Raw genomic sequence first — 55,824 nt, forward strand, 5'->3', positions numbered from 1 at the left:
GCGTGGAAGCTAGGACGCCGGTGTGGACGCCCCGGCCACGGCCCCTTCCGCCTCGGCCCGGGCTTCGCCTTCGCCGGCGGACCTGGGCTCCGGCACGGTGAACCGCGGCAGCAGCAGCTGCACCAGCGGGCCGATCGCCAGGGCGTAGAGCACGGTCCCCACGCCCACGGATCCGCCCAGCAGCCAGCCGGCGCCCAGCACCACCACCTCGATGCCGGTCCGGGCGCCGCGTACCGGCCACCCGGTGCGCCGGGCCAGCCCGGTCATCAGGCCGTCCCGCGCGCCGGGTCCGAGGCGCGCACCAATGTACATGGCCGAGGCAACCCCGTTGAGCAGCACGGCCCCGACCAGGAGCGCGGCCTGGCCGCCCAGGTGCGAAAACCTCGGGATCAATGCCAGCCCGACGTCGGCAAAGACGCCCACCAGCACGGCGTTGCAGACGGTACCGACCCCGGGCCACTGCCGGAGCGGAATCCAGAGCAGCAGCACCAGGAAGCTGACGATGATCACCACCGTGCCAAGGCTCAGCCCGGTCCTGCCGGCCAGCCCCTGGTGGAAGACATCCCACGGCGCCGTCCCGAGGCTGGCCCGGATGACCATGGCCAGCGAAACGCCGTACAGGGCAAGGCCGATCAGGAGCTGGAAGAGTCTGCGGGTCATCATGACGACCATCCTCCCCGAACACTGGCCTTGTAATCCATAGCCAGTTTGAAATACTGGCTCTATGTCCGGTTCCTTGAATCCGAGTTCGCTGATCCGTCTGCTGGGCGGGTGGAACGTCGGCGCCTCCCCCGCGTACCGCGAGCTGGCCGACGTCGTGCGTTTGCTCATCCTGGACGGCCGCATCGCGCTCGACGTCGCCCTGCCGAGCGAGCGGTCGCTGGCCGCTGCCCTCGGCATCAGCCGCACCACCGTCACCGCCGCCTACGCGCTGCTGCGCGACGAAGGGTTCCTCAGCGGCGGCCCGGGCAGCCGGAGCCGCAGCCGCATCCCCAGCCACGGACCGGCCCATGCCGCGAACGACGGCGGCCCGCGGATCAGCGGCGCGCCCGGACTGGCGGTTCCGGAGGGAGTCCTCGACCTGGCCTACGCCTCGCTGCCGGCAAGCGGCGAGGTGGTGCACCGGGCGTTTGCCGCCGCGCTGACGGAGCTGCCGGCGCTGCTGCCCGGCTTCGGCTACGACGCCCTTGGGGTGGGTCCGCTACGCGAGGCAATCGCGGCCCGCTATACGGCGGCCGGAGTGCCCACCGCCGCCGGGCAGATCCTGGTCACCTCCGGCGCGCAGCATGCCTTGAACATCGTCCTCCGCACGCTCGGCGGCCGGTCCGGGAAGGTGCTCGTGGAGCACCCCAGCTACCCCAATGCCCTCGACGCCATCCGCGCCGCCGGCTGCCGGACGGTGACCGTGGCCATGCCCGCGCCGCGCCGCACCGAAGCCCCTTCGGGTTCCGCCGTGCCCGCGGGTCCGGCGTCCCGGGCCGCCGGCTGGGATGTGGAGGCGATGGAAGCGGCGCTGCTGCAGCAGCGGCCGGCGATGGCGTACCTGGTGCCGGACTTCCACAACCCCACGGGCCGGCTGATGCCTGACTCCCAGCGCCGCCGCCTCGTCGCGGCGGCCGCGGCGTCGGGCACCGTGCTGGTGGCCGACGAGACGCTGCGGGAGCTGAACCTCGACGGCCTCAGTTCCACGCCCATGGCCGCGTTCAGCCCGGCGGTGGTCTCGATTGGTTCCTTGAGCAAGTCGCACTGGGCGGGGCTGCGCACCGGCTGGATCCGGGCCGGCGAGCCCCTGATCCAGCGCTTCGCGGCGGCCCGCACCACTATGGACCTGGGCGGCCCGGTGGTCGAGCAGCTTGCCGCGGCGCACTTGGTCAACGACCTGGCCGAGCCGCTCCCGGCCCGGCTCGCCGCGCTGCGGGAGAACCGGGACACCCTGCTGGACCTCATCCGCGGACACCTGCCGGACTGGGAGCCGGAACGGCCCGACGGCGGCCTGTCCGTCTGGTGCCGGCTGCCGGCACCGGTCAGCACCGCCCTTGCGGTGCTCGCCCCGGACTTCGGGATCCGGCTCGCCGCGGGACCCAGGTTCGGCGTCGGCGGCGCCTTCGAGCAGTACCTGCGCCTACCGTTCACCCTGCCACCGGAGAAGCTCGAGTCCGCCGTGCTGGCACTGCGCGCGGCCCAGGACCGGCTGGAGCGGTCCCCCCAACTGCGGCGCAACCTCCCCGCCCCGCCCGCCGCAGCCATCGCCTGACGCCCGCGCGGGCTCCCCGCCCCGCGCCCGGCCTCCCGCCCGGGCCCGTTTCGACGGTTCCGTGCCCACTCGACGCGCGGACACATCGACTGGGCACGGAACCGTCGAAACGGCACAGCGGGGAAACGGCGCAGCGGGGCCTACGCGTAGACCTTCTCGAGGAACCCGGCCCAGGCTTTCGCCGTCGCCCCCGAATCCCCGCGGCCGCTGAAGTCGTGGACCGTCATGCCGACCGGCGCGCCGAAGGCGTTGCGCCCGAAGAAGCGGTACAGCGTGTCCCCGGTCCGCAGCCCGAGGAAGTTCTCGTTGGAGAAATCCACCTCGGCGGACAGCTGCCCGACGCCGTCGACGTCCAGTTCCACCGTGTCCCCCTGCGCCGAGCCGGCGACTCCGAGGGCCTGCTTGAGCCGTTCGAAACCCTCCGGGACCTGCGACGCGGCCGGTGCCTGTATGTCGGTGAAGACCACGGGCTTGCCGTCGAAGTGCTTGAGGTACTGGCCCAGGGTGTGCAGGTAGAACGCCGTGTGCTTGCTGGCGCCGTCGTACTGCCCGTCCCAGTCGTCCGTGAAGATGCCGCTGTGGACGTAGTGCAGCCGAGCCCGGCCGCCGTCGAGCGGTTCGAGGACGTGCTCGAGCTGGTTGAACCAGCCGTCCGGGCCTTCCATCCGGGAGACCAGATGGGAGGGACGTTCCTCCACGGTCTTCACGGCCGGCCACTGGTCCGTCGGGAACATCCAGGCCGGGGTGCCGCGGGTCACCGCCTCCCAGACGCGCTCGGGGGTGCCGGGCAGTTCCGTGTCGTAAACAATCTCGAATTCGCGCTTGTCAGTCATCGTTCTGCTCCTTGGATTGTGGGGTCTTGGGTTGGGTCTTCAGGGTCGGATGGAGGGCGACGACGAGCCGGTGCTTGCGCCCGGGAGCCCGGGTGTTGGTGCCGGCCGGGCCGCCCGGCGGGACCGTACCGCCGTCGTCGTGGTACTTGTAGACGAGCCGGGCCACGGTGGCACCGAGTTCCTCGGCGCAGGCGGCCCGGTCGGCCGCCGAACGGAAGGTGATCTCGCCGTCGATTGCGAAGGTGGCGATTTTCTGCCGGGCAGCGGCGGCACCGGCGATCAGCTGGCCAAGTTCCTGGACCATGCGGGCCGCGAGCGCCAGCAGCCAGAAAGCGGAGAAGCGGTCCGAAAACCGTTGCGGGTCCGGGGCCACGGAGGCCAGCGCCGACGGGGAAATCAGGTACGACGCCGCCGTCGCGCGCAGGATGCGCTCAGTGACGTTACCGCGCCGCCGCTCCTCGACCAGCTCGACCAGCCCGTGCCGCTCCAGGGCCTTCAGGTGGTAATTCACCTTCTGCCGCGGCAGGCCCACCTTCGCGGCGAGCTGCGTGGCGGAGCCGGGCTCGGCGAGCTCCCGCAGGATGCGGGTACGGATCGGGTCCAGCGAGGCCTCCGCCGCGGCCGGGTCCTCAATGACTTCGATATCCAACATGCTTCCAGTGTGGCAACCGACAGTTTTTATTGTCAAGAACTTTTTTCTCGTCGGTGCCCGCTTCGACGGTTCCCTGCCGGTTCGACGCTTCGAAGCGTCGAGTGGGCAGGGAACCGTCGAAACGGCGGGTGGGGGCGGCGACGTAGAATGGGGCGGTGATGCAATCCCCCCTGCCCGTGCGCGACGGCGTGAACGCGACCCGCCTGCGGCTGCCGGACGAGGGGCCGTGGGACACCGCGATGGACTACATGATGCACCGCTGGGGGCACATCGACCCGCAGGGCATCGAGGACCGCTTTGACGCCGGCGAGATCGTGGGCGAGGCCGGCATCCCGCTGGACCGGACCACCCCGCTGCGGCACCACACCTTCATTTGGTACTACCGCTCGCTGCCGCCGGAACCGCGCATCCCGGTGGAGCTGAATATCCTGCACCAGGACGAGCACCTCCTGGTGGTGGACAAACCGCACTTCCTGCCCACCACCCCGGGCGGCACCTACATCCAGGAGTCGGCCCTGGTGCGCCTGCGGAACCAGCTGGGACTGCCGGACCTGGTCCCGATGCACCGCCTTGACCGCATGACGGCCGGCATCCTGCTGCTCTCCACGAACCCCGGAACCCGCGGGAAGTACCAGGTGCTCTTCGAGAAGCGCCAGGTCCAGAAGGAATATGAGTGCGTGTCCGCGGCGGAGCCCGCGCCGGGGCACCCCGCCGTCGACTTCCCCTTCGTGGTGCGGAACCGGATGACGAAGTCCCGCAGCTATCTGCTGGCCGAGGTCATTGAGGGCGAGCCCAACGCCGAGACCCGGATCGAACGGCTCCGCACTTTCGCCGGGCCGGCCGACGGCGGTCCCGAAAAAGGTCCCGGAAGCGGTACCGCCGGCATGCCCGACGCCGCCGCACCGCGCCGCGCGTTGTACCGGCTGGAGCCGCACTCAGGAAAGACCCACCAGCTCCGGGTCCACATGGCCTCGCTCGGACTCGGGATTGTGAACGACGCGTTTTATCCCGAGCTGCTGGACAAGGCGCCGGACGACTACACCAGGCCGCTGCAGCTCCTGGCCCGCGGCATCCGGTTCGTGGATCCCATCACCGGCAGCCCGGTGGAGTACCGCAGCCGGCTCGAACTCTCCGAAGCCCGCTAGGCCGCGGCACCACCCGGAACCCAACCCCAAGCGCCCGGCTGCCCGGGCGCCCGGCCGGATATGGGGTAACTTGTGCCCATGGACCTGGCCAATGCGGACACCTGGGGATCCGCGATCTATTTCTGGATCATCCCCGTTGTCCTCGGCGACGCCATCTTCCCGCCGGTACCCTCCGAGATGGTGGTGATCACGGCCGGAGCACTATCGGCCGACGGCCGCGCCAACGCGTTCCTCGTGGGGGTCCTCGCGGCGCTGGGCTCCTGGCTCGGCGACCTGATGGTCTTCCAGCTGTTCAAGCGCCGCCTCAGCCATGTGCTGGACCGTTGGAGCTGGGGCCGGAAGTTCCACAGCGCGGTGCACCTGGCCATCGCCAAGGCCGGCCGCTCGTCCACCTACGGGGCCATCATCGGGATCCGCTTCATCCCCGGCGGCCGGCTCGCCACCACCGCCGCGGCGGGGATCGCGAACGTGTCCACGCGCGGCTTCAGCTTCTGCGCGGCCGTGGGCGGTGTGCTGTGGGCTGCCTGGTCGGTGGGGCTGGGCTACGTCACGGGCTCGGCAACGCGGCTGCCGTTCTGGGCGAGCTCGCTGATCGGGGTGGGTCTCGGACTGGCGATCGGCGCCGCCGTCGGGCTGGTCGTCACGCGCCGCCGAGGGAACCGGTCCCCCGTCGTCGAGCCGGGCTCCGCCCCCGCGGACCCCGACGAGGAACTGGACTTCTAGACCGGCGCCCAGCGGCCGCGGTTGCGCCGCAGCACGGTCAGGTTTCCGGTCACCGCCACGCGTTCGACGGCGTCGCGCATCATGGCGGCCGACTCCAGCGCCTGGCTGTTCTCGGCGGCGTAGGCCGTGGCGTCCACCAGGAAGCGCAGGTTCAGCTGCGGGACCCCGCCGGCGAGCTCCAGCTGGTTGGACTCCACATGGTGCCGTGTCCCGAGCGCCTCGACGGCCGCCTCCATCACGGCCTCCGGCGGGTTGCCCGGTTTTAGTCCGGTGATCTTGAGTCTGGTCTGGAACGACGGCATGGCACAACCCTATCCGGCCCCTCCGAAGGGCCGCCCGTCCTCTTCGCGGGCTACCCGGTGTTGCGCAGGCCGGCCGCGACGCCGTTGACCGTGATCAGCATGGCGCGCTGGAGGCGTTCGTCGATCTCGGCGTTGGGCATGCCCTCCCCGGCGGCGGCCTCGGCGCGGACCCGGCGCAGCAGCTCCACCTGCAGGTAGCTGATCGGGTCCAGGTACTGGTCGCGGATCTCGAGCGAGCGCTTGAGCGTCGGCTGCGCGTCGAGCAGCAGGTCCTCCCCGGTGAGGTTCTGGATCTCTGCGACGGTCAGCTCGTACTCGGCGCGGATGGCACGGAAGAGGTGGTGCAGTTCTTCCGGGACCAGGGTGGAGACGTAGTAGCCGGCAATGTCCATGTCCGTCTTGGCCAGCGTCATTTCCACGTTCGAGAGTACCGAGCGGAAGAAGTGCCAACCGTCCATCATCTCCACCAGTTGGGCGGAGTGGCCGGCCTCGCGCGCCGCCTTGAGGCCCGAGCCCACGCCGAACCAGCCCGGCACGATCTGCCGCGACTGGGTCCAGCCGAACACCCACGGGATGGCACGCAGGCCCTCGAGGCCTGCACCCGAGTCGGGCCGCTTGGACGGCCGCGACCCGATGTTCAGCGAGCCCAGCTGTTCCACCGGCGTGGACGCCATGAAGTAGGCCGGCAAGTCCGGGTCGTCGATCAGGGTCCGGTAGCGGGCGAACGCGGCGTCGGAGATGGTCTCCATGACGTGGCCGTAGCGCTCGCGCTGGTCCTCCGAGGTACGCGGGGCGCGGTGCAGCGCCGAGCCCTGCAGCACCGCGGCCAGGGAAAGCTCCAGGTTCTCTCGGGCGAGCTCGGGCAGCGAGTACTTGTCGGAGATGACCTCGCCCTGTTCGGTGAACTTGATTTCGCCTTCCAGCACGCCGTTGGGCTGGGCCATGATCGCGTCGTAGGTCGGACCGCCGCCGCGGCCCACGGATCCGCCGCGGCCGTGGAAGAGCCGCACCCGCACCCCGTGCTTGGCCGCGACGTCGCGGAGCTTCCGCTGCGTCTTGTGGATTTCCCACTGGCTCGTCATCACGCCGGATTCCTTGTTGGAGTCCGAGTAGCCGAGCATGATCTCCTGCACGTCCCCGCGCAGCCGGACCAGCTCGCGGTAAGACGAATCGGAGAGCAGCGCGTCCACAATCTCGGCCGAGGCGCGCAACTCCTCGACGGTCTCCAGCAACGGGGCGAAGCCGATTTTGGCGTAGGGAGCCTCGCCGAAGAGGCTCACCAGCCCGGCCTCCCGGGCCAGCACCGCCGCCGCCAGCACGTCGTCAGCGCCGCGGGTCATGGAGACGATGTAGGTCTCGATCACGTCGGGGCCGTAGGTACGCAGGGCCCGGCGGATCTCGCGGAACACGTCGTACGTGCCGTCGGCGACGCCGTCGAGCTTGATCGGGTGGCCGGAGAGCGGCCGGCGGGAGGCCAGCTCGGAGCCCAGCACCTCGAGCCGCTCGGCGCGGCTCAGTTCGGCGTACCGCACGCCGGGTCCGCCGAGCCGGTCCATCAGCTGCCCGACGGCGTCGTGGTGGTGGTCGGCGTGTTCGCGGATGTCCAGGGTGGCCAGATGCAGGCCGAAGGAGGCGATGGCGCGGCGGACCCGGGCCAGGGCGCCGTCGGCGGCGAGACCGGCCTGGTGGTTCCGCAGCGATGCCTCCAGCAGGCCCAGTTCGGCGAGCAGCTCCGCGGTAGCGGCGTAGTCCCGGCCGGGCTCGTGGGGTCCGCCGGCGGCAACCCGGCGGCCGGTGTTGAGCAGTTTGGCCTTGATGCAGGTGAGTTTGAGCCGGTAGGGCTCCTGCGCGTTGAGCTCCAGGACGCGGCGGTCCAGCCCGGGCAGGTTCCCCAGGTCGACGTCGATCGAGTCCAGCAGCGCCTGGTCCGCCCCGGCCAGCGCGGTCGAGTTGGACAGGATGGAGATCAGCCCGTCGATCAGGCCAATGCTGATCCGGATGGCGTGCTGGTTCTGGATCTGCAGGATTTCGCGCGTAACGCCGGCCGTGACGTTGGGGTTGCCGTCCCGGTCGCCGCCGATCCAGGAGCCGAAGCGGATGGGCGCCTTGGTGACCGGCAGGGTCACGCCGTGGTCGGCGAGCAGCTCAGAGAGGTCCGAGAGCATCTCCGGCATGGCGTCGCCGAGGATTCCGGTCAGGTAGTAGATGGCGTTGCGGGCTTCATCCACCGGGGTGGGCCGGACCTGGCGGAGTTCATCCGTTTGCCACATCTGGTCGATCACCTCGGACAGCTGGCGGTCCTGGCGGCGGCGGGACGAGGTGCCCTCGAGGGTGGGTTCGGCCAGCACGTCGGAGAGCCGGCGGACCTTGTCCAGCACCGAGCGGCGCGAAGCCTCGGTGGGGTGGGCCGTGAAGATGGGCCGGACGTCGAGTCCGTCGACGACGTCCTGCAGCACGGCGGATCCGGCCTGTTCCGCGGTTTCTTCGACGGCCTTGGCCAGCCAGCCGTCCTTCTCCGGCCGGCTCCGGAGTCCGCGGACCCGGTGGACCTGCTCGGCGGCATTGGCCAGGTGAAAATAGAACGCGAAGGCCCGGACGAGGTCGGTGGCCTGCTCCAGCGGCAGCGAGCCGAGCAGTTCGCGGACCTGGGCGACGACGTCGTACGAGCTCCACGGCCCGGTGGCATCGGCGCCGCCCCGGGCCGCCTCCTTGGATTCCTTGGTCAGCAGGCGCACCTGCTCCACGAGGTCCAGGAGCTCGGGCCCGTGCTGGCGGACCAGGGATTCGCCGAGGAGGGTGGACACCCGGCGGACGTCGGCGCGCAGTTCGGAGGCCAGATCCGTGCCGGAAGTGAATGCAGTGTCAGCCATGGAAACTATCTTTCGAGGGTTCGACGTGGCTCGTACACTGCGCTGGATACTGTGAGCCGGGTTACTTGTACCCATGGGATGTTACCCGGCTCACGGGCTGCCTGGGGAATCCGTCTCAGATACTGTCCGGGGCCTTGACGGGGGCGCGCCGGCCCACGTAGCTCGCAGTTGTTGTGGTTTTGAGCGCTCAAACGACAGCAACTGCGAGCCAGTTGGGCGGGTCTTCGCGGGGCTGGGTGGCCTTATCGGGCGATCTTGAAGTTGAAGTCCGCGTTCCCGAAGGCGCCCCAGAGCCGCAGCCAGATCGGAAGGAGCATCTCCGTGCCGCGGGCGGTGGTGATGTCGCCCAGGTCGATGATGTCGCGGTGGCCGAGGTCCGCCAGCAACCCGGCCACCACCGATTTGGCGTCCGCGTCGTTGCCGGAGACAAACACCGAGTGGTCTCCGCCGGCCACGCTGGCCGGGTCCACCATGACAGTGGCGTTCATCGTGTTGAGCGTCTTGACCACGCGCGCCTCCGGAAAAGCCCGCTGGAGTTGCTCGCCCAGGCTGTCCGTGTTGACCGGGTTCAGCGACGGCGGGAAGCCCTGGGAGAAGTCGAGCGGGTTCGCAATGTCCATGACGACCTTGCCGGCCAGGTTGGCGGTTCCGGCGGCGGTGAGCGCGTCCAGGGAGCCTGTGCCGTTGGTGGCGTTGATAACGAGGTCGCTGCCCGCCGCCGCCTCGGCGAAGGTGGCCACCGGGATGTCGCCGTGCTCCGCGTGCCACTGGGCAAACGGCACGCCGCCCATCGGGCCCGCCTCGGTCCGGGCCAGCGTGGCCTCAGGATCGCGGGTTCCGATGACGACGTCGTGGCCAAGCTTTGCCAGGGCAGCCGCCACTGTGGGGCCGACCATACCGGTGCCAAAGACTGCAATTTTCATGGGGACCTCATTCAGGAAGGGTTCTCGAGTTTCGGAGAGTAGACAAGTTCGTCTACCGCTGGGCGAGACGCTACCAGACAGAACTGTCTACGGCAAGATCCGCATCCTCGTAATGAGGTCTGACAAATATTGAAATCTGTCATCGAATTGCTGTACGGTGTTCCTATGACGACTCCCCGGCTCACCCAGACCCGCACCCTGGGCCTCAACGGCCCCAACACCGCGCCCATCGGCCTCGGGCTGATGGGCATGTCCGACCTCTACGGACCGGCGGACGACGCCGAGAGCGTCGCCACCATCCAGGCCGCCCTGGACGCCGGGGTTACCCTGTTGGACACCGGCGACTTCTACGGCATGGGGCACAACGAGCTCCTGCTCCGCGATGCACTCCGCGGCCGACGCCGGGAAAACGCCCTGATCAGCGTGAAGTTCGGCGTTCTGCGGGACGCGGCCGGAGGCTGGAACGGCGTGGACAGCAGACCCGCCGCCATCAAGAACTTCCTGGCCTACACCCTCCGCCGCCTCGGTACGGACTACGTCGACATCTACCGCCCCGCCCGGCTGGACCCCAAAGTGCCGCTGGAAGACACGATGGGAACCCTTGCCGAGCTGGTGCAGCAGGGCTACATCCGCCACATCGGCCTCTCCGAGGTCGGCGCGGAAACCCTGCGCCGCGCCCACGCCGTCCACCCGGTCTCGGACCTGCAGATCGAGTACTCCTTGGTCTCCCGAGGCATCGAACAGGACATTCTGCCCACGGCCCGCGAACTCGGCATCGGTATCACCGCTTACGGCGTCCTCTCGCGGGGCCTGATGTCGGGCCACTGGACTGCCGACGGCGGCCGGCGGGACTTCCGCGCCCACCTGCCGCGCTTTAGCGGCGGCAACCTCCAGCGCAACCTCGAACTCGTGGAGCGCCTCCGCGCGATCGCGGACGGCAAGGGCGCCACGGTTGCCCAGCTCGCCATCGCCTGGATCCTGTCCCGCGGTGAAGACATCGTCCCGCTGGTAGGCGCCCGCCGTCGTGACCGGCTGGTCGAATCCCTCGGCGCCGAATCGGTGGTGCTGTCCCCGCAGGACATCGCGGCGATCGAGGCCGCGGTGCCGGCGAACGCCGTCGCTGGCACCAGGTACGACGCCGGGCAGATGGCGATCCTCGACAGCGAGCGCCGGTGACCCAGCCAGCCGCCGGCCTGACCGCGGGGCGCATCCTGGAGGCCGCCGAGGACGTGCTGCGCCGCTATGGCCCGGCAAAAGCGACGGTTGTCGACGTGGCCAAGGCCCTCGGCGTCAGCCACGGCAGCGTGTACCGGCACTTCCCGAGCAAACTGGCGTTGCGCGACGCCGTAGCGCGGCGCTGGCTGGCCAGAATCGCGGAGCCGCTGGACCCGGCCGCCGACACGGACGGCCCGACTGCCGAGCGGCTGCTTCGCTGGCTGCAGCGGCTGGCGGCCATCAAGCACGGCATGGCACTCGAGGATCCCGAGCTCTTCGCGACGTTCAGCCAGCTAACCACGGAGGCCCGGGAGGTCGTGGCCGAGCATGTGGACCACCTCGCCGGACAGCTCACCCTGATCGTGGCGGATGGGGTGGCCGCTGGCGAGTTTGCCGCAGCGGACCCGGCGAAGGCCGGCCGGGCGGTGCTCCATGCCACGGCCCGCTTCCATCACCCGCTGCACGCCGCGGAATGGCAGGATCCCGCCATCGAGAGCGATCTCGTGGAGGTCTGGAGGCTGATCGTCCGGGGGCTGGAGGTCCGTCGCTAGCCGGTGACGTCGGCGACATCAGCAAGACCGGACAGACTAGTCTGTGTACCATGAAGCTATGACGCCGATAGCAGCCGCCGCACCAACCGCCGGGCCGTGGACGGTCCGGACGCCGGCAGGGCAGGCCAAGGACAAGATCCTGGCAACGGCCTTCCGGCTGTTCTACGCCCACGGCCTCCGGGCCGCCGGCATCGACACGATCATCGCCGAATCCGGGGTAGCCAAGGCCACCTTCTACAAGTATTTTCCGGCCAAGGATGACCTGATCCTGGCCTACCTGGAACAGGTGGACGGAGTCTGGACCGGGCAGCTGCATGCCGCCGCCGAGGCCGCCGGGACGGACCCGGCAGCCCAGCTGGTTGGCCTCTTCGACGCCCTGTCAACCGCCTGCCGCCGCGACGGCTACCGTGGCTGCGCCTTCATCAACGCCGCCGCCGAATCGGCGTCGGGCACCCGCGTGCACGAACGGACGGTTGCCCACAAGCAGCACATCCTGGCCTGGATCCGGGGCCTTGCCGACAACGCAGGCGCGCCGGATCCGGACGGTCTGGCCCGCAGCCTGACCCTCGTCCTCGACGGCGGCCTGGCCAGCGGGGTGCTCGACGCCGACCCCGCCGCTGCCGCCGCCGCCCGGGCCACCGCTGCGCAGCTGGTCGCCGCCGCCATCACAAACCCGCCCATCCCCAACTGACTGGCAGTTGTTGCCGTTTTGAGCCCTCAGAACGGCCACAACTGCGAGCTAGTTGGGCTGATCCCCCTGGAGGGTTCCTATGACCACCGACGAGTCCCCTGCCGACCCGCAGCTTGCCCGCTGGCAGCGCTTCCGGAAGAACCGCAACGAGGCCCTGGCCAGCGACTACGGCTGGCTGACCCTCACGTCCTTCCAATGGCTGGGAGACTCGCCGTCCGCCGTCGAACTCGCCCCCGGGCTGTGGTCCACGGACGGCACGACGGCGTTCCTTTCCGCCGCCGCTGCCGACGGGCTGACACTGGTCGGGACCGGTGAGCCCGTCGATGGAACGGTCAGCGCGAAGCTGGCCAACGAGGAATCCCTGATGTGGGTCCAGTTCGGCGGGACGGACGGCCGGCAGGTCGTAGTGGAGTTGGCAATGCGGGCCAACAAGTATGCGATCCGAACCCGGGATTCGGCGTCGCCGGTGTTCACCGGGTTCGACGGCGTGCCCACCTTCGATTACCGGCCTGATCTGGTCATCGAGGCGCGCTTCGTGCCCTACCCCGAACCGGTGGACGTGCCCATCGGGACCGCCAACCCGCTGGTGGACGGTGTCCACCGCTCCGTCGGCGAGCTCGTCTTCCGACTCCCGGGCCAGGAGCATGAGTGCCGCCTGCAGGCCGAGGAGGAGAAGCTCGGCGCCCTCACCGTGACGTTCCACGACGAGACCAACGGGCTGAGCACCGATGAGTGGCGCAAGGTCTCGACCGCCCGGCCCCGCGTCGATTCCCTGGGAAACAAGACGGTGATCCTGGACTTCAACCGGGCCATCAACTACCCCAGTGCGTTCACCCCGTACGGCACCTGCCCCATGCCGGTAAAGAACAACAGCCTGGACTACCGGATCGAAGCCGGCGAAAAGCAGCCCTTCGCCTAGCCCCGCCCCGCTGGACGGCGGCAGGGGCGGGGGCGGGGGCTAGACGATCGCGGAGACCCCGGTCACGGCGCGGCCCACGATCAGGGTGTTGATCTCGTACGAGCCCTCGTAGGTGTAGATCGCCTCGGCGTCGGCGAAGATCTTAGCCATCGCGTAGTCGGTCACAATCCCGTTGCCGCCCAGCAGGGACCGGCCCATCGCCACGGTTTCGCGCATCCGGGCACTCACATAGGACTTCGCCAGCGCCACCTGGGGCATGTCCGCGGCGCCAGCATCCTGCAGCTGGGCAATCCGGACCATCATCCCCATGCTCGCCACGGCGTTGCCGAGCATGGTCACCAGCTGCTGCTGCACCAGCTGGAACTTCGCCAGCGGCCGCCCGAACTGCCGGCGCTCGACGGCGTACCGCCGGGCGACGTCGAACGCGGCCAGCTGCTGGCCCACGCCCTGCCAAGCGACCATGATGCGTGAGCCGCGCAGCAGCTCGTTGGTGTCTTCGAAGCTGTTGATGCCGGCGAAGCGGTCTGACTCAGCCACCCGGACGTCGGTGAACACGATGTCCGCGTTCTGCACCGTGCGCAGCGCGATCTTGTTTTCGATCCGGCTCCGGCTCACGCCCGGCAGCGTGGCGTCGACGATGAAGCCGCGGATGCCGCCGTCGCCCTCGTCCCGGGCCCAGACCAGCATGTAGTCGCAGAACGTCCCGTTGCCGATCCAGCGCTTAGCGCCGTTGAGCACCCAGTAGTCGCCGTCTGGCCCGCCGGCCACGCGGCGGGCGGTGGTTTCCATGCCGCCGGCGACGTCGGAGCCGTGGTCCGGTTCGGTCAGCGCAAAGGCCCCGGTGGTCCGCAAGTTCGCCGCGTCCTGCAGCAGGCGGGTCTTTTGCTCTTCGGAGCCGAAGCCGTACAGCGATTCCACGAACAGGTCGTGGTGGACCAGGAAAAACGTCGCGAGCGAGGTGTCCACCCGGGTCATCTCGGCGATGACCAGGCCGGCAAAGAGGTTGCTGTAGCCGCGCTGGGCCGGGGCGCTGAGCTCCAGCGCGGCCAGCTTGGGCAGGATGTGGGCGGGGAACTCGGCGTCGTTCCACCACTGGGTTGCGAACGGTGCCACCTCGCGGGCCAGAAACTCCCGGAGTTCGGCCAGTTTCGCCTGCTCTGCGGCGCTGAGCAGCGACTCGAAATCATAGAAATCGGCCGCCGGCAGCCCGGCGGTTGCCGGGTCGACCGGGGCAGGGGTGTCTACACCGCGCGTCACTTCGGTCCCATCCGGATGGCGCCGTCCAAACGGATGGTCTCGCCGTTGAGCATGGCATTGTCCACGATGTGCGCGGCCAGGTTCGCGTACTCGGCAGGGCGGCCCAGCCGGGACGGGTGCGGCACCTGCCGGCCCAGCGAGTCCTGTGCCTCCTGCGGCAGTCCGGCCATCATGGGGGTCTCGAAGATACCGGGCGCGATCGTGACCACGCGGATCAGCGAACGAGCCAGTTCGCGGGCGATCGGCAGCGTCATGGCGGCCACGGCACCCTTGGAGGCGGAGTACGCGGGCTGCCCGATCTGGCCGTCGAAGGCTGCGACGGAGGCGGTGTTGATGATGACCCCGCGCTCCGGGCCGCCCAGTTCCGTGACGACCGGCTCGGTGGCGGCCATCGCGGCGGCGGCCAGGCGGATCACGTTGAACGTGCCCACGAGGTTGATCTGGATGACCCGGCTGAACGTCTCCAGCGGGAGCACGCCGTCGCGGCCCAGCACCTTGCCTGGGGTGGCGATGCCGGCGCAGTTCACCACGATCCGCAGGGGGCCGAGGGCGACGGCGGCGTCAACCGCGGCCTGCACCTGCTCTTCGCTGGTGACGTCCGCGGCGACAAAGACGGCGCGGTTGGCCTGCCCAGGCGCACCGCCGCCAGCAGACGCGTTGAGTTCGGCGGCGAAGGCCTCCCCGGCCGAGCCCGGCAGGTCCACCAGCACCACGGACGCGCCGGCGGCGAACAGCCGGCGGGCCGTCGCGGCCCCCAACCCGGAAGCGCCGCCCGTAATCAGCGCGACAGTACCCAAGACGTCCATGCATCCTCCTTGATGTGGAACCGCAACCCGGCCGTGAAGCTGTAAGCAGCCCACCGGCGCCAGGGAACATTAGTTAGTTCAGGTTAACTGGAATACAAACATTGCGCACCTCGGCCCCGCCATTCCGCGCCGGCGCCGACGTCACCACTACGCTGGGACCATGACCGCAGCCGCCGCCCACTCCCCTGCCCCGAACTGGTCCTTCCGCGCCGATGAAGCCGCGCGTTCAGTGACCCGGCTGTTCGGGCAGCGCCTCTTTTTCCTGCCCGGCACCCACATCGCCGCCATCAGCCGCCCGTCCGGCCGGCTGAAGAACCTGGCCCGGCCGTGGCACTACTGGTGGCAGGCACACTACGTGGACTGCCTCGTTGACACCGGCCGGCGGGAGCTCGGCGGGGAGGGCCACACTCCGGCCAAGTTCGACGGCGACAACCTGCCCAGCGCCGGCAAGCTGGCCTCCCGGCTGGTCACCGGCATCCGGCTGCGGAATTTCCTGACCGTGGTCAACAGCTATTACGACGACATGGCGTGGCTGGCCTTGGCCACCCTGCGGCTGGAGAGGCTCGCCGAGGACTCCCGCAAGACCACCGGCCGACGCCGCAACGCCAAGGTCCTCAAGAGCCTCACCCTCCAGTTCGACTCGGCCTCGACCGACGACCTTGGCGGCGGCACGTTCTGGAGCAAGAAGCGGGACTTCAAGAACACCCCGGCCACGGCCCCGGTGGCGCTGTACTACGCCCGGACCGGGCAGGCGGCCAAGGCCCAGGCCCTGCTGGACTGGCTGGATGCCAAGCTCTACGACCCGGAACAGGGCATGTACCGCGACGGACTGCGGATCGCCCCCGGCGGCGAACTGGTGTTGGAGAGTGCCATCTACACGTACAACCAGGGCCCGGTCCTCGGCGCCCTGCTGGAACTGGGCGGCGACGCGAACCTGGAGCGGGCGGCGGCGCTCGTGGGGGCGGTGGAGCGCAATCTCACCGTGCGGGCCCCGCTGATGGGGCGCAAAGCCGCGGTGCTCCGTTCCGAGGGAACCGGCGACGGCGGCCTCTTCACCGGGGTCCTCGTCCGCTACCTGGCCCTCGCCGCCGTGGACGAACGGCTCTCCGCCGAGACCCGGGCCACGGCGGCCCTGCTCGTGACGGATACGGCGGAGTCCTTCTGGGAGGGACGCCGCCTGGTGGGGGCGCAGGAGCCGCTGGCACGCCGGGGTGCCCGGCTGGTCTTCTCGGCCCGCCCGGAACTGCCGGCCCGCCGGAGCTACCCCGCCGGATCCGCCGTCGAACTGTCCACCCAGCTGCAGGCGTGGATGGTGCTGGAGGCCGCGGCCTCGATCGTGGGGAAGCTGCCCGCCATCGGGAAGCCCATCACCGAAACCGCCGCGGAATCGGCCCCGGAGACTCCGGGGGCCAGCGCCCCCGAAGCCGCCCCCGAAACCGCGACGGAAACCCCTTCCGGGAATTAGGTCACGCAATAGTTTCGTAATTCGTGTGATCCTCCTCACTTAAGGCACTCTCGGCTTGGTTGCTTAGGTTTGGCTAACCTACAGTTTTTCGTAGTGAGCATGCCCTAACTTCCCGCTCACGGAAGTTAGGCACCTACGACCTTTTCCTTGCAGAAAGTAGCCTCATGAAGATCCGCAACAATGCGCTGGCAGGCATCGCCCTCGCCGCCACCGCCGCGCTCAGCCTCGCAGCCTGTGGCTCCGGCGCCTCGACGTCCGGCAGCACCACCGGAGCCGACGGCAAGCCGGCCGGCGAGATTACGGTCTACAACGCCCAGCACGAATCCCTGACCAAGGAATGGGTTGACGCTTTCACCGCGGAAACCGGCATCAAGGTCACCCTGCGCCAGGGCGACGACACCGAAATGTCCAACCAGATCGTCCAGGAAGGCGCGGCCTCCCGCGCCGATGTGTTCCTCACCGAGAACTCCCCCGCCATGGCCCAGGTGGAAAACGCCGGGCTGTTCGCGGACGTGGACAAGGCCACCGTCGACCAGGTCCCGGCCGAATTCAGGCCCTCCACGAACAAGTGGACCGGCATCGCCGCCCGCTCCACCGTGCTGGTCTACGACAAGGCCAAGCTGAGCCAGGACAAGCTGCCCAAGTCCATGCTGGACCTGGCCAAGCCCGAGTGGAAGGGCAAGTGGGCGGCGTCGCCGTCCGGCGCCGACTTCCAGGCAATCGTCTCCGCCCTGCTGGAACTCAAGGGTGAGGCCGCCACGGAGGAATGGCTCAAGGGCATGAAGGAAAACTACAAGGCCTACAAGGGCAACAGCACGGCCATGAAGGCCGTCAACGCCGGCGAGGTGGACGCCGCCCTGATCTACCACTACTACTACTACGGCGACCAGGCCAAGACCGGCGAGAACTCCAAGAACGTCACGCCGTTCTACTTCAAGAACCAGGACCCCGGCGCGTTCGTATCCGTCTCCGGCGGCGGCGTGCTCAAGTCCTCGAAGAACGCCGCGGCCGCCCAGGCATTCCTGAAGTTCATCACCGGCAAAAAGGGCCAGGAAGTGCTGCAGAAGGGCACGTCCTTCGAGTACGCGGTCGGCTCCGGCGTACCGGCCAACGACAAGCTGGTGCCGCTCCCGGAACTCCAGGCCCCCAAGGTCGATCCGGCCAAGCTTAACTCCGCCAAGGTCACCGATTTGATGACCAAGGCAGGACTGCTCTAACCAGTGACCAGCACTCTGGCGGCTCCCGGAACCACCGGAAGCACGACGACGGCGGGCAGGGGCAAGCGCCCCCGCCCGCCTTTCGGCGTCTCCGTGGTGGCTATCCTGGCGGTCCTGATCGCCCTTTTCTCGTTGATCCCGCTCGGTTACGTGGCAGTCATGACGGTGGCCACCGGCTGGGACACCGCCGTCGGACTGATCTTCCGCGCCCGGGTGGGCGAGCTCCTGCTCAACACCGTGCTGCTCACGGTGATCACCGTGCCGCTTTGCCTGGTCCTGGGCGTGGGCGGCGCCTGGCTGGTGGAACGCACCAACCTCAAGGGCCACAAGGGCTGGGCCGTCCTGCTCGCCGCCCCGCTGGCCGTTCCGGCGTTCGTCAACAGCTACGCCTGGGTCTCCGCCGTGCCCTCGATGGGCGGGCTCTGGTCCGGTGTGCTGATCGCGACGCTGTCCTACTTCCCGCTGGTCTACATCCCGGCGGCCGCGACGCTCAGCCGGCTCGACCCGGCGATCGAGCAGTCCGCCGCGTCCCTGGGGCTCGGGGCCTGGCGCGCCTTCTTCCGTGTGGTGCTGCCCCAGCTCCGGATCGCGATGACCGGCGGCGCACTGCTGGTCTCGCTCCACCTGCTGGCCGAGTACGGCGCCTTCGCGATGATCCGCTTCGACACCTTCACCACCGCGATCATGGTCCAGTACCAGTCCACCTTCAACGGGACGGCCGGGAACATGCTGGCCAGCGTGCTCGTGTTCTTCTGCCTGATCCTGCTACTGGTCGAGGTGCGCAGCCGCGGCACCGCCCGGTACGCGCGGGTGGGTTCCGGCGCCCAGGCCCGCGCCCTGCGCCTGCCGCTGCACGCCTACCAGCTGCCCGCCCAGCTGTCCCTGCTGGCACTGACCGGGCTGGCGTTCGGGCTTCCGCTGACCTTTGTGCTGCGCTGGATCTACACCGGCGGGCCCGACGTCTGGGCGGCCGAGGCATTCCTGCCCGCGCTGCTGCAGACCCTCGGCTACGGCCTGGCCGGCGCCCTTGCCACCACGGTGGTCGCGTTCCCGATGGCGTACCTTGCCGTTCGGCATCCGGGCTGGTTCAGTAAGGCCCTGGAGCTCTCCAACTACATCACCAGCTCGATGCCCGGGATCGTCGTCGGCCTCGCTTTCGTGACCGTGAGCATCCGGATGGCGCCCGACCTCTACCAGACCACCGCGCTGCTGGTCGCCGCCTACGTGCTGCTGTTCCTGCCGCGGGCGCTCGTGAACATCCGCTCCGGGCTCTCGCAGGCGCCCAAGGAGCTCGATGAGGCCGCGCAGGCCCTCGGCAAGCCGCCGTTGCTTGCGTTCCTCCGGGTGACCCTGCGCCTCACCGCCCCGGCTGCGGCAGGCGGCGCCGCCCTGGTGTTCCTCGGGATCGTCAACGAGCTGACGGCCACCCTGCTGCTCTCCCCCAACGGGACCCGCACCCTGGCCACCGAGTTCTGGAGCAAGAGCAGCGAGATCGACTACGCCGGCGCCGCACCGTACGCCCTGCTGATGATCCTGATCTCGGCGCCGATGACCTACCTCCTCTTCCAGCAGTCCAAGAAAGCAGCGGGACAGTGACCGAACAGAACCCCTCCCGGCTTCCGGAACCCCGGATCGCCCCCTCCGTTGCGCCCAGCACCAACAGCCACCTCGAGGTCGAGGCCGTGACCAAGAACTTCGGCTCCCAGGCCGTCCTCAAGGGTGTCAACCTCTCCGTCGCCAAGGGCGGGACCACGGCGATCGTGGGCCCCTCCGGCTCGGGCAAGACCACCTTGCTGAGGTTGATCGCCGGCTTCGAACACCCGGACACGGGCAGCATCTCGCTCAACGGCGCCAAGGTGGCCGGCGACGGCGCCTGGGTGCCCGCGCACAAACGGCATGTCGGCTATGTGGCCCAGGACGGTGCCCTCTTCCCGCACCTGACCGTGGGCCAAAACATTTCCTTTGGCCTGGACGCCGGCAAGCTCCCCGGCGGCCACCGCGGCATCAAATCCCGGGTTGCCGAGCTGCTGGAGATGGTCGCGCTGGACCCGGCCATGGCCAAGCGGCGGCCCCACCAGCTCTCCGGCGGCCAGCAGCAGCGCATCGCGCTGGCCCGCGCCCTTGCCCGTGAACCCGAACTCATGCTGCTGGACGAACCCTTCTCCGCGCTCGACGCCGGGCTGCGCGTCGCCACCCGGCGCACCGTCGGCAAGGTACTCCACGACGCCGGGGTGACCACCATCCTTGTCACCCACGACCAGGCCGAGGCGCTCTCCTTCGCCGACCAGGTGGCGGTAATGCGGGGCGGAAAGCTGGCCCAGATCGGCAACCCGTTCGTCGTCTACACCCGCCCCGCGGACCGGGCCACCGCGGAGTTCCTGGGCGACGCGGTGATCCTGGACGCCTGGATGGAAGGCTCGCTCGCGACCTGCTCGCTGGGCGGCATTCCGGTCCGCCGGCCGCCGGCGCAGGGCCGCGTGCAACTGATGCTCCGGCCCGAGCAGATCCGGATCGCGGAGGACGGGCCCATCCGCGGCACCGTCGTGGACACGGACTACTTCGGCCCGGAGACCACGGTCCGGCTCAAGCTCGCCGTCCCGCCGGTCCTCGCCGAGGGCGCCGTGGCGGACCACCGCTACCCCGGCGGCGGCGAGATCATCACCATCCGGCACTGGAACGCCTCCATCGCCCGCCCCGGCACCGAACTCTGCCTGCGGGTGGTGGGTGAAGCCGTGGCCTTCCCGATGGAGGACGACGCGCAGGACTGAGCGCCCAGGGGCAGGCCTAGTTCGGGCCCGGGCCTCCGGCATAGGCTGGGGCGCATGACTGTTCAACCAGCCCTTCACCGCCAGCACTGTTCCGTGGCCGCCCCCACCCAGGTATGGCTCGACGCCGACGGCAGGCTGGCCGGCGGCGCACCCGGCACCGGTACAGGTACGGGCGGGTGGTTCACCGGGCTACTGCACGGGGACACCCGGATGCTGTGCCGGGCCGAGGTGGCGGTCAACGGGTTCGCACCCGAACCGGCCACGGTGGAGGCCTCCCCGGGCGGCGTGCTCCAAGTCCGCGGCCTGGTGCGCGGCATCGAGGGGCCCACCGAGGACCCCGCCGTCGAACTCCTCCAGACCTGGACCGTCACGCCCGGCGCCGTCCGCGTCTCGCTGCGGCTGAGCACCTCGCTGGAGGCGGTGGACGCAGAGATTGAGGTGCGGCTGGCGGCGGATTTCACCGACATGGCCGCCATCCGGCTCGGCCGCTTCCGCGACCCGTTGCAGCCCGCCGCGGCGGACGCGTCCTCGCTGCGCTGGAGCGAGGGCGGCAAGACCCTGACGGTGTCCGCGCCGGGAGGGGTTGGCCCCGGGGAGCGGCTCAGCTGGCGCGGCACCGCGGGCCGCGGCAGGCCGCTGGAAGCGGAATGGCAGGCCGTGTTGAGCGACAGTGAGGACGCCGTGGTGGCCGCACCGCTGCCGGCTCCCCGCCGTATCCGGGCCCTGCCGGAGGGGCCGCTGGGCCTGCTCCTGGACAACTCCCTCGACGAACTCGACGGACTCCGGCTGGCCAGCCGCCAGGCCCCGGACGCACCCTTCCTGGCCGCCGGGGCACCCTGGTACTTCACCCTCTTCGGCCGCGATTCGCTCTGGGCGGCCCGGCTGCTGCTGCCGCTCGACGCCCCCTTGGCCGCCGGAACCCTGCGTGCCCTGGCCGCCTACCAGGGCACCAAAGCCGACCCTGCGGCGGCCGAGGAGCCCGGCAAGATCCTGCATGAACTGCGGGCCAAGGAACTGGTCCTGGAAAGCCAGGCGTTGCGGTTGCCGCCGGTGTACTTCGGCGCCGTGGACTCCACCCCGCTCTGGCTGTGCCTGCTGGGCGAGTTGGGCCGTGCCGGCACCGACGACGGCGCGGTCCGTTCCCTGCTGCCCAGCGCCGCCCGCGCCGCTCAGTGGCTGCTGGCTGCGGGCTCGGCCGGCAGCGGAGCCGCGGGGACTGCCGCTGCCGGCACTACCGCCAACGCCGGGTTCCTCAGCTACCAGGACACTTCCGGGCACGGCCTGAGCAACCAGGGCTGGAAAGACTCCCGGGACGCCATGCAGTTCAGCGACGGCCGGCACGCGGACGGCCCGATCGCCCTTTCCGAGGTCCAGGGCTACGCCTACCAGGCGGCCGTGCAGACGGCGGACCTGTTTGACTCCTACGGCGAACCGGGAGCCCGGCAGCTGCGCGACTTCGCGGCGGCACTGAAGCACAACTTCCGCGAGCGGTTCTGGGTGCAGGACGACGGCGGCAGCTTCCCGGCCATGGCGCTGGACGGCCACGGCGAGCCGCTGGATGTCCCGGGGTCCAACATGGGGCATCTGCTGGGCACCGGGATCCTGGAGGCCGGTGAGGCGCGGCTTGTGGCGGACCGGTTGCTCGGCCCGGAGCTGTTCTCCGGCTACGGTCTGCACACCCTGTCCCGGCGGGCGGCGGGTTTCTGGCCTTTCAGCTACCACTGCGGATCGGTCTGGAGCCACGACACCGCCATCGCGATCCGGGGCCTGCTCGGCGAAGGCCTCGCTGCCGAGGCCCGGGTGCTCGCCGAGGGCCTGCTGGCAGCCTCCGGCGCGTTCGGCCACCGGCTCCCGGAGCTTTTTTCCGGTGTCACCGCGGCCGAGTCGGGGCGGGCGGTGCCGTATCCGGCCTCCTGCCACCCGCAGGCCTGGTCCTCGGCCTCGGCGGTGGTCCTCGCCCAGGCCCTCGGCGTCGCCTTCTAGGCTGCCGGGACTGCCTTCCGCGCCTCCCGCAGGCCGTCCACCAGGACCACGATCCCCGTCACCGCGACCGCCAGCCCCATCGAGGCCACCACGTCCGTCAGCCAGTGGTAACCGAGGTAGAGCCGGCTGAACGCGACCAGCAGCGTTCCGGCGGCCGCCGCCGAGAACGCCAGCACCGACGTCGAACGCCGCACCGTCCGGGCCCTGCCGTGCCCCAGCAGCAAGTACACCAGCACCAGCAGGAAGACGCCGGTCCCGAACGTGTGCCCGGAGGGGAAGGACAGGGCATCGTCCGGGCCCATCAGGAAATCGGCGGCCGAGGGCCGGGCGCGTGCGATCTGGTGCTTGATGAGGGTGGAAACCCCGAAGGTGGCCGCCATGGCTCCGAGGAGCAGCGCCGGCCGCCAGACTTCGCGCTTCCAGACGGCCCAGCCGAGCGCCAGCAACCCCCCGATGACCGTCATCCAGGTCGGGGAGGTGACGGTGCTGACTGCGGCCAGGCTCGCGGTGGCGATGGGCGAACGGCCGGCTACCAGGGCGTCGTGGACACCGCCGTCGAGCAGCGCGAGGCCGGATTTCGTTTGGACCGCGGCCAGCATAAGCCAGAAGACAGTCTCGCCGGCCACCAGCAGCCCGGCGGCGGCAAAGAACGCCGCGCGCTGCGAGCGCACGGCGGCCTCGGCGCCCCGGGGCTGCACGAGTTGGGTATTAGGCATTGGGCTACTATGCCAGTTCTGGCTGTCGGTATCCCGAACCATTACTGGGAAGGCGCTGAAAGTCCCGGGTCCGGCCGCCGTCTTTGCGGGTAGGGCGTCTCGTGGCGGGCGAGCATTTCCACGAAACCCGCGATCTTGCGTTCCCGCGTGGCCGGCTGCTTGACCGCGTTGGTCCGGTAGATCAGCGCGAACCGGTTCACCGACGTCAGGACGTCGAACATGGCCTGGGCCCGCGGTTCCGCCGCAATGGCTGCGGCGAGATCCTCCGGCACCTCCGCCGAGGCCTGGCCCGAGTAGGCCGCCTCCCAGCGGCCGTCCGCCTTGGCGCTTTCGACGGCGGCCAGCCCCGCCGGGGCCATCCGGCCCGCCGCTTCGAGGCGCCCGATGCGTTCCACGTTCCGGGCCGACCAGACGCTTTTCGGTCCGCGGCGGGTCATCCGCTGGAAGGACGTCTCAGCGTCCCGGCGCCGTCCCTGGCCGTCGATCCAGCCAAAGCAGAGCGCCTCCTGCAGGGCGGCCTCGTAATCCAGCTCCGTCACCGAACCACCCTTCTTGTGCAGCACCAGCCACACTCCGGGGCTGTCCGCGTGGTGCCTCTCCAACCAGGCGCGCCAGGCGGCGGCATCTTTCACCAGCAGTTCCTTTAGCTCATCGGCCATGGCACCATTGTGCTCCCGGCCCCAACCCATCAGGGAGACTCCCATGCTGCGTGTCCGCCCCATCCATTTCACCTCCCGCCTGGACCAGTGGGAGCGCCTGCTGGCCGACCTGGGCATGGTCAAGACCGTCGACGAGGCCACCTGGCGGGAGTTCGACGCCGGCGCCGGGCGCCTCGCGCTGCATTTCGCCGAGGCGGGCTCCGCGGAGGACGGCACCACCGCTTTCGGCGTCGAGGTCGGCGACGTGGCGGAGTTTGCCCGCCGGACCAACGAAGCCGGTGCGGGTAGTGCCGGCACCACCGCCGAGCTCATCGAGGCGGACCACGGACCCTCGTGCCGGGTCACGGCCGGTGACGGCTTCAGCTTCCTGGCCGACCCCGCCACGCGGGCGTCCGACGGCACCTGGTCCACGTCCGCGGACGCGGATCCGGGCCTCGCCGTCGTCGGCGTCTGGTTTGCGGAGGATCCGACGGCGGCGGCCCGGACTCTGCGCGACATCGGGGCCCGCCCCCGCCCGGCGCCCGACGCGGACGCCACGGAAACCGAGGCGTTCACGGCGAAAAACGGCGGGGTGCTGATGGTCGGCGCGGCCGCCGGGACTGCTCGGGGAGCCGGGGGCGCCGGGCTGGGCTTCGAATACGAGGGCGACCTTGAGCTGCTGCGGGAGCGCCTCGCCGGGGCGGGGCACGACGTTGCGGTGAGGGAGGAAGCCGCCGTGCCGCTCCTGCACGTCGGCAACCCGGATGCCGACGGCGGCGCCGCCCACCCGCACGCTCTCTGGATCTCTTCGGCGCCGGTCGCAGGCTGAACCGTGTGACCACGCCCGGGGACCCCGGATGCGGTAGAACTTAACCATGAACGTTCGCACCCCCGACCCCAATCCCGGCTGGCTCTCCGACGACGATCTTTTCGAGGCCCGCGGCCGGCTTCCCATGGTCTACGTCGAGGCCGTCCCGGTCCGGCTGGACCCGCTCGGGTTTGTGAACGAGGTCGGCACGCTGCTGCAGGCCGACGAGGACGGCACCATGATCCGCTCCCTGGTGTCCGGCCGGGTGCTGTACCGCGAGACCATCCGGGCCGCCCTGCTCCGCCACATGGAAAAGGACCTCGGCCCGCTGGCCTTCCCGCAGCTGCCGATCAGCCCGGTCCCCTTCACGGTGGCCGAATACTTCCCCTCGCCGTCCCATACCGGGTTCACCGACGACCGGCAGCACGCCGTCGCGCTGGCCTACATCATCCCCGTCACCGGCGAATGCTCGCCCCGCCAGGACGCCCTCGAACTAACCTGGATGACGCCGGAGGAAGTGCTCAGCTCGGACGTGCAGCTGGAGTTCAGCGGGGGCCGCGGCGCGCTGATCCGCCAGGCACTGGCCTTCGCAGGCGTCGGTCACTAGGGGTCTCCGCACCGAGCCGCTGGACCGCCGGGGTCCCCGGCGTCCCCGACTTCTGGCCCCGGTCTTTGTAGACTGGTGAGCGGACCGAAAGAGAATTTAAGGACTCCAGATGACCCACCCCACAGCCTCCCTGAACTACAGCGAACGGCAGGCGGGATCTCTGCGGACCGGGGATCTGCTGCTCCTGCCCGACGCCACGCGCACCGCCGAAATCCAGTCCGTGGACGTCGACAACGACGATTTCGGTTCGCCGGCCATCGTGCGGGCCACCCTCACCGGCGGCGGTGTGCTGCGGATCGCCGCCGGCTCCGTGGTCCTGGTCCGGGACAGCGAGCCGGACTCTCCGGAGGACGCCGCCGCGGACTCCCTCCCCGAGGCCTCCGCGGGCGAGGCCCCCGCAGTTTCCGCCGACGACGGCGGCCCGGAACTGCAGCTGGTCCAGCACCTCCCCGCCGACGACGGCAGCCCGGCGGCCCCCGCCGTCGTCGTTCCTCCCCCGCCGGTGGCCCCGCCGGCTGCCAGCGGCCCCAGCGAAGCGGACCTGGCCCTGATCCCGGCCCCGGAGGGAACCCCCGAGTCGGTGGTCGAGGCCGCGGCCGAAGCGCATCCCGACGCGCTCGGAGTGCTGCTGCTCAGCGACCGGCTCACCAAGGGCATCAACACCAAGTCCGGCAGTTGCCTCAAGGACCTCAGCGACCTGGCCCATGAACTGTTTGTGGTGCTCAAGGACGCCGAGAACGCCCTCGCCGTCGCGGACCTGCTCAACGTTCTCCCCTTCGACGGGAACCCCGGCCGCTGGGCCTCGGTGGAGGCGTCCCTCGCGCTGGCCAGCTACATCTGCCGCCAGCGCGGGGAAGAAAAGCGCGCCGAAGTGTACGAGAAGTTCCTCCGGGCGCCCGACTCAATGGAGACGGACCCCTTCAAGGCCCGGATCAACGCCAAGGTGCGCCAGCGCTCCCTCAACGAGCCCAACCTGTACGACAAGGAAATCTTCCGGGCCATCGACAATTCCAACCCCGACGCCGAACGCGAATGGCGTCTGCTGCGGCTCGAGGCACTGCTCTTCCTGCGCGCGCACGGCGGCTCGCAGACCATAGGCGGCCCTGAACTGGAGCGGCGGATCGGCAACGAACTCGATTCCGTCCGCGGCTGAGCGCACCCGGGCGAAATCGGGTTCCGCGGCCCGGCCGGGGCGCCTGCCCGGTGGACGTTTGGCCCTACCCGGCGGCCGCCGTGCGTTGTAGATTCACCCCATGACGAACAATCTCAGCGTGGTGATCAACTCCGACGCGCCGCAGGTCTGGACGATGCTGCGCGAACCCGCGAAGGTGGCCCAGTGGCACGGCTGGGAGGCCGACGACCAGGCCGCCGAGATCAATGCGATCTACTTCGGCCCCAACGTGGTCGAGAGCGCGGACCACACCTCCCTCGTCGTCGACGGCGGCGATATCTTCACCCTCAAACCGGTCCCCACCGGCACGGAAGTCAGCGTCACGCGTGCGGCAATCGACCACAACTCGGAGTGGGCGGCCTGGGATGAGGACATCACCCAGGGCTGGCTGACCTTCCTGCACCAGCTGCGCTTCGCCCTGGAGCACCACCCGCACGGCAAGCGGCGGACGTTCTTCTTCTCCGTGCCAGGGACCGGGGGCTCCGCGATCGACAAACTGGGCCTGTCTGAAGTGCCCAAACCGGGCGAGCCGTATTCGCTCACCCTGGCCACGGGTGAGGAGATTGCCGGGAAGGTCTGGTTCCGGAGCAACCACCAGGTGGGCCTGACGGTCCACAGCTACGCCGAGCACGGCGACGGGCTGTTGATTGTGGCGGACCAGCCCGCCATCCCCGACGTCCGGCCCGACGGCGGCTCGCTGGGGATCATCTCCACCTACGATCTCGGCGCGCACCGGCTCGAAGCCATCCGCACCCACTGGGACACCTGGCGGGCTGAGAACTACCCCACATCGGACCCGCTGCACTAAGGGATCCGCGGTGTTAGCTGGCACACTTGAACGGTGCCAGCGAATCCTGACTTTGCGCCCCTGCCCGCCGCCCCTGCCCGGCAAGGGGAGTTTTCCTTCCGGGTGGGCAAGCGCCTGAGCGAAACGTGTGCGCCGTCGGGCTCTCAGGTTGCCGAAAACGGCGGCGAGTTCCTGGGCCGCACCGGCACCATCACCACCCCGCACGGCGAGATCCAGAGCCCGGCGTTCATCGCCGTCGGCACCAAGGCCACGGTCAAGTCCGTGCTGCCGGAAGCCGTGGCCGAACTCGGTGCGCAGGCCGTCCTGGCCAACGCCTACCACCTCTACCTGCAGCCCGGCGCGGACGTCCTGGATGAGGCCGGCGGCCTGGGCGCCTTCATGAACTGGCGCGGCCCGACGTTCACGGATTCCGGCGGGTTCCAGGTGATGAGCCTGGGCTCGGGGTTCAAGAAGGTCATCGACATGAAATCGGTGGACACGTCCGGGCCGGACGACGCCGTCGCCCCGGGCAAGGAGCGCCTCGCCCACGTGGACGAGGAGGGCGTGTGGTTCAAGAGCCACCTCAACGGCGACCGGCACCGGTTCAGCCCCGAGATCTCGATGAAGGTCCAGCACCTGATCGGCGCGGACATCATGTTCGCCTTCGACGAGCTGACCACGCTGCAGAACTCCCGCGGCTACCAGGAGGAGTCCCTGGAGCGCACCCGGCGCTGGGCCGAGCGCTGCATCACCGAACACTTCCGGCTCACGGAGGAGCGCGTCGGGAAGCCATACCAGGCGCTGTTCGGCGTGATCCAGGGCGCCCAGTACGAGGACCTGCGCCGCAAGGCCTGCCGTGATCTCGGCGCCATGAACTTCGACGGCTTCGGCATCGGCGGCGCGCTGGAGAAGGAGAACCTGGGCACGATCGTGCGCTGGTGCAACGAGGAGCTGCCGGAGAACAAGCCCCGGCACCTGTTGGGCATCTCCGAACCGGACGACATTTTCACCGCGATCGAGAACGGCGCGGACACCTTCGACTGCGTCTCCCCCACCCGGGTGGCCCGCAACTCGGCGTTCTACCACCCCACGGGCCGGTACAACCTCTCCGGGGCGATGTACAAGCGCGACTTCGGCCCGCTGCAGGAAGGCTGCGACTGCTACGCCTGCCTGAACTACTCCCGGGCGTACATCCACCACCTGTTCAAGGCCAAGGAGATGGTCTCGGCCACCCTGATCTCGATCCACAACGAGCGCTTCGTGGTGAAGATGGTCGACGATGCCCGCCGCGCCATCGAGGACGGCACCTTCTTCGAGTTCAAAGCCGAGACCCTGGGCCGGTACTACTCCTAGGCGCGCCCCGGGCGCGCCGTCCCCGCGTCCCTTCCCCCTCCCCCTTCTCCCGCCCCGTTTCGACGGTTCCCTGCGCACTCGACGCCGCTAAACGTCGAGCGGGCACGGAACCGTCTAAGCGGCGTCGGATAGGCTGGCCGGATGTTTATCGAGATTCCCGCCGCAGACGGTACAGCCGAGGCCCTGGTGGCCCGCCCCTCCACCGGTGAGGGCCCGTTCCCGGGCGTCATCCTCTACATGGACGCCTTCGGCCTGCGCCCCCGCATCCAGGAAATGGCCCAGCGCATCGCGGACTGGGGCTACGTCGTCCTGGCCCCGAACGTCTTCTACCGCGAAGGGACGGCCGACCAGCTGGCCCCGGACACAGACATGACCACCCAGGAGGGGCGCGAAGCCGCCGGCGCAGCCGCGTTCCCGCGCGTCGGCCGCCTCACCACGGACAAAGCACTGCCCGACATCGACAGCTGGGTGGATGCTCTTGGCAAGCTCGACGGCGTCGCCCCGGGCAGCATCGGCGTCGTCGGCTACTGCATGGGTGCCCGGCTCGCGGTGCGCACCGCCACCGCCCACCCGGAAACTGTCGCCGCGTGCGGCGGCTTCCACGGCGGCGGCCTCGCGACCGAGGAACCCGACAGCCCGCATCTGGCGCTCGGCAACGCCCGTGCCCGGTTTGTCTTCGGCCACGCCGACCACGACCGCAGCATGGATTCCGACGCCGTCGCGCGGCTGGGCGGCGCCCTGGACGCCGCCGGCCTGAAGGCGAGCAACGAGGTCTACGCGGGGGCACCCCACGGCTATTCCATGGCCGATACCTCCGCGTTCCACCCGGAGGCCACCGAACGGCACTTCCGCGAGCTCCGCGACCTTCTCGACGGGACACTCAAAGCCTGACGGGGCCGGGCCTTCGCCGTTTCGACGGTTCCCCGCGTACTCGATGCCAGCCGGCGTCGGTCCCGCACGGAACCGTCGAAACGGCGTTGTCCACATAGACGGGGCCCTGTCTGGGCAGTCACTCGGCGGGCGGCTGAAGCTGGTCCCATGCACCTTGAGCTCCCAGCAGCCCCCAATCTCTGGCGCACGGACGAGCTGCTGGCGTCCGGACACAATTCGAGGGCCATCGCCCGTCTGGTCCAGCGGGCTGACCTCGTCCGGTTGCGCCGTGGTTGCTACGCCCGCGGCAACTGGTGGCGTGGTTTGGACGCCGCCTCCCGACGCCGGCAGCTGATCTCGGCGCATGCCCTCGGAACGCTGACGACGTCGGCGGGAGGATTCGTTTACAGCCATGTCTCGGGTGCCAGCCTTCAGGGGCTGCAGCTCTGGAAGGTCGATGACCGCGTGCACCTCACCCAGAGTGGCTGTCCCTCGCCGATTTCGCACGGATGCGATGTCGTGGCGCACACGCGGTCCCTGGCCAGCCGCGAAATCTGCTTTGTCGACGGACTCCCCTGCACGTCGCTGGAGCGCACGGTCGTGGATTGCTGCCTGATGTTTACCGTGCGGCAGGCCGTGATCCTGGTCGATCATGCGGCGCGGATGGGTGCGGACCTCGGTACGATCCGCGCCCAGTGTGCCGCGCTGGCCGGACGAAACGGAGTCGTGGCACTGCGCCGCGCCCTCGAGTTGGCCGATCCTCGCTCCGAATCAGCCGGGGAGAGCCTTACGAGAGAGCTGCTGAACCGGATCGGGATCACTCCACCCCAACTGCAGTATGTCGTCCGCACCCCGCTCGGCGAGCACCGGCTGGATCTGGCATGGCCGGAGAGCAAAGTGGCCCTGGAGTTCGACGGCAGGACCAAGTACTTCGACTACCGGCCCACGAGCGACGTCGTTTTCGCCGAACGGCGCCGCGAGAAGGCGCTGATGGAACAGGGCTGGACGTTTATCCGCGTCGAGTGGAAGGACCTGTTCGACGAGGTCGGGTTCAAATACCGGGTTCTCCGGGCGTTGAACCGCGGCGACGGGGCCGGGTCCGTGCCGTTTCGACGGTCCGCTGCCGGCTAGACGCTTCCTAACGTCGAGTGGGCACGGAACCGTCGAAACGGCGTGCAATGCCGCCCCACCGGCGGACGTGCACCGCGCGTCGGATCTACGCCCCGTAGCTGGGCTCGCGCTTCTTGACCCACCCGATGGCGAGCGTGGTCAGCGGCACGAAGGCGAACTCCACGAGGGTCTTGTAGAGAAAGCCGACGAGGACGTAGTTGATGAACATCGCGGCGTCGGTAATGCCGATGACGGAGGCGGCGATGCTGCAGAAGATCAGGGTGTCCACGAATTCGCCCACGCCGGAGGACCCCATCAGCCGGGCCCACAGCGATTTCTCGCCCGTCCGGGCCTTCATCTTGACGAGGATCCAGGAGTTGATCGTCTGGCCCGCCAGAAAAGCCAGCATTGAGGCGAGCACGATCTGCGGGACCGGGCCGAGGGCGCCTTCCAGCGCGAACTGCTTGGCGGCGCCGTACTCGTCGTCGAAGCCGGGAAGAACGATGATGATCCAGTAGCAGAGGGACGCGAAGACGGACAGCGCGAAGCTGGTCACAATGGCCTTGCGCGCGACCGTGAAGCCGTAGACCTCGCTGATGACGTCGCCCAGGATGTAGGCCAGCGGGAAGAGGAAGAACCCGCCGTCGGTGACGATCGGGCCGATGGCCACGCCCTTGGACGCGCCGATGTTGGACAGGATCAGCACCACGGCCATGACAGCCAGCATGATGCCGAAGTACGGCGACCCGATGGAGGCGAACTTCGGCGGGGCGGCAGCCTGGAAGGTCTTGGCGGTAGTCATGGGTGTTCCATTCGTAGTGGTTCGCGCGGCAGCCCGGTTCGCGTGAACGAGCCCGGGACGGCCGGCTGTATTAGCACTGGCGGGTTCCTGCGGCACAGGGCCGGGAACAGGCCTCCATTCTCGCACCTGCGCGGGGCGCCCCGGGCCCGGCCGGTTCACGCGTTAACGGCGTCGGCGGTGCGCCACTTCGGGGACCGAAGTCCCGTAGCCGGCAGCCCGCCGTCGTCCGCGGGTGCGCCACTTCGACGGTTCCCTGCGTGCAAGACGCTGCGTAGCGTCGAATGGGCAGGGAACCGTCGAAACGGCGCCAGGAGAGCCCCCGGAACCTTACCGGCGCGAGGCGTCGATGAGATCCTTGTCGTCGTTCTCGCGCCCAGGGGCGCCTGCGGCGAGGTCGGCGGCGGCGGGCTCCCAGGCGTGGCCCTGCTCGTGATCCAGGTGCGTGGCCCTCTTGTTCTTCAGCGCGAAGATGTAGATCACCAGGGAGATCGCAATGGCCACCGTGACGTACGTGAAGAACAGCTCCTCCTGGCCGGCCTTCTGCAGCGCCGCGCCGATCAGGGGGACGGTGCCGCCGAAGAGCGAGTTGGCGATTGCGTAGCCCAGGCCGACACCGAGGGCGCGGATGGACGCGGGGAACAGCTCGGCCTTCACGAGGGCGTTGATCGAGGTGTAGCCGCCGACAATCAACAGGCCGCCCATCATGAGCAGGAACGCCGTGAACGGGTCCTTGGTGCCGGCCAGGGTGGAGAGCAGCGGCCAGGTGAACAGGACGCCGGTGATGCCGAACCAGAGCAGCAGCGGCTTGCGGCCCACCTTGTCGGAGATGATGCCGTAGACCGGCTGCAGCAGCATAAAGATGAACAGCGCCCAGAAGTTGATCACCGAGGTGTCGGTCTTGGCGATGCCCGAGGTGTCATTCATGAACTTCAGGATGAAGTTGGTGTAGGTGTAGAACGCCACCGTGCCGCCGAGCGTGATGCCGATGCAAATCAGCAGCGGCTTCCAGTAGCTGGTGAACAGCAGTTTCATGGTGCCCGGCTGCGCTTCGCCGGCCACTGCCGGGGCCTTGGCTGCCTCGATCTGTTCGGCCGAGACGGTCTCCTCCATGGAGCGCCGCAGCCACAGGACCACGAGGGCGGCGACGCCGCCGATCGCGAACGGGATCCGCCAGCCCCATTCGCCCAGGTCACCCTTGGGCATTACGTTCTGCAGGACTACCAGGACCAGCAGGGCCAGCATCTGGCCGCCGATCAGCGTGACGTACTGGAAGCTGGAGAAGAAGCCGCGGCGCTTGGTGGTGGCGGCCTCGGACATGTAGGTGGCGCTGGTGCCGTACTCGCCGCCCACCGAGAAGCCCTGGATCACGCGGATGAGCACCAGCAGGATCATGGCCCAGAGGCCGATCACGTCCTGGGTGGGCAGTACGGCGATGGCGAAGGAGCCGGCGGACATCATCGTCACGCTCAGCGTCAGGGCGGCCTTGCGGCCCTTGCGGTCCGCATAGCGGCCGAAGAACCAGGCGCCGATCGGGCGCATCAGGAACGACGTCGAGAAGACCGCCATCGCTTCGAGCCCGGCCTGCAGGTCGTCCTTGGAGTTGAAGAAGTGCGACTGGAAATACGCTGCAAAGACTGTGTAGACGTAGAGGTCGTACCACTCGACGAGGTTGCCGGCCGAGCCTTTGAGGATGTTGCCGACGGCTTTCCGGGTCTGGGCCGCTTCGGACAGTTGGGTGCTCATCAATGAACCTTCCTGGATCCGGCATCGCAAGGGAGCAACACCGTCCGCCACCCTAGTCCCCGTAATCCGGAACACTTGGGTTTTGGTCATATTGGTCATGAGCACAATGCGGCCGGTTTTCCTCGAGTGGCAGGATGGGGTCCAGACTTCTTACGCCGTGGAAAACGTGACCTCAGACGCCAGCGCTTACCCCGCCGTCGCCCTGACCATCGCCGGATCCGAGGCCACCGGCGGGGCCGGCGCGCAGGCTGACCTAAAGACTTTCCAGGAGCTCGGGGTCTTCGGCATCGCGAACCTGACGTGCATCGTGTCCTTCGATCCGAAGGAGAACTGGAACCACCGCTTCGTCCCGGTGGACCAGCAGGTCATCGCCGACCAGCTGGAGGCGACGACGGCGGCGTACGGCGCCGCGTCCGGCGCACCGTCCGTGCTGGACACCGTGAAGATCGGCATGCTGGGAAGCCCGGCGACGATCTCCACGGTGGCGTCGGCGCTGGCCGGCTCCGCGTTCAGGAACGTGGTACTGGACCCGGTGCTGATCTGCAAGGGCCAAGAGCCGGGCCATGCCCTGGACACCGACCAGGCGCTCAAGGCGCAGATCCTCCCGCTGGCCACCTTCGTCACGCCGAACCATTTCGAGGCCGAATCCCTCTCCGTGCTGGAAATCACCGACGTCGAATCGCTCAAGGCCGCGGCCGTCCGTATCCACGAGCTCAGCGGTGCCGCCGTGCTGGCCACGGGCGGCGTGCGCCTGGCCGGGCCGGACGCCGTCGATGTCTATTACGACGGCGAGACGCTGGAAGTCCTGTCGGCCCCGAAGGTGGGCGACGTGGCCGTCTCCGGCGCCGGCTGCTCGCTGGCCGCCGCGGTGACGGCGGAGCTGGCCAAGGGCGCGACGCCGCTGGAGGCCGCCCGCACGGCGAAGGACTTTGTCACCGCGGGGATCCGAAACCGGATGGCTTCGGGCGCCCCATTCGACGCACTCTGGCAGGGCGGCCCACGCTAGCCGTTCCGGGCCTAGGCCTCCGCGGGCCCAGGGCCTCCGTTTCGACGGTTCCCTGCGCACTCGATGGCGCGTGACATCGAACCGGCACGGAACCGTCGAAATGGCCGGGCGCGCCGGAGCCAGGACTGCGGACTCGCTGGCCTGCGTGATCTGGAGGCCGGGCTGGATCCAGTCGAAGTCCGTCTCGGTTTGCAGCATTTCCTGCAGCCCCAGGCGTGCGAACACCTTCCGCAGCTCGAAGCCGGTCTTGTGGTCTTCCCACCGCGGCAGAAAGACCTGAGTCGGGGCCGGAGCCGCCAGAGCGACTGCGGCGTCTGCCATGGTCTGCGGGCCGGGCATGGCGGCACCCTCATCGGGCAGCACCAGCCGCATCACGAAACCCTCGGCGTAGGGCAGGTCCACGGGCTGCCAGCTGCCCCCGCGGACAGATGCGAGGTTCTGGGTGGTCGACATGGTGGGGACGGAGACCTGCCCGCCGGCCGCCGTCGTGAAGGGGCGATCGGCCGTGTCGCTCGCGTCGAAGGGGACCTTCCACGCCGGGGCGAAGTACACCGAGTTGAGCAGGCTGAAGGTGTTGTCTTTGCTGTACTCCGCCGGCGCTTTCTTGAGCCTGCCGCCGGAGTTCTTGTTTACCCATGCGTCGATCGCCGGTTTGGTGGCGCCCTCATCCTGGAAGTCCACTGGGTACACGCCCGTCCCGTAGTACAGTGCCCGCCGGCTGCGGGGCCGAGCACGCGGTCAACGACAGCGTCACGGCGGCGACGGCCGCTACGATCCTTGCCAACCCATTGTGCTTCATCGCGCCCCCAAGGTCCGGACGACAGCGTCAGATGGCGGGATCCCGCCTATTCCAGCCAACCAGCGGGTTCTCATCCGCCCCAGCCCCTGGCCGTTTCGACGGTTCCCTGCCCACTCGATGCGTCCCGACGTCGAACCCGCACGGAACCGTCGAAACGGAGGCAGGCGTCAGCGCCGCGGGATGTTGCGCAGGTTGCTGCGGGCCATGCTCACGGCCTCGCCGGCGCCCCGGTTGAGCACCACCTTGGACATCGCCGTGGCGAAGCCCAGGATCTGCGCGCCCTTGATCTTCGGCGGGATCGAGAGGGCCTTGGGGTCCGTGATGAGCTCCACCAGGGAAGGCCCCCGGGTGCGCGAACGCCTCCCGGTAGGCGGCCTCGATTTTTGCCGGGTCGGTCACGCGGACGGTATGGAAACCGAGGGCCCGGGCAACCTCCGCGTAGTTGGCGTCCGGCACGTCCACACCGAAATCCGGGAGCCCGTCCACCAGCATCTCCAGCTTGACCATGCCCAGCGTGGAGTTATTGAAAACCACCACGTTGATCGGAAGCCGGTGCGCGGCGACCGTGATCAGTTCCCCCAGCAGCATCGACAGGCCGCCGTCGCCGGAAACCGAGACCACCTGGCGTCCCGGGTAGGCCAGCTGGGCGCCGATCGCGTGGGGCAGCGCGTTGGCCATGGAGCCGTGCAGGTAGGAGCCGATCAGCCGGCGGGTGCCCAGCGGGTTGATGTACCGGGCCGTCCACACGTTGCACATACCCGTGTCCGCCGTGAAGACCGCATCCTCAGCCGCGATCTGGTCCAGCAGCGAGGCAGCGTATTCGGGGTGGATCGGCTGGGTCTTTTCGACCTTGCGGGTGTACGCCCCGACGGCCTTGTTCATCAGCCGGTCGTGCTTCTTGAGCATCGCGTCGAGGAAACGGCGGCTCTTCTTCGGCTTCAGCAACGGCATCAGCGCGGCCAGCGTCGGCAGCACGTCGCCATGGACGGCGACGTCGACGTCGGTCCGCCGGCCCAGGTTCTGCGCCGCCCGGTCCACCTGGGCCGTCCGCGTTCCCGGGAGGAACTGGTCATAGGGGAAGTCGGTGCCGAGGAGGATCAGCAGGTCCGCATCCTCGATCCCCTCGGCGGCGGCGCCGTAGCCGAGCAGCCCGGTCATGCCGATGTCGTAGGGGTTGTCGTACTGCATGAAGTCCTTGCCGCGCAGCGAGTGTCCAATCGGCGCGGCGAGGAGTTCGGCGAGCGCGATCACCTCGTCATGGGCGCCGTCGACGCCGGCGCCGGCGAAGATGGCGACCTTGCCGGCGTCGTTGATGGCGTCCGCAAGTTCCCGCACGCTCGCGGGGTCCGGCACCATGGCGGCCGGCCGGAAGGCTGCCGGCGCCGGGGTTTCGGCGGTCGCCTCCAGCCCCGCGATGTCGCCGGGCAGCGTCACGACGGCGACGCCGCGAAGTGCGACGGCGTGCTGGATGGCGCTGTGCATCACCCGCGGCGCCTGCTCGGCCGTGCTGATGAGTTCGGAGTAGACCGAGCACTCGTTGAAGAGCCGGTCCGGGTGGGTCTCCTGGAAGAAACTGCTGCCGATCTGCTTGCTGGGGATGTGCGAGGCGATGGCCAGCACCGGGGCGCCGGAGCGGTTGGCATCGTACAGGCCGTTGATCAGGTGCAGGTTCCCGGGCCCGCAGGACCCGGCGCAGACCGCGAGCCTGCCGGTCAGCTGGGCTTCGGCCGCGGCGGCGAACGCGGCCGCCTCCTCATGCCGGACGTGGATCCAGTCGATTCCGCCCTTTGCCGCGCCGCCGGTCTTGCGGACGGCGTCGACGATCGGATTCAGGCTGTCGCCCACGATCCCGTAAATCCGCTGCACGCCGGCAGCCTGGAGTTGTTCGACAAGCTGGGTGGCAAGTTCCTTGGCCATGGGTGCACGCTCCCGCGAGGTGGATGGATGTGCTGACACTGGCCAATATAGTCCGCCGGGCTCCGGGCCCGTCCAGGAAACCGGACCGGTCAGCTCCCCGAGTGGGCCTGCAGGAAGGAGTAGACCTCGGTCTCGTCCACGCCGGGGAAGGCTCCGGGCGGCATGGCGGCCAGCAGGTGCGAGTGGGCGCGGGCCGAGGGCCACGCGTTGCCGGCCCACTCCGAGGCCAGGGCGGCCGGCGGGCGCTTGCAGCAGCTCTCGTCCGGGCAGGTCGATTTGGACCGCTCCGTGGTGTCGCGGCCGCGGAACCACTTGACCTGCGCGTACGGCACGCCGACGGAGAGCGAGAACTCGCCGTTCGCGGACCGTTCGGTCCGGGCCGTGCACCAGTAGGTCCCGGCGGGCGTGTCCGTGTACTGGTTGTAGGCGCTGAATTTGTCCGGCACGTCGAATACCACGCGGGACGTCCAGTTTTTGCAGGACGGCTGGCCCTCGATGGCGCCGGTGTGGTCCTGTGGGAACGTCACGCCGTCGTTCTCATAGGCCTTGTAGATAATGCCGCTCTTGTGCGTCTTCTGGAAGTGGGTGCGCAGGTCCAGGTGCTGGGTGGCGAGGTTCGTGAAGCGGTGCGCCGCGGTCTCGTAGGACACTGCGAACGCGTCCCGGATGTCCTCCACCGCAATCTCCTTGGCTGCCTTGGCCTTTTGGAGGAACTCCACGGTGGCCTGCTCCGGCAGCAGCAGCGCGGCGGCAAAGTAGTTCGTGGCGACGCGCTGCATCAGGAAGTCGCCGAAGTTGGTGGGAGTCTGGTGGCCCAGGACGTAGTGGCCGAGGGCCTGCAGCAGCACCGACCGGGGGTCGTGGTCGCTCCGGGCGTTCTGCGTGAGATAAATTCGGCGGTTCTTCAGGTCCGTCACCGAGCGGGTGGAATGCGGCAGGTCGCCGACGTGGTGCAGGCTGAACCCGAGGTGCCCGGCGATGTCAGCAATCACGTGGTGGGACAGCGGACCGGAGGTGTGGCCCACCGACGCCAGGACTTTCTGGGCCTCGGCCTCGTACTCCGGGAAGTAGTTGTTGCGCTCGCGCATCATGGCCCGCAGTTCACCGTTCGCGCGGCGCGCCTCCTCCGGCGTGGCGACCTGCTCATTGAGGCGGCGCTCCAACTCATGCTGCAGCCCCACCATGGACTCCAGCACGTCCATGGGAAGCCGCGAACTGATGCGGATCCTGGGCAGATTCAGCGACTCGTAGAGGGGACTGCGCTGGTAGCGTTCCAGCTCGATTTCCAGGGCCGCGCGGCGGTTCGGCAGTTCCGCGCCGAGCAGTTCGTCGATGCTGACACCGAGCGCACCGGCCAGTTGCTGCAACAGGCCGAGTTTCGGTTCGCGCTTGCCGTTCTCGATCAGGCTCAGCTGGCTCGGGGCGGTTCCGACGGCGGCGCTGAGGTCATCGAGCGTGAGCCCGGCCGCCTTGCGCAGGTGCCGGACCCTCCGGCCCATGCTGATGACGTCCACCTCAGGTTCGGCGGGGACGGCGGGGGATATTGCCTGGCGGTTCCAGCTGCTCGGATGCATTTTTTGAGAATACGGGAAGAAGTTCATTTCTTTCCATACATTCCCCCTAGAAAGCCCCTTGAAACTGAAGAAAAGTAGATCTCACAGAAAGATTCACAACCCCGGACCAGCCGCCGCAACCCTCAGGGAAGCGGACCCGCCGGCCCCGGACCCACCAAGGAGACAAAGATGACTGCAGCATTTGAGCCCACCCAGCAGCCGCCCGTGCAGGCCACGGCAAGCGCGCAGGCCGCCGCCCTGGAGCTCGAGTGGGCCGCCAACCCGCGCTGGGAAGGTGTCACTCGGGACTACTCGGCGTCCGACGTCGTCCGCCTCCGCGGCCGGGTCTCCGAGGAACACACCCTGGCCCGCCGCGGCTCGGAGAAGCTGTGGAAGCAGCTCACCGAGGAGCACAAGGAGGGCAAGTACACCAACGCCCTCGGCGCCCTGACCGGCAACCAGGCCGTGCAGCAGGTCAAGGCCGGGCTGCGCGCCATCTACCTCTCCGGCTGGCAGGTTGCCGCCGACGCCAACAACTCCGGCCACACCTACCCGGACCAGTCGCTGTACCCGGCCAACTCGGTCCCCACGGTGGTCCGCCGCATCAACAACGCGCTGCTCCGCGCGGACCAGATCGAGTTCTCCGAGGGCATCCAGACCGTCGAGGACTGGATGGTGCCGATCGTCGCCGACGCCGAGGCCGGCTTCGGCGGTCCGCTGAACGCCTACGAGCTGATGAAGTCCATGATCCAGGCCGGCGCCTCGGGCGTGCACTGGGAAGACCAGCTCGCCTCGGAGAAGAAGTGCGGCCACCTCGGCGGCAAGGTCCTCATCCCCACCCAGCAGCACGTCCGCACGCTGAACGCCGCCCGGCTCGCCGCCGACGTCGCCGGCACGCCGTCGGTGATCATCGCCCGCACCGACGCCGAGGCGGCCACCCTGATCACCTCCGACGTCGACGAGCGCGATCAGGAATTCATCACGGGCGAGCGGACCCCGGAGGGCTTCTACAAGGTCCGCAACGGGATCGAACCCTGCATCGCCCGCGCCAAGGCCTACGCACCGTACTCGGACCTGATCTGGATGGAGACCGGCACCCCGGACCTGGAACTGGCCCGCAAGTTCGCCGAATCGGTCAAGGCCGAGTTCCCGGACCAGATGCTCTCCTACAACTGCTCCCCGTCGTTCAACTGGCGCAAGCACCTCGACGACGCCACGATCGCGAAGTTCCAGCGCGAACTCGGCGCCATGGGCTTCACCTTCCAGTTCATCACCCTGGCCGGCTTCCACGCCCTGAACTACTCGATGTTCGACCTCGCCCACGGCTACGCCCGGGAAGGCATGAGCGCCTACGTCGAGCTGCAGGAGAAGGAATTCGCCTCCGAAGCACGCGGCTACACCGCCACCAAGCACCAGCGCGAAGTCGGCACCGGCTACTTCGACGATATCGCCACCGCGCTCAACCCGAACGCATCCACTTTGGCTCTTGTGGGATCCACAGAAGAGGGCCAGTTCCACTAACTCACGACGGCGGCCTTGCGTCCGGCCTTCGGTCCGGCATTGCTCTGCCTGCTATTCCCCATTGCCGCCTCTGCTTCGTTTCCACTTCGCGGGGCGGCAATGGGGCCCCTTTTACGCAGGCCCCCGCAACACCGGCACCTTCGGCCTCGCGCTTGAGTCACCATTCGCCGTCGACCTTGCGTCTTCTCTAAGGAGAGATTTGAAATGAACAGCTTCACTGACAACTTCACGATCAACGGGGTTACGTTGACGGCCCAGCCGATTTGCCGGCAGAGCGAGGTTCTGACGCCGGACGCGCTGGCGTTCGTGGCCAAGTTGCACAAGGCGACGGCGGGACGCCGGCTGGAGCTGCTGCAGGCGCGTCGGGAACGCCGGCAGCAGATCACCAGGGGCCAGGACCCGCACTTCCTCCCCGAGACCGAGTCCATCCGCAACGACCCCGAGTGGCGCGTCGCTCCGCCGGCGCCGGGCCTGACTGACCGCCGCGTCGAAATCACCGGCCCGGTAGACAAGAAGATGGCCATCAACGCGCTGAACTCCGGCGCCAAGGTCTGGCTCGCGGACATGGAGGACGCCTCCACCCCGTCGTGGCGCAACGTCATCCAGGGCCAGCTGAACCTCACCGACGTCCTGGAGCGCCGGATCGACTTCACTTCTCCCGAGGGCAAGGAGTACAAGCTGCGCCCCGCCGAGGAGTTGCCCACCATCGTGGTCCGCCCCCGCGGCTGGCACCTTCCGGAGAAGCACATGCTGATCGACGGCGTGCCGGTGGCCGGCGGGATCGTCGACTTCGGCCTGCATTTCTACCACAACGCCCGGCGGCTTATCGCCCAGGGCAAGGGCCCTTACTTCTACCTGCCGAAGATCGAGAACCACCTCGAGGCTCGCCTCTGGAACGACATCTTCATCCTGGCCCAGGACCTTCTGGGCATCCCGCAGGGCACCATCCGCGCCACTGTCCTGATCGAGACCATCACCGCCGCGTTCGAGATGGAGGAGATCCTCTACGAACTGCGCGAGCACGCCGCCGGGCTGAACGCCGGCCGCTGGGACTACATCTTCTCGCTGATCAAGAACTTCCGGACCCGCGGCCCGCGGTTCGTCCTGCCGGACCGTGACCAGGTCACCATGACCCAACCGTTCATGCGGGCCTACACCGAACAGCTGGTGCGCGCCTGCCACAAGCGCGGCGCCATGGCGATCGGCGGGATGGCCGCGGCCGTTCCCAACCGCAAGGACGAGGCGGCCAACGCCATCGCGCTGGAGAAGGTCCGTGCCGACAAGACCCGCGATGCCGCCGACGGCTTCGACGGCTCCTGGGTGGCGCACCCGGACCTGGTGCCGGTCTGCCGCGAGGTGTTCGACGGCGTCCTGGGCGACCGCCCGCACCAGTTGGACCGCCTCCGCGAGGACGTCACCCCCGATGACCGCGCGCTGATCGATATCGCCTCCACCACCGGGACGATCACCGAGCGCGGCGTGCGGATCAACATCGAGGTAGGCATCCGCTACATCGAGTCCTGGCTCCGCGGCAACGGTGCCGTGGCCATCCACAACCTGATGGAGGATGCCGCCACCGCGGAGATCTCCCGCTCGCAGCTGTGGCAGTGGATCTTCGCCCGGGCCATCACCGACGCGGGCGATGTGATCACGCACGAATGGGTCGAAGACATGCTGGACGAGGAGTTCGCGAAGCTGGAACGCTTCGAGGGCGACCGCTTCGCCGACGCCCGGGACATCTTCGAGGAAGTCACGCTCAGCAACGAGTTCCCCGCCTTCCTGACCCTGCCGGCCTACGACCGCTACCTGCACGAAGCCCGCGGCGGCGCGGACAACGCGATCAACGCCGCCGACCTCGTGGCGGCGTAACCGCCCGGCCTGGGACGGGGCGCCGCTCCGGCACCCGGTTCCGGCCCTCCAGAATTCCGTCCGCCGGGCTTCCATGCCCTTCGCAACAGGCTCCCCGAGATCCGGGGCGGGAGCCCGGCGACGGAACACCCTCCCCCGTCACACGACACACGTCACACGTCACACGTGCGCGAACGGACCGTTGAGGCCCATGTTTTCTCCCAAACATGGGCCCCAACGGTCCGTTCGCGCTTTTTGGGGTCTACGAGGCCAACCGCTGCGGTCCGGCATGGCCGGGGCCGGGCTGTTCAACGCCACGATCGGGCCGGCTGATCTCGCCCCACACCTCGTCGAGGGACAGGCCCAGGACGTCGGCGATGGCAGCGATGGTGGGGAATGCCGGCGTCGCGACCCGGCCCGTCTCGATTTTCCGAAGGGTCTCGGGTGAAACTCGCGCCGCCAGGGCGGTCTCGAGCATGGAGCGCTCTCCCCGTGCACGGCGCAACAGGGCGCCGAGCCGCTGTCCGCGCTCAACCTCTTCTGACGTAAGGGGCAACCTGACCATGGCTCCGATTATAGTACCGGGATAATATGGCCGGTATAGTTATTGGAAACCAGTGGAAGGCCCCACATGATTGAGATCCTGAACCCGGCCGAACTGGCCCGGGCAAGAGAAACCGGCGCCCTCGTCGCCGACATCCTGCAGTCCCTCAGGTCACGGAGTACCGTCGGCACGAATCTCCTGGACGTCGACCGGTGGGCCGCGACCATGATTGCCGAGGCCGGCGCGCAATCCTGCTACGTCGATTACGAGCCTGCCTTCGGACGCGGGCCGTTCGGACACTACATCTGCACGGCCGTCAACGACGCCGTGCTCCACGGACTGCCGCACGACTACACCCTGGCCGACGGCGACCTGCTGACCCTCGACCTCGCCGTCGCCAAGAACGGCGTCGCGGCAGACTCTGCCATCAGCTTCATCGTGGGCGAATCAAAGCCCCGCGAAAGCGTCGCCATGATCGACGCGACCGAGCGCGCCTTGAGCGCAGGGATAGCGGCTGCCGTGCCCGGGGCCCGAATCGGCGATATCTCCCATGCCATCGGGTCGGTCCTCGGCGCGGCGGGGTATCCGATCAACACCGAGTTCGGGGGACATGGCATCGGATCAACGATGCACCAGGACCCGCACGTTCCCAACACCGGACGGCCCGGCCGCGGCTACACGCTACGTCCCGGACTGCTGCTCGCCTTGGAGCCATGGGTCATGGCCAACACCGCGGAACTCATCACCGACGACGACGGGTGGACACTCCGAAGTGCCACCGGCTGCCGGACCGCTCACAGCGAGCACACGATCGCCATCACCGACGACGGAGCCGAAATCCTCACCTTGCCTACGCGGCCGCACCCCTGACGCGGGAGCCGCGGACCGGCGCGGAACGGCTCCTTGGACCGACTGGACCGGCTAGTGCGGCTTCGGGATGTGGCGCAGGGACAGCGCACAGCCGAGGATAAACAGGGCCACGGAGCCCAGGATCATCAGCAGCGGCCCGGTCCACGAGTCCGAGATGCCGTGCACGTAGCCCAGCAGTGTGGGGGCCACGGCGCCGAAACTGTAGCCCGCGCCCTGGACGACGGCGGACATCCGGCCCGCCGAAGCCTGGTCGCGGGCCAGCCGGATGATCGCAATGAAAATCAGGGTGATGCCGCCGCCCTGCGCTACCCCGCCGAAGGATGACCACAGCCACCACAGCTGGGGGGCCAGCAGCAGACCCACGGGCACCGTCAGCCACAGCGCCCCCAGGGTGAGGCCGACCGCCGTCGTGCTGGCGAAGCGCGCCGCGAGCGGTACGCCCAGACCGCCCGCGATCGCCAGGATCTGGAACAGTGAGGATCCGGCCCCGGCAGCCGACGGCGCCAGGCCCAGTTCGTCGGCGAGCAGGCTGGGCAGCCACGCGGTCACGCCATAGTAGGAGAAGGCCTGGCCGGCGAAACCCGCGGTCAGCGCCACGGTAATCCAGCGCGACGCCGGCCGGGCCGCCGCCCGGGTGGGATCGGTCCCCGGGATCGCCTCGGGCCGGAAGGAGCGGGCCCCGACAGCCAGCACCCACACAGCGGCGGCCGCGACGGCGAAGAGCGCGCATGCGGCGATCGCCGGACGCCAGCCGAGCATCTCCGCCAGCGGCGCCGTCATCATCGACGTGGCAAAGGACCCGATGTTCAGCGCCGCGGTGTAGGTGCCCATGGCTGCGCCCTGCTGGGACGGGCTGAAGTCGCGCCGGATGATCAGCGGGACCACGATGTTGCCGATCGTAATCGCGACACCCAGAATCACGGTGCCCAGCATCACGAGCGCCCCGCCGCCCGCGGAACGGACCACAACGCCGAGGAGCACGCCAAGCAGGGTGAGGGTGATGGCGAACTCCGGGCCCAGCTTGCGGCCGGTCAGCGAGGCCAGCGGCGCGGCCAGCGCGAAGCAGAGCACCGGGATGCCGGTCAGGAAGCCGATTTCGACCGGCGAGAAGCCCAGGTCGCGCCGCATGTCCCCCACCACGGGCGCGACCGCGACGAACGGGCCGCGCATGTTTAGGGCGATCAGTCCGATCGCGATCATCAGCAGCCAGCCCCGCGGACCTTTCGCCAGGGCGCTCATCCGGCGTTCCGGGGCCTGACGGCCGGGCAGAAATATGTTTTCATCAGTCCCATTGCTATCACGCGCCGCCGCGGCCCGCGCGGCACCTCCGGAACATGACGGACAGCGCTTCACGAAGGCCGGCCCCCGCGGGCGGCGGACTAGGGTCTTTGGCATGACGCACCTCATCCGGAAGGCCACCGCCGACGACGCCGGCCAACTGGCCGAACTCGCCGCTGTCACCTTCCCGCTCGCCTGCCCGCCGGAATCCCGGCCCGAGGACATCGCCGCCCATCTGGCGAACACGCTCAGCGAAGCCAACTTCCGCGACTACCTCGCGGATCCAGACGTCACGGTGCTGGTGATCGACGCGGGCGGGAAACTCCGCGGCTACAGCCTGCTCGTGGACCGCCGCACGCAGGATCCCGAGGTGGCCGCGTCCTTGGGTCCCGGACCGAGCACCGAACTGAGCAAGTGCTACGTGCATCCCGACCACCACGGTCTCGGCGCGGCGGCCGAACTGATGCACGCCAGCATCGCCACAGCAGCGAGCACGGGCGCCCCGGGACTCTGGCTCGGGGTGAACAGCCAAAACGCCCGGGCCATCAGGTTCTATGAGAAGTCCGGTTTCCGGATGGTCGGCACGAAATCATTCAAGCTGGGCTCAGCCGTGGAACACGACTTCGTCATGGAGCGCCCGGTCGCGCCCTGACCGCGACCCACCCCACGCACCACCTCCGATGCCGGGGCTGCGGGAATGGTCCGGGCCCGGGCGGGGTTGTCGCCATTATGAAGATTGAGATCTGGTCCGACGTGGCCTGCCCCTGGTGCTACATCGGCAAGCGCCGCTTTGAAACCGCCCTCGCGGCCTTCCCGCACCGCGACGCCGTCGAAGTGCAGTGGCGCAGCTTCCAACTCGACCCCAGCCTGCCGGAGCATTACGACGGCACCGAGTTGGACTACCTGAGCACCCGCAAGGGCATGGCCCCGGACCAGGTCGCCGGCATGTTCGAGCACGTGGCGTCCCTCGCCAGCGCCGAGGGCTTGAACTACCGTTTTGACGCCGTCGTGGTTGCCAACAGCTTTACCGCCCACCGACTGATCCACCTCGCCGGGGCGCACGGAAAGCAGGATGCGGCGAAGGAACGGCTGCTCAGCGACCACTTCGAGCACGGCCGCGACATCGGCAGCCGCGAATACCTCACCGCACTGGGCCTGGACCTCGGGATCGGTGCCGCCGAACTGGAGGAACTGTTCAGCTCGGACAAATACGCCGACGACGTCCGGCAGGACTTCGCGGAGGCCCGCGCCCTGGGCGTCAGCGGCGTGCCGTTCTTCGTGATCGACCGCAAATTCGGACTCTCGGGCGCCCAGCCCGCTGAAACCTTCAGCGCGGCGCTCGACCAGGCCTGGCAGGAAAGCCACCCGCTCGTGATGGCCGACGCCGGTACTGCCGCCGGGGCGGACGCGGGAGCGTGCGGCCCGGACGGCTGCCTTGTCTAGCTCCCCGGGCTGAGCCCTGGCGGCGGGCCGCCCCTGAACCCGCACCTGCACCTGCACCTGCACCTGCACCTGCACGAACGTACACTTGCGGCCCCAATAAGCCGTCGGCGCGGGCCTCAACTGTACGTTCGCGCTTCAGGCGGGCTGTGCCAGACCGGCGGCGAGGCCGGCGCCGAACCCCGGCGTCGGCCCGCACCGGACAATGTCCAGCGCTTCGACGTCGAGCAGCTTCCGGGCGCCGGTCCGGGAATCCAGGATCCAGAACAGTTCCATCAGCGGGATGGTCTGCGTGACTCGTCCGCGGTGGAATAGCTTGCCGTTGTGCCATGCCTCGATGTGATCCCCGGTGGCCAGTTCCCCGCACGTCCGGATCGTCGTGCCATTCGCATCCATTGCCAGTTCCTCCCCCTCGCCGCCCCGCCGTCGGGGAGCCTGTGCCACCAGCATGCACGGGCGATGTTTCACCGGCGTTTCCGGCGTGTGAGTTTCTCGCGTCGCGGACCCGGCGGCAGGGGGTCGCCTAGCGCCCGCCGCCCGTTGGCGTCCCCGCGACGACGGCGGCCGGGTCGGCGTCGTCCGCGGTGATCAGGATGTTGCCCTCCGCAATGGACTCGGAGAGCACGTCGTGCTCGACGGCCGTGGCCAGCGGCTTCTCCTTGACGAAGCACATCAGCAGCGCCGCGGCGAGGGCCAACGGGACCATCCAGATGAAGATCGGCGTCAGCGCGTCGTTGTAGGAGGAGATGATGGCCTCCTTGAGCGGCGCCGGCAGCTTCCCGACGACGGCGGGGGTCAGCGAGTTTGAGCCGCCCGGCGCGCCCCCGGTCGCCGCGGCGGGCAGCCGCTGGACGAGGAGCTCGGCCAGCCGGCTGGCGAACAGGCTGCCGACGACGGCGGAGCCCAGGGTGGCGCCGATCTGGCGGAAGAAGTTGTTCGACGCCGTGGCGGTGCCCACCTCGCGCAGCGGGAAGGAGTTCTGCACGATCAGCACCATGATCTGCATGCTGAGGCCAAGGCCGAGGCCCATCACGGCCAGGTAGGCGCAGATTTCCCAGAGCGGGGCCCCGGGCTTCAGGGTTGAGAGCAGCACCAGGGCAACCGCGACGAGGACGCCGCCCACGATCGGCATCCACTTGTACCGGCCGGTGCGGCTGACCAGCTGGCCCGAGACCACCGAGGCCACCAGCAGGGCACCCATCATCGGGATCATCAGCAGGCCGGATTCCGTGGCGTTGACGCTGAAAGCCATCTGCAGGTAGGTGGGCAGGTAGCCGATGGCGCCGAACATGGCGACGCCGATCAGCAGGCCGGCAATCGTGGCCAGGTTGAAGTTGAGGTCCTTGAACAGGTGCAGCGGAATGATCGGCTCGGCGGTCCGGCTCTCCACCCAGACAAACGCGGCGGCACTGACAACGGCGCCGCCGATCAGGGCCAGGATGATCGGGTCGGACCATTCGTACTTGCTTCCGCCCCAGGTCGCGAACAGGACCAGGCAGGTGGTGGCGATGGCAACCAGCACCATGCCGCCGAGATCCAGGCGCGGCCGGCCGCTGTGCCGGGGCAGCTTGAGGAAGAAGACGGCCCCGGCGAGGGCCAGCAGGCCCAGCGGGATGTTGATCCAGAAGACCCAGCGCCAGCCGGGCCCCTCGGTGAACCAGCCACCCAGCAGCGGTCCGGCGACCGAGGCGATGGCGAAGACCCCGCCCATCATGCCCATGTACTTACCGCGTTCCCGTGCGGGGATGACGTCCGCGATCACTGCCTGGGACAGGATCATCAGGCCTCCGCCGCCGAGTCCCTGGATGACGCGGGCGACGATCAGCATGCCCATGTCGTTGGCCAGTCCGCCGACGACCGAACCGGCCATAAACAGCAGGATGGCTGCCATCAGCAGGGACTTGCGCCCCATCAGGTCGCCGAGCTTGCCATAGATCGGCATGGTGACGGTGGAGGCGAGGATGAAGGCGGTGATGACCCAGAGCATGTCGTTGACGCCGTGAAGCTCGCCCACGATGGTGGGCAGCGCCGTGCTGAGCACGGTCTGGTTCAGCGACGCCAAAAGCATCGAGAGCATCAGGCCGACGAATAGCAGGACGATGTGCTGCTTCTCTTCGGGCCTTCCCGGGGCGGGGACTGCTTGCGTGGTCATAAGGAGTTCCTTTGGAAGCGGAGTAGGCGGGACGACGGGGGCGCCGGTCGGCATCAGGCGGCGATGGTTGCCTGCCGCAACATTGTCAGTCTTTTTCCGCGCGCCGGGGCCCGTCAAGCCTCTTGGTCTGCAAGGATCTTCGCACATTATTGCACTACTGCAAAATTGCATCGGTGCATGTGAAGGCTGTCCGACGGTGGGATGCGGAGGCGACTGCGAGGCGCCCGCCGGAGTTTAACCTCTTTTACTGACAGATGGGGCTAAAGTGTCCGTATGCCCAGGATTTCGGCCGCCAGCAACGCCGCCCAACGTGCCGAGACGCAGCGCCGCATCCTGACCGCCTTCGGCGAACTGCTCTTCACGCACGGGCTGCCGGGCCTCACCATGACCGACGTCGCCCGGCATGCCCGGATCGGCCGCACCGCCGTCTACAACTACTACGCGGACATTGAAGAGCTCCTGATCGCCTACGCCCTGGACGAGACCGAGCGCTTCCTGGTCGAGCTGCGCGATTCCCTGGCGTCGCTGCAGAACCCAGTCGAGCGCCTGGCCCTCTATGTCCGCGCCCAGGTGGCCGACCTGAGCAGGCGCCACCTGCCCCCCGGTCCGGCCATGGGCGCCGTCCTCTCCCCCGCTTCCTTCGCCAAGCTGGCGGACCACGTGGGCGAACTCAGCCTCCTGCTCCAAGACATCCTGCGCGACGGCATGGCCCAGGGCTACCTCCCGGAGACTGACATCACCCACCTCGCCCAGCTCATCCACGGCACCCTCTCCTCAAGCGCCGCCCGGGGCGACGGCGCCGGCGCGGAACCGGAGGCGGAAGCCCGGATCGCACGGACCGTGCGGTTCATCCAGCTGGGCGCCGGGGCCAGGTTCGACGACGCCGGCCGCGCCCTCCGCGGCGCCGCGTAAGCACGCGGCCACGTCGGAACCTCGTCGCCGAAACAGCCACGTCCCCGCCGTGCGAAGTCTCAGGGGTTCGGGCTGGGCGGTACGAGCGTCGGCACGACCGGCCATTTGGGATCGTCCGCGGCGCGGCGGGTTTCCCGCGGGCAGCTGAGCTTGCCGGGCGTCTGGTCCACGAGTTCCGGCTTGGCCAGTTCCTTGAAGTCCCCGGTCAGGATGACGTCCACGCTCGCGTCGCTGCGGCCGTCCTGGACATAGTCCGAGCCGGGTAGGTTGCGCTGGACGCTGAACGCCGAGGACTGGCCGGCGGCCCCGGACACCACCAGCGCCACCCCGCGGTAGCCGGACTGGGTGTTGCCCACCGCACCCACCACGAACTTGCGGGCCAGGAATTGGTCGGCCACCTGCCGGGCCAGACCGGGGCGGCTGGTGGAGTTGTAGACGTTCAGGTTGATCGTGTTGTGCGGCGCGTAGTCGTAGGTAGCATCCGGGCACAGCGACGCGGCAGCCTGGCTGCGCTCTGCCGTCGGGATTTTGATTTGGCCGTTCATGATGGCCAGGGCCACCACAATGGCGGCAGTGACCAGCCCCACCAGGAGCACCAGGACCACCCCGTGCAGGATCCGCCGTCGCATCCGCACCGGGTTTTCCAGCTCACCCTGCTCCACGAACGTGGCCCGCAGATCGGAGCCGGTGATGACGTGGTGCCCATGCAGGACGGTGGGGTCCTGCGGCGTCCTAGCCATTGATCACCAGCACGCGGGCGTGGATCGCGGTGCGCTGGTGCAGGGCGGTGCGGACGGCGCGGTGCAGACCGTCCTCGAGGTACAGCACGCCGCGGAACTCCACCACGTGCGGGAACAGGTCACCGAAGAAGGTCGAGTCTTCGGCCAGCAAGGCCTCAAGGTCAAGGGTGCGCTTGGTGGTGACGAGTTCGTCCAGCCGGACCGGGCGCGGCGGCAGCGCCGCCCAGTCCTTGGGCGTGTTGAAACCATGGTCGGGGTACGGGCGTCCCTCGCCCACAGCTTTAAAGATCACCATGCAAGCCTAAGGAAGAACCCCGGCCAGGGGAATCATAGAGGCCACGGCGCCGGAGGTTGTGGCCAAACAGTGACCATTTATCACTCCAGTACCTGCCACTGCCGCGCCTGAAGCCGTCAGCTGCGTTGCCCCGGCGGCCGAAGCGTAACGGCAGGGCGGAACCGGCTGCCCGGCTGAGAGAATAGAGGCATGACTGCACCCGAGACCTCCGCCCTGCCGCCATCGGCGCCGCCGCTGGCACTGCTGCTCGACGTCGACGGTCCCGTGGCGAGCCCGCTCACCCGCACCGTCCAGCCCGGCATCATCGCGGATCTCCTTGCCCTGGCGTCCGCCGGGATTCCGGTCATCTTCAATACCGGCCGTTCGGACGCCTTTATCCGCGAGCAGGTCATGGAGCCGATGATCGCCGCCGGTATGCCGCCGGGGCTCCTCGTCCACGCCATCTGCGAGAAGGGCGCCGTGTGGTTCAGCTACACCGCTGCCGGGCCGGGCCCGGTCCATGTGGACCGGGAACTCGCCATCCCGCAGGCGTTCGGGGATGACGTGCGCCGGCTCGTTGCGGAGGACTACGCCACCCACATGTTCTATGACGAGACGAAGCTGGCCATGGTCTCCGTGGAGCAGCACGTCGCCGTCGCCAATTCCGAATACCGCGAGGAACAGGCACTGTTCGACGCCGACGCGATGGATTTGATGCGCCGCCACGGCCTGGGGGTGGTGAGGCTCGACCACCACGCCCCGGACAGCGACGACCAGATCGACTACCGTGTGGACCCCACCATCATCTCCACCGATATCGAATCCGTCCGGCTGGGCAAGGATCTGGGCGCCAGCCGGGCCGTCGAGCTCCTGGCCGCCCAGGGCATCACCCCGCAGGCCTGGCGGACGGTGGGCGACTCGCGCACCGACTACGCCATGGCCGACTGGCTGTACCACAACGACCACCCGGTAAAACACGTGGACGTCCGGCCCGCCGACGGCATTCCGGCCAAGCCTTACGGGGTCCTGACCGCGGCCGACCTGGGGCTGGGTGCGGACACCATTCACGACGACGCCGGCGCCGCGTTCCTGCGCCACTGGCGTACCGCTTTTGCGGGTTGATGTCTCGGGCTGAGAGCCCGGTTCAAGGGGTGTTTTTGCGCCCCGCGATATTATGCAGTTAGAGATCCACGCACCTTCTACAGCTCGGAGAAACGACATTACAGACGCATTGATCCAGGACGAGATTTACTACGGCAGCCAGGCCAGCGAGGAGGACCACGCCCACGCGGAGGTCACCTCGGCGGCCGCCGTCGCCAGGCTCCGCACGCGCCCCGACATCGTGCGAAGGCACGGCCGGTATGCGCTGATCAATGACAACCGCACGCCGTACCAGGCAATGGTGGAGGACCTGCTGTTCGTGCGTTCAGTGCTGGCCGGCGCCAACCTGGACTACTTGCTGGTCCGCGGCAACAACGACCGTCCGGTCATTGCAGTGGACTGGAAGTACCGCCGGGAACTGCGTACCGCCCTGGTTGAGGCCTGCCGGGACGAGCCGTTCTACTCGATGACCGTGGACGCCAAGAAGAAGTCCTCGGTACTGGTGGCCGACGGGGAGCTGTCGCCGAACCGTCAGGGCCGCATCTTCCGGCTCTACCGGCCCCGGGTGGAACCGGAAGGCGGCCTCGAATTCGGCGCCTCGGCCGGTGTACAGCTGGAGCTGTGGAGCTTTGAGGGTGACCAGCTGATCCTGCCGATCGAAAACTCGCTGACCCGGCGGACCCTGCTCGCCCAGGATGCGGTTCGCGGCACCGTGGAACGCTACGGCCACACCTGGCCCACCATCGAGAACATGTTCGCCGACCATGCCAGCGACATCAGCTTCGACATCGATCTGGTGTTCTCCTGGGTGGACGGCAGCTCTCCCGAATACATCGCCGCCCGCCGGGCCCGGATGGCCGGGGTCGTGGTGGGTGAGGGCGATGACCACGAGGCCCGCTTCCGCCAGATCAACGAGCTGAAGTACGCGCTGCGCTCGGTCTACATGTTCGCGCCGTGGATCCGACGGATCTTCATCGCCACGGACTCTCCTGCCCCGTCCTGGCTCGCGGACCACCCGAGCGTGACGATTGTGCGCAGCGAGGAGTTCTTCGCCGATCCCTCGGTGCTGCCGACGCACAATTCCCAGGCGGTCGAGAGCCAGCTGCACCACATCGAAGGGCTCTCGGAACACTTCCTGTATTCCAATGACGACATGTTCTTCGGCCGGGCTGTGCGGCCGGACATGTTCTTCACACCGGGCGGGATCACCAAGTTCATCGAGGCGGAGACGCGCATCGGCCTCGGGGACAACGACGCAGAGCGCAGCGGCTTCGAAAACGCTGCTCGGGTGAACCGCAAGCTGCTCTGGGACCGTTTCGGGCGGATTACTACCCGGCATCTGGAACACACGGCCGCGCCGCTCCGGCGCAGCGTGGTGGCACAGATGGAGCAGGAGTTCCCGGCCGAGTTCGCCAAGACGGCAGCCAGCAGGTTCCGGGGCGCGGACAACATCTCGGTGACGAATTCGTTCTACCACTACTACGCGTTGCTCACCGGCCGGGCCGTGACCCAGACCGCGGCGAAGGTCAGGTACGTGGACACGACAGCCCGCGCCGGCCTGAACTACCTGCCCAAGCTCCTCTCCAAACGGAATATGGATTTCTTCTGCCTCAATGACGGAAGTTTCCCGGAAGTGCCGGCCGAGGAGCGTGCGGAACTGGTGACGGATTTCCTGGAGAAATATTTCCCGATCAAGGCTCCCTGGGAAAAGTAGGGCAGAAAGCGGGGCGCCGGCGGGAGCAGCAGGCGCCTAGTTGAGGGTGGTCATCCGGCGGTCTTGGGACGTCTTCGCCGGAACCTCCAGCTTGGCCTGGCGCGGAATGCGGATGCCGGCGGCGGCGATCCGCCGCTGGGTTTCCTCCGCCGTGACGAACTCGCCCACCGCCGGGAGGGTGTCCCCGACCTGCACCACGGAGTGCACGATGGTGTGCTCGTAGACGTGGACCAGGTTGTAGGACTGCCCGCTGTCCCGGCCCCGGCTTCCGCCGACGGGCACGTTCAGGTCCTGCGTGTAGCAGGTCGCCGAAGCGACCGAGACAGGGATGCCGGCAAACGTAGCCGACGTCGAATAGTGCAGATGGCCGCCCAGGATGGTGCGCACATCGGAGTTGCGAAGCACCCCGGCGAGCGCTGACTGGCCTCGGAGTTCAACCAGCACCGCAAGGTCCAGCACGGAGGGAACCGGCGGGTGGTGAAGGGCCAGGATGGTGCCGTCCGGCGCTGGCGTGGCGAGTTCCGCGGCGAGCCATTCAAGCTGCTCGGGGGTCAATTCGCCGTGGTGGAAGCCGGGGACCGAAGTGTCCAGGGTAATGATGCGCAAACCGTCGATGAAGTAGCTGTGGTCCACGGGGGCGTCGCTGCCCGGCTGGTCCAGGAGGCCGCTGCGGAAGTTGGCCCGGTCGTCGTGGTTGCCCATCGCCCAGATGACCTTGGCGCCCATTGCCTTGCAGGCCGGGTCCACGATGGTGCGGAGCTTCGTGTATGCCTCCGCTTCGCCGCGGTCGGCCAGGTCTCCGGTGAAGATCACGGCTTCGGGGCGCGCACCGGAGGCGCGGACCTGATCGAAAAGTTGTCTGAGCCGGGAGTCACTGTCCACCATGCCGTGCAGAGGATCCGTGCCTCCCAGCAAATGCGGATCGCTCAAGTGGAGTAGGAAATGCCGTGGCCGGGGGTGCTCGGCCTCGATGAGCTCCATTGCAACCTTCCTGGTTGGGTGGAGGCAATTGTCTCCAGCGTCCCTCTCAGTAATATCTATCCAACCAGACATTCGGCCAGCAATGGGCAAACTCGAGTAGGCATGTTTGAAAAAAGGCAATAACCGAGTAATCCGGCGGACACATACCTGCGCAGGAATATGCGTGTATGTGTCCGCCGGGAAGTGGATCACTCGGTTAATTGGCGGCTAGCTTAGGTAGCCGTTCGGGTTGAGCACGTACTTCGTGGCGGCGCCGGCGTCGAACTCGGCATAGCCCTTGGGTGCGTCCTCGAGTGAGATCGACTTGGCGTTGACGTTCTTTGCGATGTGGACCTTGTCGTGCAGGATCGCCATCATCAACCCGCGGTTGTACTTCATCACCGGGCACTGGCCGGTGGTGAAGCTCAGCGACTTGGCCCAGCCCGTGCCCAGGCTCAGGGAGAGCGCGCCCTTCTTAGCCGCCTCGTCCACCCCGCCCGGGTCACCGGTGACGTAGAGCCCGGGAATGCCGAGCGCGCCGCCTGCCGCGGTGAGTTCCATCAGGGAGTTCAGCACCGTCGCCGGCGCTTCCTTGGCGTCGTGGCCGTGCCCCTTTGCCTCGAAGCCGACGGCGTCCACACCGCAGTCGACCTCGGGCACGCCCAGAATTTGCTCGATCTGTTCCGCCGGTCCGCCCTTGGACAGGTCGACGGTCTCACAGCCGAAGCTGCGCGCCTGCTTCAACCGGTCCTCGTTCATGTCACCGACGATTACGACGGCGGCGCCCAGCAGTTGGGCGCTCGTAGCCGCTGCCAGGCCCACGGGTCCGGCGCCGGCAACGTAGACCGTCGAACCCACACCGACGCCGGCGGTGACGGCGCCGTGGAAGCCGGTGGGGAAGATGTCCGACAGCATGGTCAGGTCCATGATCTTCTCGAGGGCCTGGTCCCGGTCCGGGAACTTCAGCAGGTTCCAGTCCGCGTAGGGGACCAGGACGTAGTTGGCCTGTCCGCCGACCCAGCCGCCCATGTCCACGTAACCGTAGGCACTGCCCGGGCGGTCGGGGTTGACGTTCAAGCAGATGCCGGTCTTGCGTTCCTTGCAGTTCCGGCAGCGTCCACAGGCGATGTTGAAGGGGACGGAACAGATATCCCCTACCTTGATGAACTCGACGTCCGGGCCCACCTCTACAACCTCGCCGGTGATTTCGTGGCCGAGCACCAGGTCGACGGGAGCGGTGGTGCGGCCCCGGACCATGTGCTGGTCCGAGCCGCAGATGTTCGTGGCAACGGTTTTGAGGATTACGCCATGGCGCACCGAGCGGCCCACGTTGGCGGGGTTGACCCCCGGGCCGTCTTTGAGTTCGAAGGTGGGGTAGTCAATGTCGATCAGCTCGACTTTTCCTGGCCCTTTGTAGGCAACGGCTTTGTTTCCTGTCATCACTTTCCTCCTGGTTTCACGGACCCCATGTTGAGTGCCCAGTTGTGATTCACGAAGCTTCCTGATGCGCCCTCCTCGGGCCTGCGTGGGCTGCGTTGCCAACACGCGGAGGCGTTTGCGCCGCGGGTGAGGCCGGAACGTTGGAGGGTTTGGCCAGTCTAGGCCCGAAGCATGCTTACAAACAGGGTCCGTTGTCCCCTTGCGCTTCTGTTCTCGTGCCATGCCGGCCCGACGGCGTGGCCGCGCTGGGCAGGCGGAGGCTCAGGCGAGCGCCTGGCGGACCGCCTCAATGACCTCCGGCGAGTCGGGCTCGACGGTGGGGGCGAAGCGGGCGACGATCTCGCCGTCGCGGTTGACCAGGAACTTCTCAAAATTCCACTTCACGAGCCCCGGCAACAGTCCCTTCTTGAACCGGGTCAGCCGGGCGTACAACGGATGCTGGTGCCGGCCACGGACATCCGCCTTGGTGGTGAGCGGAAACGTCACGCCGAAGTTGCGCTGGCAGAACTCGGCAATTTCGGCGTCGGCTCCGGGCTCCTGCCCGGCGAACTGGTTGCAGGGAACGCCGAGTACCGT

At 68.6% G+C, this 55,824-nt stretch carries 50 protein-coding genes and 2 pseudogenes (1 of these 52 cut by a window edge); 28 read left to right on the forward strand and 24 right to left on the reverse strand.

From position 1 onward, the window contains the following. Positions 1-9: 9 nt before the first annotated feature. On the reverse strand, positions 10-663 hold the full coding sequence (yczE, locus tag ACZ5Z0_RS07220; protein WP_464110513.1) for a membrane protein YczE: 654 nt from the start codon (positions 661-663) through the stop codon (positions 10-12). A gap of 61 nt (positions 664-724) precedes the next feature. On the opposite strand from yczE, the gene yczR reads away from it, so the two are divergent. Beyond that, on the forward strand, positions 725-2,254 hold the full coding sequence (yczR, locus tag ACZ5Z0_RS07225; RefSeq protein WP_464110514.1) for a MocR-like transcription factor YczR: 1,530 nt from the start codon (positions 725-727) through the stop codon (positions 2,252-2,254). A 140-nt stretch (positions 2,255-2,394) separates the two neighbouring features. Here yczR and ACZ5Z0_RS07230 read toward each other — a convergent pair whose 3' ends face one another. Beyond that, the gene (locus tag ACZ5Z0_RS07230) at positions 2,395-3,087 is read right to left on the reverse strand and encodes an SRPBCC family protein (RefSeq protein ID WP_464110515.1); all 693 of its coding nucleotides are present in this window, start codon (positions 3,085-3,087) and stop codon (positions 2,395-2,397) included. Next, positions 3,080-3,739, reverse strand: coding sequence for an ArsR/SmtB family transcription factor (locus tag ACZ5Z0_RS07235; RefSeq protein ID WP_464110516.1), 660 nt, complete (start codon positions 3,737-3,739; stop codon positions 3,080-3,082). The genes ACZ5Z0_RS07230 and ACZ5Z0_RS07235 overlap by 8 nt, the downstream gene beginning before the upstream one ends. A gap of 158 nt (positions 3,740-3,897) precedes the next feature. On the opposite strand from ACZ5Z0_RS07235, the gene ACZ5Z0_RS07240 reads away from it, so the two are divergent. After that, positions 3,898-4,884 (forward strand): RluA family pseudouridine synthase, encoded by a 987-nt coding sequence (locus ACZ5Z0_RS07240; protein WP_464110746.1) that lies wholly within the window; start codon positions 3,898-3,900, stop codon positions 4,882-4,884. Between the two features lie 78 nt (positions 4,885-4,962). Next, the gene (locus ACZ5Z0_RS07245) at positions 4,963-5,607 is read left to right on the forward strand and encodes a DedA family protein (RefSeq protein ID WP_464110517.1); all 645 of its coding nucleotides are present in this window, start codon (positions 4,963-4,965) and stop codon (positions 5,605-5,607) included. Here the strand turns inward: ACZ5Z0_RS07245 and ACZ5Z0_RS07250 are convergent. The 3 genes from ACZ5Z0_RS07250 to ACZ5Z0_RS07260 form a co-directional block, all read right to left on the reverse strand. Continuing rightward, positions 5,604-5,909, reverse strand: coding sequence for a hypothetical protein (locus ACZ5Z0_RS07250; protein ID WP_464110518.1), 306 nt, complete (start codon positions 5,907-5,909; stop codon positions 5,604-5,606). The two genes, ACZ5Z0_RS07245 and ACZ5Z0_RS07250, sit on opposite strands and share 4 nt — an antisense overlap. A 50-nt stretch (positions 5,910-5,959) precedes the next feature. Further along, complete coding sequence (gene ppc / locus ACZ5Z0_RS07255; protein ID WP_464110519.1) at positions 5,960-8,779, reverse strand: phosphoenolpyruvate carboxylase; 2,820 nt, start codon at positions 8,777-8,779, stop codon at positions 5,960-5,962. 242 nt (positions 8,780-9,021) lie between these two features. Continuing rightward, positions 9,022-9,702 (reverse strand): NADPH-dependent F420 reductase, encoded by a 681-nt coding sequence (locus ACZ5Z0_RS07260; protein ID WP_464110520.1) that lies wholly within the window; start codon positions 9,700-9,702, stop codon positions 9,022-9,024. A 165-nt stretch (positions 9,703-9,867) separates the two neighbouring features. Here ACZ5Z0_RS07260 and ACZ5Z0_RS07265 point away from each other — a divergent pair, with 165 nt between their 5' ends. From ACZ5Z0_RS07265 to ACZ5Z0_RS07280, 4 genes are all read left to right on the forward strand, one after another. After that, complete coding sequence (locus ACZ5Z0_RS07265; RefSeq protein ID WP_464110521.1) at positions 9,868-10,878, forward strand: aldo/keto reductase; 1,011 nt, start codon at positions 9,868-9,870, stop codon at positions 10,876-10,878. Beyond that, on the forward strand, positions 10,875-11,468 hold the full coding sequence (locus tag ACZ5Z0_RS07270) for a TetR/AcrR family transcriptional regulator (protein ID WP_464110522.1): 594 nt from the start codon (positions 10,875-10,877) through the stop codon (positions 11,466-11,468). The genes ACZ5Z0_RS07265 and ACZ5Z0_RS07270 overlap by 4 nt, the downstream gene beginning before the upstream one ends. Positions 11,469-11,526: 58 nt before the next feature. After that, entirely contained in the window at positions 11,527-12,159 is a 633-nt protein-coding gene (locus ACZ5Z0_RS07275; RefSeq protein WP_464110523.1) for a TetR/AcrR family transcriptional regulator, read from the forward strand. Between the two features lie 79 nt (positions 12,160-12,238). Beyond that, entirely contained in the window at positions 12,239-13,078 is an 840-nt protein-coding gene (locus ACZ5Z0_RS07280) for a DUF1684 domain-containing protein (RefSeq protein ID WP_464110524.1), read from the forward strand. A gap of 39 nt (positions 13,079-13,117) precedes the next feature. On the opposite strand, the gene ACZ5Z0_RS07285 is transcribed toward ACZ5Z0_RS07280, so the two are convergent. Further along, complete coding sequence (locus tag ACZ5Z0_RS07285) at positions 13,118-14,335, reverse strand: acyl-CoA dehydrogenase family protein (protein ID WP_464110525.1); 1,218 nt, start codon at positions 14,333-14,335, stop codon at positions 13,118-13,120. Next, positions 14,332-15,141 (reverse strand): SDR family NAD(P)-dependent oxidoreductase, encoded by an 810-nt coding sequence (locus ACZ5Z0_RS07290; protein WP_464110526.1) that lies wholly within the window; start codon positions 15,139-15,141, stop codon positions 14,332-14,334. Before ACZ5Z0_RS07290 ends, ACZ5Z0_RS07285 begins: the two co-directional genes overlap by 4 nt. A 160-nt stretch (positions 15,142-15,301) precedes the next feature. On the opposite strand from ACZ5Z0_RS07290, the gene ACZ5Z0_RS07295 reads away from it, so the two are divergent. The 5 genes from ACZ5Z0_RS07295 to ACZ5Z0_RS07315 all read left to right on the forward strand — a co-directional run bounded on the left by ACZ5Z0_RS07295 (position 15,302) and on the right by ACZ5Z0_RS07315 (position 22,574). After that, the gene (locus tag ACZ5Z0_RS07295) at positions 15,302-16,606 is read left to right on the forward strand and encodes a glycoside hydrolase family 76 protein (RefSeq protein WP_464110527.1); all 1,305 of its coding nucleotides are present in this window, start codon (positions 15,302-15,304) and stop codon (positions 16,604-16,606) included. 164 nt (positions 16,607-16,770) lie between these two features. Continuing rightward, a complete protein-coding gene (locus tag ACZ5Z0_RS07300; RefSeq protein ID WP_464110528.1) occupies positions 16,771-17,823 on the forward strand; it encodes an iron ABC transporter substrate-binding protein in 1,053 nt (350 codons plus the stop codon). Positions 17,824-17,826: 3 nt separating this feature from the next. Continuing rightward, a complete protein-coding gene (locus tag ACZ5Z0_RS07305) occupies positions 17,827-19,419 on the forward strand; it encodes an ABC transporter permease (protein ID WP_464110529.1) in 1,593 nt (530 codons plus the stop codon). Next, complete coding sequence (locus ACZ5Z0_RS07310) at positions 19,416-20,591, forward strand: ABC transporter ATP-binding protein (RefSeq protein ID WP_464110530.1); 1,176 nt, start codon at positions 19,416-19,418, stop codon at positions 20,589-20,591. The genes ACZ5Z0_RS07305 and ACZ5Z0_RS07310 overlap by 4 nt, the downstream gene beginning before the upstream one ends. Before the next feature lie 54 nt (positions 20,592-20,645). After that, positions 20,646-22,574 (forward strand): glycogen debranching N-terminal domain-containing protein, encoded by a 1,929-nt coding sequence (locus ACZ5Z0_RS07315; protein WP_464110531.1) that lies wholly within the window; start codon positions 20,646-20,648, stop codon positions 22,572-22,574. On the opposite strand, the gene ACZ5Z0_RS07320 is transcribed toward ACZ5Z0_RS07315, so the two are convergent. Together ACZ5Z0_RS07320 and ACZ5Z0_RS07325 are read right to left on the reverse strand one after the other, a co-directional pair. After that, a complete protein-coding gene (locus ACZ5Z0_RS07320) occupies positions 22,571-23,290 on the reverse strand; it encodes a phosphatase PAP2 family protein (protein WP_464110532.1) in 720 nt (239 codons plus the stop codon). The two genes, ACZ5Z0_RS07315 and ACZ5Z0_RS07320, sit on opposite strands and share 4 nt — an antisense overlap. Positions 23,291-23,331: 41 nt before the next feature. Beyond that, positions 23,332-23,949, reverse strand: a complete 618-nt coding sequence (locus ACZ5Z0_RS07325; protein ID WP_464110533.1) for a YdeI/OmpD-associated family protein — start codon at positions 23,947-23,949, stop codon at positions 23,332-23,334. A 43-nt stretch (positions 23,950-23,992) separates the two neighbouring features. Here ACZ5Z0_RS07325 and ACZ5Z0_RS07330 point away from each other — a divergent pair, with 43 nt between their 5' ends. The 7 genes from ACZ5Z0_RS07330 to ACZ5Z0_RS07360 all read left to right on the forward strand — a co-directional run bounded on the left by ACZ5Z0_RS07330 (position 23,993) and on the right by ACZ5Z0_RS07360 (position 30,655). Beyond that, positions 23,993-24,757 carry a VOC family protein gene (locus ACZ5Z0_RS07330; protein WP_464110534.1) on the forward strand — a complete coding sequence of 255 codons (765 nt, stop codon included), beginning with the start codon at positions 23,993-23,995 and terminating at the stop codon, positions 24,755-24,757. A gap of 46 nt (positions 24,758-24,803) precedes the next feature. After that, positions 24,804-25,343, forward strand: a complete 540-nt coding sequence (locus ACZ5Z0_RS07335) for an NUDIX hydrolase family protein (RefSeq protein WP_138767511.1) — start codon at positions 24,804-24,806, stop codon at positions 25,341-25,343. 109 nt (positions 25,344-25,452) lie between these two features. After that, positions 25,453-26,496 (forward strand): DUF6707 family protein, encoded by a 1,044-nt coding sequence (locus ACZ5Z0_RS07340; RefSeq protein ID WP_464110535.1) that lies wholly within the window; start codon positions 25,453-25,455, stop codon positions 26,494-26,496. A 100-nt stretch (positions 26,497-26,596) separates the two neighbouring features. Beyond that, positions 26,597-27,322 (forward strand): SRPBCC family protein, encoded by a 726-nt coding sequence (locus tag ACZ5Z0_RS07345; protein ID WP_464110536.1) that lies wholly within the window; start codon positions 26,597-26,599, stop codon positions 27,320-27,322. 33 nt (positions 27,323-27,355) lie between these two features. Further along, on the forward strand, positions 27,356-28,654 hold the full coding sequence (tgt, locus tag ACZ5Z0_RS07350) for a tRNA guanosine(34) transglycosylase Tgt (RefSeq protein WP_464110537.1): 1,299 nt from the start codon (positions 27,356-27,358) through the stop codon (positions 28,652-28,654). A 141-nt stretch (positions 28,655-28,795) separates the two neighbouring features. Then, positions 28,796-29,545, forward strand: a complete 750-nt coding sequence (locus ACZ5Z0_RS07355) for a dienelactone hydrolase family protein (protein ID WP_464110538.1) — start codon at positions 28,796-28,798, stop codon at positions 29,543-29,545. A 147-nt stretch (positions 29,546-29,692) separates the two neighbouring features. Continuing rightward, on the forward strand, positions 29,693-30,655 hold the full coding sequence (locus ACZ5Z0_RS07360; RefSeq protein ID WP_464110539.1) for a type IV toxin-antitoxin system AbiEi family antitoxin domain-containing protein: 963 nt from the start codon (positions 29,693-29,695) through the stop codon (positions 30,653-30,655). A gap of 85 nt (positions 30,656-30,740) precedes the next feature. Here the strand turns inward: ACZ5Z0_RS07360 and ACZ5Z0_RS07365 are convergent, their stop codons facing one another. Both ACZ5Z0_RS07365 and ACZ5Z0_RS07370 read right to left on the reverse strand, forming a co-directional pair. After that, a complete protein-coding gene (locus ACZ5Z0_RS07365) occupies positions 30,741-31,436 on the reverse strand; it encodes a queuosine precursor transporter (RefSeq protein ID WP_464110540.1) in 696 nt (231 codons plus the stop codon). A gap of 327 nt (positions 31,437-31,763) precedes the next feature. Further along, the gene (locus ACZ5Z0_RS07370) at positions 31,764-33,179 is read right to left on the reverse strand and encodes an MFS transporter (protein WP_464110541.1); all 1,416 of its coding nucleotides are present in this window, start codon (positions 33,177-33,179) and stop codon (positions 31,764-31,766) included. A gap of 166 nt (positions 33,180-33,345) precedes the next feature. Here ACZ5Z0_RS07370 and ACZ5Z0_RS07375 point away from each other — a divergent pair, with 166 nt between their 5' ends. Continuing rightward, positions 33,346-34,185 (forward strand): hydroxymethylpyrimidine/phosphomethylpyrimidine kinase, encoded by an 840-nt coding sequence (locus ACZ5Z0_RS07375; RefSeq protein WP_464110747.1) that lies wholly within the window; start codon positions 33,346-33,348, stop codon positions 34,183-34,185. Positions 34,186-34,365: 180 nt separating this feature from the next. Here ACZ5Z0_RS07375 and ACZ5Z0_RS07380 read toward each other — a convergent pair. The 3 genes and pseudogenes from ACZ5Z0_RS07380 to ACZ5Z0_RS07390 form a co-directional block, all read right to left on the reverse strand. Beyond that, positions 34,366-34,875 (reverse strand): annotated as a pseudogene (locus tag ACZ5Z0_RS07380) (serpin family protein); the annotation flags it as partial. A 276-nt stretch (positions 34,876-35,151) separates the two neighbouring features. Then, a pseudogene (locus tag ACZ5Z0_RS07385) lies at positions 35,152-36,901 on the reverse strand (pyruvate dehydrogenase). Positions 36,902-36,990: 89 nt separating this feature from the next. Further along, on the reverse strand, positions 36,991-38,502 hold the full coding sequence (locus tag ACZ5Z0_RS07390; protein ID WP_464110542.1) for a helix-turn-helix domain-containing protein: 1,512 nt from the start codon (positions 38,500-38,502) through the stop codon (positions 36,991-36,993). A gap of 141 nt (positions 38,503-38,643) precedes the next feature. On the opposite strand from ACZ5Z0_RS07390, the gene aceA reads away from it, so the two are divergent. Together aceA and aceB are read left to right on the forward strand one after the other, a co-directional pair. After that, positions 38,644-39,975, forward strand: a complete 1,332-nt coding sequence (gene aceA, locus ACZ5Z0_RS07395; RefSeq protein ID WP_464110543.1) for an isocitrate lyase — start codon at positions 38,644-38,646, stop codon at positions 39,973-39,975. A 204-nt stretch (positions 39,976-40,179) separates the two neighbouring features. After that, positions 40,180-41,844 carry a malate synthase A gene (gene aceB / locus ACZ5Z0_RS07400; protein WP_464110544.1) on the forward strand — a complete coding sequence of 555 codons (1,665 nt, stop codon included), beginning with the start codon at positions 40,180-40,182 and terminating at the stop codon, positions 41,842-41,844. Between the two features lie 241 nt (positions 41,845-42,085). Here the strand turns inward: aceB and ACZ5Z0_RS07405 are convergent, their stop codons facing one another. Further along, positions 42,086-42,388, reverse strand: coding sequence for a helix-turn-helix domain-containing protein (locus ACZ5Z0_RS07405; RefSeq protein WP_464110545.1), 303 nt, complete (start codon positions 42,386-42,388; stop codon positions 42,086-42,088). 66 nt (positions 42,389-42,454) lie between these two features. On the opposite strand from ACZ5Z0_RS07405, the gene map reads away from it, so the two are divergent. Next, entirely contained in the window at positions 42,455-43,237 is a 783-nt protein-coding gene (map, locus tag ACZ5Z0_RS07410; RefSeq protein WP_464110546.1) for a type I methionyl aminopeptidase, read from the forward strand. Positions 43,238-43,288: 51 nt separating this feature from the next. Here map and ACZ5Z0_RS07415 read toward each other — a convergent pair whose 3' ends face one another. Next, entirely contained in the window at positions 43,289-44,476 is a 1,188-nt protein-coding gene (locus ACZ5Z0_RS07415) for an MFS transporter (protein ID WP_464110547.1), read from the reverse strand. 154 nt (positions 44,477-44,630) lie between these two features. Here ACZ5Z0_RS07415 and ACZ5Z0_RS07420 point away from each other — a divergent pair, with 154 nt between their 5' ends. Then, a complete protein-coding gene (locus ACZ5Z0_RS07420; RefSeq protein ID WP_464110548.1) occupies positions 44,631-45,167 on the forward strand; it encodes an N-acetyltransferase family protein in 537 nt (178 codons plus the stop codon). A gap of 77 nt (positions 45,168-45,244) precedes the next feature. Then, positions 45,245-45,958 carry a DsbA family oxidoreductase gene (locus ACZ5Z0_RS07425; RefSeq protein ID WP_464110549.1) on the forward strand — a complete coding sequence of 238 codons (714 nt, stop codon included), beginning with the start codon at positions 45,245-45,247 and terminating at the stop codon, positions 45,956-45,958. A gap of 135 nt (positions 45,959-46,093) precedes the next feature. Here ACZ5Z0_RS07425 and ACZ5Z0_RS07430 read toward each other — a convergent pair whose 3' ends face one another. Together ACZ5Z0_RS07430 and ACZ5Z0_RS07435 are read right to left on the reverse strand one after the other, a co-directional pair. After that, complete coding sequence (locus tag ACZ5Z0_RS07430; protein WP_464110550.1) at positions 46,094-46,351, reverse strand: hypothetical protein; 258 nt, start codon at positions 46,349-46,351, stop codon at positions 46,094-46,096. A 127-nt stretch (positions 46,352-46,478) separates the two neighbouring features. Next, positions 46,479-48,107 (reverse strand): MDR family MFS transporter, encoded by a 1,629-nt coding sequence (locus tag ACZ5Z0_RS07435; protein WP_464110551.1) that lies wholly within the window; start codon positions 48,105-48,107, stop codon positions 46,479-46,481. 273 nt (positions 48,108-48,380) lie between these two features. Here ACZ5Z0_RS07435 and ACZ5Z0_RS07440 point away from each other — a divergent pair, with 273 nt between their 5' ends. Continuing rightward, positions 48,381-49,019 carry a TetR/AcrR family transcriptional regulator gene (locus ACZ5Z0_RS07440; protein WP_464110552.1) on the forward strand — a complete coding sequence of 213 codons (639 nt, stop codon included), beginning with the start codon at positions 48,381-48,383 and terminating at the stop codon, positions 49,017-49,019. Positions 49,020-49,078: 59 nt separating this feature from the next. Here ACZ5Z0_RS07440 and ACZ5Z0_RS07445 read toward each other — a convergent pair whose 3' ends face one another. Further along, positions 49,079-49,759 (reverse strand): LytR C-terminal domain-containing protein, encoded by a 681-nt coding sequence (locus ACZ5Z0_RS07445; protein ID WP_464110553.1) that lies wholly within the window; start codon positions 49,757-49,759, stop codon positions 49,079-49,081. Continuing rightward, complete coding sequence (locus ACZ5Z0_RS07450) at positions 49,752-50,051, reverse strand: type II toxin-antitoxin system VapB family antitoxin (protein ID WP_175322235.1); 300 nt, start codon at positions 50,049-50,051, stop codon at positions 49,752-49,754. The genes ACZ5Z0_RS07445 and ACZ5Z0_RS07450 overlap by 8 nt, the downstream gene beginning before the upstream one ends. A gap of 192 nt (positions 50,052-50,243) precedes the next feature. On the opposite strand from ACZ5Z0_RS07450, the gene ACZ5Z0_RS07455 reads away from it, so the two are divergent. Next, positions 50,244-51,155, forward strand: a complete 912-nt coding sequence (locus ACZ5Z0_RS07455; RefSeq protein ID WP_464110554.1) for a hypothetical protein — start codon at positions 50,244-50,246, stop codon at positions 51,153-51,155. A 52-nt stretch (positions 51,156-51,207) separates the two neighbouring features. Beyond that, positions 51,208-52,848: a stealth family protein gene (locus ACZ5Z0_RS07460; RefSeq protein WP_464110555.1), complete on the forward strand. Its 1,641-nt coding sequence runs from the start codon at positions 51,208-51,210 to the stop codon at positions 52,846-52,848. Between the two features lie 36 nt (positions 52,849-52,884). On the opposite strand, the gene ACZ5Z0_RS07465 is transcribed toward ACZ5Z0_RS07460, so the two are convergent. From ACZ5Z0_RS07465 to ACZ5Z0_RS07475, 3 genes are all read right to left on the reverse strand, one after another. Continuing rightward, positions 52,885-53,829 (reverse strand): phosphodiesterase, encoded by a 945-nt coding sequence (locus ACZ5Z0_RS07465; RefSeq protein WP_464110556.1) that lies wholly within the window; start codon positions 53,827-53,829, stop codon positions 52,885-52,887. A gap of 207 nt (positions 53,830-54,036) precedes the next feature. Beyond that, positions 54,037-55,248, reverse strand: coding sequence for a formaldehyde dehydrogenase, glutathione-independent (gene fdhA / locus ACZ5Z0_RS07470; RefSeq protein WP_464110557.1), 1,212 nt, complete (start codon positions 55,246-55,248; stop codon positions 54,037-54,039). Positions 55,249-55,509: 261 nt separating this feature from the next. After that, a protein-coding gene (locus ACZ5Z0_RS07475) for a glutathione peroxidase (protein ID WP_464110558.1) crosses the window boundary here: on the reverse strand, positions 55,510-55,824 show its 3' portion. 171 nt of this gene lie beyond the right edge of the window; only the last 315 of its 486 coding nucleotides appear in the window; the start codon falls outside the window, past its right edge — the gene reads right to left on this strand; the stop codon is at positions 55,510-55,512.

It is taken from the genome of Arthrobacter sp. T2-23, assembly GCF_055398325.1.

Coding starts and splice junctions, on each gene's coding strand:
- yczE (WP_464110513.1), bottom strand. CDS start 663: ATGATGACCCGCAGACTCTTCCAGCTCCTGATCGGCCTTGCCCTGTAC.
- yczR (WP_464110514.1), top strand. CDS start 725: ATGTCCGGTTCCTTGAATCCGAGTTCGCTGATCCGTCTGCTGGGCGGG.
- ACZ5Z0_RS07230 (WP_464110515.1), bottom strand. CDS start 3,087: ATGACTGACAAGCGCGAATTCGAGATTGTTTACGACACGGAACTGCCC.
- ACZ5Z0_RS07235 (WP_464110516.1), bottom strand. CDS start 3,739: ATGTTGGATATCGAAGTCATTGAGGACCCGGCCGCGGCGGAGGCCTCG.
- ACZ5Z0_RS07240 (WP_464110746.1), top strand. CDS start 3,898: ATGCAATCCCCCCTGCCCGTGCGCGACGGCGTGAACGCGACCCGCCTG.
- ACZ5Z0_RS07245 (WP_464110517.1), top strand. CDS start 4,963: ATGGACCTGGCCAATGCGGACACCTGGGGATCCGCGATCTATTTCTGG.
- ACZ5Z0_RS07250 (WP_464110518.1), bottom strand. CDS start 5,909: ATGCCGTCGTTCCAGACCAGACTCAAGATCACCGGACTAAAACCGGGC.
- ppc (WP_464110519.1), bottom strand. CDS start 8,779: ATGGCTGACACTGCATTCACTTCCGGCACGGATCTGGCCTCCGAACTG.
- ACZ5Z0_RS07260 (WP_464110520.1), bottom strand. CDS start 9,702: ATGAAAATTGCAGTCTTTGGCACCGGTATGGTCGGCCCCACAGTGGCG.
- ACZ5Z0_RS07265 (WP_464110521.1), top strand. CDS start 9,868: ATGACGACTCCCCGGCTCACCCAGACCCGCACCCTGGGCCTCAACGGC.
- ACZ5Z0_RS07275 (WP_464110523.1), top strand. CDS start 11,527: ATGACGCCGATAGCAGCCGCCGCACCAACCGCCGGGCCGTGGACGGTC.
- ACZ5Z0_RS07280 (WP_464110524.1), top strand. CDS start 12,239: ATGACCACCGACGAGTCCCCTGCCGACCCGCAGCTTGCCCGCTGGCAG.
- ACZ5Z0_RS07290 (WP_464110526.1), bottom strand. CDS start 15,141: ATGGACGTCTTGGGTACTGTCGCGCTGATTACGGGCGGCGCTTCCGGG.
- ACZ5Z0_RS07295 (WP_464110527.1), top strand. CDS start 15,302: ATGACCGCAGCCGCCGCCCACTCCCCTGCCCCGAACTGGTCCTTCCGC.
- ACZ5Z0_RS07300 (WP_464110528.1), top strand. CDS start 16,771: ATGAAGATCCGCAACAATGCGCTGGCAGGCATCGCCCTCGCCGCCACC.
- ACZ5Z0_RS07315 (WP_464110531.1), top strand. CDS start 20,646: ATGACTGTTCAACCAGCCCTTCACCGCCAGCACTGTTCCGTGGCCGCC.
- ACZ5Z0_RS07320 (WP_464110532.1), bottom strand. CDS start 23,290: ATGCCTAATACCCAACTCGTGCAGCCCCGGGGCGCCGAGGCCGCCGTG.
- ACZ5Z0_RS07325 (WP_464110533.1), bottom strand. CDS start 23,949: ATGGCCGATGAGCTAAAGGAACTGCTGGTGAAAGATGCCGCCGCCTGG.
- ACZ5Z0_RS07330 (WP_464110534.1), top strand. CDS start 23,993: ATGCTGCGTGTCCGCCCCATCCATTTCACCTCCCGCCTGGACCAGTGG.
- ACZ5Z0_RS07335 (WP_138767511.1), top strand. CDS start 24,804: ATGAACGTTCGCACCCCCGACCCCAATCCCGGCTGGCTCTCCGACGAC.
- ACZ5Z0_RS07340 (WP_464110535.1), top strand. CDS start 25,453: ATGACCCACCCCACAGCCTCCCTGAACTACAGCGAACGGCAGGCGGGA.
- ACZ5Z0_RS07345 (WP_464110536.1), top strand. CDS start 26,597: ATGACGAACAATCTCAGCGTGGTGATCAACTCCGACGCGCCGCAGGTC.
- ACZ5Z0_RS07355 (WP_464110538.1), top strand. CDS start 28,796: ATGTTTATCGAGATTCCCGCCGCAGACGGTACAGCCGAGGCCCTGGTG.
- ACZ5Z0_RS07360 (WP_464110539.1), top strand. CDS start 29,693: ATGCACCTTGAGCTCCCAGCAGCCCCCAATCTCTGGCGCACGGACGAG.
- ACZ5Z0_RS07365 (WP_464110540.1), bottom strand. CDS start 31,436: ATGACTACCGCCAAGACCTTCCAGGCTGCCGCCCCGCCGAAGTTCGCC.
- ACZ5Z0_RS07370 (WP_464110541.1), bottom strand. CDS start 33,179: ATGAGCACCCAACTGTCCGAAGCGGCCCAGACCCGGAAAGCCGTCGGC.
- ACZ5Z0_RS07390 (WP_464110542.1), bottom strand. CDS start 38,502: ATGAACTTCTTCCCGTATTCTCAAAAAATGCATCCGAGCAGCTGGAAC.
- aceA (WP_464110543.1), top strand. CDS start 38,644: ATGACTGCAGCATTTGAGCCCACCCAGCAGCCGCCCGTGCAGGCCACG.
- aceB (WP_464110544.1), top strand. CDS start 40,180: ATGAACAGCTTCACTGACAACTTCACGATCAACGGGGTTACGTTGACG.
- ACZ5Z0_RS07405 (WP_464110545.1), bottom strand. CDS start 42,388: ATGGTCAGGTTGCCCCTTACGTCAGAAGAGGTTGAGCGCGGACAGCGG.
- map (WP_464110546.1), top strand. CDS start 42,455: ATGATTGAGATCCTGAACCCGGCCGAACTGGCCCGGGCAAGAGAAACC.
- ACZ5Z0_RS07415 (WP_464110547.1), bottom strand. CDS start 44,476: ATGAGCGCCCTGGCGAAAGGTCCGCGGGGCTGGCTGCTGATGATCGCG.
- ACZ5Z0_RS07420 (WP_464110548.1), top strand. CDS start 44,631: ATGACGCACCTCATCCGGAAGGCCACCGCCGACGACGCCGGCCAACTG.
- ACZ5Z0_RS07425 (WP_464110549.1), top strand. CDS start 45,245: ATGAAGATTGAGATCTGGTCCGACGTGGCCTGCCCCTGGTGCTACATC.
- ACZ5Z0_RS07430 (WP_464110550.1), bottom strand. CDS start 46,351: ATGGATGCGAATGGCACGACGATCCGGACGTGCGGGGAACTGGCCACC.
- ACZ5Z0_RS07435 (WP_464110551.1), bottom strand. CDS start 48,107: ATGACCACGCAAGCAGTCCCCGCCCCGGGAAGGCCCGAAGAGAAGCAG.
- ACZ5Z0_RS07440 (WP_464110552.1), top strand. CDS start 48,381: ATGCCCAGGATTTCGGCCGCCAGCAACGCCGCCCAACGTGCCGAGACG.
- ACZ5Z0_RS07445 (WP_464110553.1), bottom strand. CDS start 49,759: ATGGCTAGGACGCCGCAGGACCCCACCGTCCTGCATGGGCACCACGTC.
- ACZ5Z0_RS07455 (WP_464110554.1), top strand. CDS start 50,244: ATGACTGCACCCGAGACCTCCGCCCTGCCGCCATCGGCGCCGCCGCTG.
- ACZ5Z0_RS07460 (WP_464110555.1), top strand. CDS start 51,208: ATGCAGTTAGAGATCCACGCACCTTCTACAGCTCGGAGAAACGACATT.
- ACZ5Z0_RS07465 (WP_464110556.1), bottom strand. CDS start 53,829: ATGGAGCTCATCGAGGCCGAGCACCCCCGGCCACGGCATTTCCTACTC.
- fdhA (WP_464110557.1), bottom strand. CDS start 55,248: ATGACAGGAAACAAAGCCGTTGCCTACAAAGGGCCAGGAAAAGTCGAG.